At 39.0% G+C, this 57671-nt stretch carries 47 protein-coding genes and 6 pseudogenes (1 of these 53 only partly in view); 26 read left to right on the forward strand and 27 right to left on the reverse strand.

The annotated features are described in order from the left end of the window. The 3 genes from JCM15074_RS07290 to JCM15074_RS07300 all read right to left on the reverse strand — a co-directional run. Window positions 1–95 carry the start of an ABC transporter substrate-binding protein gene (locus JCM15074_RS07290; RefSeq protein WP_025820605.1) on the reverse strand. The gene continues 1102 nt to the left of window position 1, outside the view, so 95 of the gene's 1197 nt are visible here — the first part of the coding sequence; the start codon lies at window positions 93–95; its stop codon lies off the left edge, out of view. Window positions 96–111: 16 nt separating this feature from the next. After that, window positions 112–2259, reverse strand: a complete 2148-nt coding sequence (lpdA, locus tag JCM15074_RS07295) for a dihydrolipoyl dehydrogenase (RefSeq protein WP_025820606.1) — start codon at window positions 2257–2259, stop codon at window positions 112–114. Between the two features lie 261 nt (window positions 2260–2520). Further along, a complete protein-coding gene (locus tag JCM15074_RS07300) occupies window positions 2521–2772 on the reverse strand; it encodes a YecH family metal-binding protein (RefSeq protein WP_025820607.1) in 252 nt (83 codons plus the stop codon). A gap of 370 nt (window positions 2773–3142) precedes the next feature. Here JCM15074_RS07300 and JCM15074_RS07305 point away from each other — a divergent pair, with 370 nt between their 5' ends. From JCM15074_RS07305 to JCM15074_RS07325, 4 genes and pseudogenes are all read left to right on the forward strand, one after another. Then, window positions 3143–5524: an EAL domain-containing protein gene (locus JCM15074_RS07305; protein ID WP_025820608.1), complete on the forward strand. Its 2382-nt coding sequence runs from the start codon at window positions 3143–3145 to the stop codon at window positions 5522–5524. A 379-nt stretch (window positions 5525–5903) separates the two neighbouring features. Next, window positions 5904–8102, forward strand: a complete 2199-nt coding sequence (locus JCM15074_RS07310) for an immunoglobulin-like domain-containing protein (protein ID WP_025820609.1) — start codon at window positions 5904–5906, stop codon at window positions 8100–8102. A gap of 260 nt (window positions 8103–8362) precedes the next feature. Beyond that, window positions 8363–8743 (forward strand): annotated as a pseudogene (locus JCM15074_RS23970) (DUF3418 domain-containing protein); the annotation flags it as partial. Window positions 8744–8931: 188 nt separating this feature from the next. After that, on the forward strand, window positions 8932–10233 hold the full coding sequence (locus JCM15074_RS07325) for a hypothetical protein (RefSeq protein WP_025820611.1): 1302 nt from the start codon (window positions 8932–8934) through the stop codon (window positions 10231–10233). Window positions 10234–10276: 43 nt separating this feature from the next. Here the strand turns inward: JCM15074_RS07325 and JCM15074_RS07330 are convergent, their stop codons facing one another. Beyond that, window positions 10277–11275, reverse strand: coding sequence for a cytochrome-c peroxidase (locus JCM15074_RS07330; protein WP_025820612.1), 999 nt, complete (start codon window positions 11273–11275; stop codon window positions 10277–10279). A 289-nt stretch (window positions 11276–11564) separates the two neighbouring features. After that, window positions 11565–11972, reverse strand: coding sequence for a YccF domain-containing protein (locus tag JCM15074_RS07335; protein WP_025820613.1), 408 nt, complete (start codon window positions 11970–11972; stop codon window positions 11565–11567). A 206-nt stretch (window positions 11973–12178) separates the two neighbouring features. Here JCM15074_RS07335 and JCM15074_RS07340 point away from each other — a divergent pair, with 206 nt between their 5' ends. Further along, entirely contained in the window at window positions 12179–13129 is a 951-nt protein-coding gene (locus JCM15074_RS07340) for a 1-aminocyclopropane-1-carboxylate deaminase (RefSeq protein WP_037469309.1), read from the forward strand. A 133-nt stretch (window positions 13130–13262) separates the two neighbouring features. On the opposite strand, the gene JCM15074_RS24180 is transcribed toward JCM15074_RS07340, so the two are convergent. The 5 genes from JCM15074_RS24180 to JCM15074_RS07360 form a co-directional block, all read right to left on the reverse strand. After that, the gene (locus JCM15074_RS24180) at window positions 13263–13436 is read right to left on the reverse strand and encodes a hypothetical protein (RefSeq protein ID WP_148300747.1); all 174 of its coding nucleotides are present in this window, start codon (window positions 13434–13436) and stop codon (window positions 13263–13265) included. Between the two features lie 469 nt (window positions 13437–13905). Next, window positions 13906–14226 carry a hypothetical protein gene (locus tag JCM15074_RS23530; RefSeq protein WP_051536856.1) on the reverse strand — a complete coding sequence of 107 codons (321 nt, stop codon included), beginning with the start codon at window positions 14224–14226 and terminating at the stop codon, window positions 13906–13908. Continuing rightward, complete coding sequence (locus JCM15074_RS23535) at window positions 14223–14441, reverse strand: hypothetical protein (RefSeq protein ID WP_148300748.1); 219 nt, start codon at window positions 14439–14441, stop codon at window positions 14223–14225. Before JCM15074_RS23535 ends, JCM15074_RS23530 begins: the two co-directional genes overlap by 4 nt. A gap of 88 nt (window positions 14442–14529) precedes the next feature. Continuing rightward, the gene (locus tag JCM15074_RS07355) at window positions 14530–15171 is read right to left on the reverse strand and encodes a hypothetical protein (protein WP_025820615.1); all 642 of its coding nucleotides are present in this window, start codon (window positions 15169–15171) and stop codon (window positions 14530–14532) included. A 10-nt stretch (window positions 15172–15181) separates the two neighbouring features. Then, a complete protein-coding gene (locus tag JCM15074_RS07360; RefSeq protein ID WP_025820616.1) occupies window positions 15182–15541 on the reverse strand; it encodes a DUF2750 domain-containing protein in 360 nt (119 codons plus the stop codon). A 184-nt stretch (window positions 15542–15725) separates the two neighbouring features. Here JCM15074_RS07360 and JCM15074_RS07365 point away from each other — a divergent pair, with 184 nt between their 5' ends. From JCM15074_RS07365 to JCM15074_RS07405, 9 genes and pseudogenes are all read left to right on the forward strand, one after another. Continuing rightward, window positions 15726–16916 carry a lytic murein transglycosylase gene (locus tag JCM15074_RS07365; protein WP_025820617.1) on the forward strand — a complete coding sequence of 397 codons (1191 nt, stop codon included), beginning with the start codon at window positions 15726–15728 and terminating at the stop codon, window positions 16914–16916. Between the two features lie 17 nt (window positions 16917–16933). Then, a complete protein-coding gene (locus JCM15074_RS07370; RefSeq protein ID WP_037469312.1) occupies window positions 16934–17413 on the forward strand; it encodes an FKBP-type peptidyl-prolyl cis-trans isomerase in 480 nt (159 codons plus the stop codon). A 76-nt stretch (window positions 17414–17489) separates the two neighbouring features. Then, entirely contained in the window at window positions 17490–17711 is a 222-nt protein-coding gene (locus JCM15074_RS21425; protein WP_037469315.1) for a DUF3389 family protein, read from the forward strand. Between the two features lie 2 nt (window positions 17712–17713). Then, a pseudogene (locus tag JCM15074_RS21430) lies at window positions 17714–18384 on the forward strand (alpha/beta hydrolase). 267 nt (window positions 18385–18651) lie between these two features. After that, a complete protein-coding gene (locus JCM15074_RS07385; protein WP_025820619.1) occupies window positions 18652–20172 on the forward strand; it encodes a BCCT family transporter in 1521 nt (506 codons plus the stop codon). A gap of 342 nt (window positions 20173–20514) precedes the next feature. Further along, a complete protein-coding gene (gene ushA, locus JCM15074_RS07390; protein WP_025820620.1) occupies window positions 20515–22209 on the forward strand; it encodes a bifunctional UDP-sugar hydrolase/5'-nucleotidase UshA in 1695 nt (564 codons plus the stop codon). Window positions 22210–22416: 207 nt separating this feature from the next. Continuing rightward, on the forward strand, window positions 22417–24132 hold the full coding sequence (gene ushA / locus JCM15074_RS07395; RefSeq protein ID WP_025820621.1) for a bifunctional UDP-sugar hydrolase/5'-nucleotidase UshA: 1716 nt from the start codon (window positions 22417–22419) through the stop codon (window positions 24130–24132). 518 nt (window positions 24133–24650) lie between these two features. Next, on the forward strand, window positions 24651–25097 hold the full coding sequence (locus tag JCM15074_RS07400; protein ID WP_025820622.1) for an Hsp20 family protein: 447 nt from the start codon (window positions 24651–24653) through the stop codon (window positions 25095–25097). Window positions 25098–25237: 140 nt separating this feature from the next. After that, window positions 25238–25660, forward strand: coding sequence for a PACE efflux transporter (locus tag JCM15074_RS07405; protein ID WP_025820623.1), 423 nt, complete (start codon window positions 25238–25240; stop codon window positions 25658–25660). A gap of 59 nt (window positions 25661–25719) precedes the next feature. Here JCM15074_RS07405 and ilvN read toward each other — a convergent pair whose 3' ends face one another. The 5 genes and pseudogenes from ilvN to JCM15074_RS07425 form a co-directional block, all read right to left on the reverse strand. After that, the gene (gene ilvN / locus JCM15074_RS07410) at window positions 25720–26217 is read right to left on the reverse strand and encodes an acetolactate synthase small subunit (protein ID WP_025820624.1); all 498 of its coding nucleotides are present in this window, start codon (window positions 26215–26217) and stop codon (window positions 25720–25722) included. Then, window positions 26217–26944: pseudogene (locus JCM15074_RS25590) on the reverse strand (thiamine pyrophosphate-dependent enzyme). Before JCM15074_RS25590 ends, ilvN begins: the two are co-directional and overlap by 1 nt. 5 nt (window positions 26945–26949) lie before the next feature. Then, the gene (gene ilvB / locus JCM15074_RS25595) at window positions 26950–27933 is read right to left on the reverse strand and encodes a biosynthetic-type acetolactate synthase large subunit (protein ID WP_373278883.1); all 984 of its coding nucleotides are present in this window, start codon (window positions 27931–27933) and stop codon (window positions 26950–26952) included. 182 nt (window positions 27934–28115) lie between these two features. After that, window positions 28116–29282 carry a Bcr/CflA family efflux MFS transporter gene (locus JCM15074_RS07420; RefSeq protein WP_025820625.1) on the reverse strand — a complete coding sequence of 389 codons (1167 nt, stop codon included), beginning with the start codon at window positions 29280–29282 and terminating at the stop codon, window positions 28116–28118. 2 nt (window positions 29283–29284) lie between these two features. Next, entirely contained in the window at window positions 29285–29941 is a 657-nt protein-coding gene (locus tag JCM15074_RS07425) for a glutathione S-transferase N-terminal domain-containing protein (protein WP_037469322.1), read from the reverse strand. Window positions 29942–30213: 272 nt separating this feature from the next. On the opposite strand from JCM15074_RS07425, the gene yegD reads away from it, so the two are divergent. Together yegD and JCM15074_RS07435 are read left to right on the forward strand one after the other, a co-directional pair. After that, window positions 30214–31581, forward strand: coding sequence for a molecular chaperone (gene yegD, locus JCM15074_RS07430; RefSeq protein WP_025820627.1), 1368 nt, complete (start codon window positions 30214–30216; stop codon window positions 31579–31581). Continuing rightward, on the forward strand, window positions 31574–32053 hold the full coding sequence (locus JCM15074_RS07435) for a CreA family protein (RefSeq protein WP_025820628.1): 480 nt from the start codon (window positions 31574–31576) through the stop codon (window positions 32051–32053). The genes yegD and JCM15074_RS07435 overlap by 8 nt, the downstream gene beginning before the upstream one ends. 64 nt (window positions 32054–32117) lie before the next feature. Here the strand turns inward: JCM15074_RS07435 and JCM15074_RS07440 are convergent, their stop codons facing one another. Further along, complete coding sequence (locus tag JCM15074_RS07440; RefSeq protein ID WP_025820629.1) at window positions 32118–33095, reverse strand: ATP-grasp domain-containing protein; 978 nt, start codon at window positions 33093–33095, stop codon at window positions 32118–32120. Window positions 33096–33455: 360 nt separating this feature from the next. Here JCM15074_RS07440 and hdfR point away from each other — a divergent pair, with 360 nt between their 5' ends. Then, window positions 33456–34304: an HTH-type transcriptional regulator HdfR gene (gene hdfR, locus JCM15074_RS07445; protein WP_025820630.1), complete on the forward strand. Its 849-nt coding sequence runs from the start codon at window positions 33456–33458 to the stop codon at window positions 34302–34304. A 21-nt stretch (window positions 34305–34325) separates the two neighbouring features. Here the strand turns inward: hdfR and JCM15074_RS07450 are convergent, their stop codons facing one another. After that, window positions 34326–34697, reverse strand: coding sequence for a diacylglycerol kinase (locus tag JCM15074_RS07450; RefSeq protein ID WP_025820631.1), 372 nt, complete (start codon window positions 34695–34697; stop codon window positions 34326–34328). 969 nt (window positions 34698–35666) lie between these two features. Here JCM15074_RS07450 and JCM15074_RS07455 point away from each other — a divergent pair. Together JCM15074_RS07455 and JCM15074_RS21440 are read left to right on the forward strand one after the other, a co-directional pair. Further along, a complete protein-coding gene (locus JCM15074_RS07455; protein ID WP_025820632.1) occupies window positions 35667–36683 on the forward strand; it encodes a porin in 1017 nt (338 codons plus the stop codon). Window positions 36684–37071: 388 nt separating this feature from the next. Continuing rightward, window positions 37072–37478, forward strand: a pseudogene (locus tag JCM15074_RS21440) (GFA family protein). Between the two features lie 9 nt (window positions 37479–37487). Here JCM15074_RS21440 and JCM15074_RS07465 read toward each other — a convergent pair. From JCM15074_RS07465 to JCM15074_RS07485, 6 genes and pseudogenes are all read right to left on the reverse strand, one after another. Beyond that, a complete protein-coding gene (locus tag JCM15074_RS07465; protein WP_025820633.1) occupies window positions 37488–38060 on the reverse strand; it encodes a PqiC family protein in 573 nt (190 codons plus the stop codon). Continuing rightward, the gene (pqiB, locus tag JCM15074_RS07470; RefSeq protein WP_025820634.1) at window positions 38057–39709 is read right to left on the reverse strand and encodes an intermembrane transport protein PqiB; all 1653 of its coding nucleotides are present in this window, start codon (window positions 39707–39709) and stop codon (window positions 38057–38059) included. The genes JCM15074_RS07465 and pqiB overlap by 4 nt, the downstream gene beginning before the upstream one ends. Then, on the reverse strand, window positions 39699–40868 hold the full coding sequence (locus JCM15074_RS07475) for a paraquat-inducible protein A (RefSeq protein ID WP_025820635.1): 1170 nt from the start codon (window positions 40866–40868) through the stop codon (window positions 39699–39701). Before JCM15074_RS07475 ends, pqiB begins: the two co-directional genes overlap by 11 nt. A gap of 125 nt (window positions 40869–40993) precedes the next feature. After that, a complete protein-coding gene (locus tag JCM15074_RS21445) occupies window positions 40994–42184 on the reverse strand; it encodes a thiamine pyrophosphate-binding protein (RefSeq protein WP_373278886.1) in 1191 nt (396 codons plus the stop codon). A 126-nt stretch (window positions 42185–42310) separates the two neighbouring features. Next, a pseudogene (locus tag JCM15074_RS24865) lies at window positions 42311–42942 on the reverse strand (thiamine pyrophosphate-binding protein); the annotation flags it as partial. A 103-nt stretch (window positions 42943–43045) separates the two neighbouring features. Beyond that, on the reverse strand, window positions 43046–44026 hold the full coding sequence (locus JCM15074_RS07485) for a glutathione S-transferase family protein (protein WP_025820636.1): 981 nt from the start codon (window positions 44024–44026) through the stop codon (window positions 43046–43048). A gap of 863 nt (window positions 44027–44889) precedes the next feature. On the opposite strand from JCM15074_RS07485, the gene JCM15074_RS07490 reads away from it, so the two are divergent. After that, entirely contained in the window at window positions 44890–45084 is a 195-nt protein-coding gene (locus tag JCM15074_RS07490) for a hypothetical protein (RefSeq protein ID WP_025820637.1), read from the forward strand. Next, window positions 45074–46306: a hypothetical protein gene (locus JCM15074_RS07495; protein ID WP_025820638.1), complete on the forward strand. Its 1233-nt coding sequence runs from the start codon at window positions 45074–45076 to the stop codon at window positions 46304–46306. The genes JCM15074_RS07490 and JCM15074_RS07495 overlap by 11 nt, the downstream gene beginning before the upstream one ends. Window positions 46307–46769: 463 nt before the next feature. Here JCM15074_RS07495 and JCM15074_RS07500 read toward each other — a convergent pair whose 3' ends face one another. Beyond that, entirely contained in the window at window positions 46770–47009 is a 240-nt protein-coding gene (locus tag JCM15074_RS07500) for a hypothetical protein (protein WP_025820639.1), read from the reverse strand. Between the two features lie 212 nt (window positions 47010–47221). Here JCM15074_RS07500 and JCM15074_RS07505 point away from each other — a divergent pair, with 212 nt between their 5' ends. After that, window positions 47222–47689, forward strand: coding sequence for a low molecular weight protein-tyrosine-phosphatase (locus JCM15074_RS07505; RefSeq protein ID WP_025820640.1), 468 nt, complete (start codon window positions 47222–47224; stop codon window positions 47687–47689). Window positions 47690–47792: 103 nt separating this feature from the next. After that, on the forward strand, window positions 47793–48041 hold the full coding sequence (locus tag JCM15074_RS07510) for a hypothetical protein (RefSeq protein WP_025820641.1): 249 nt from the start codon (window positions 47793–47795) through the stop codon (window positions 48039–48041). Window positions 48042–48078: 37 nt separating this feature from the next. On the opposite strand, the gene ylqF is transcribed toward JCM15074_RS07510, so the two are convergent. Further along, complete coding sequence (gene ylqF, locus JCM15074_RS07515; protein ID WP_025820642.1) at window positions 48079–49020, reverse strand: ribosome biogenesis GTPase YlqF; 942 nt, start codon at window positions 49018–49020, stop codon at window positions 48079–48081. Window positions 49021–49278: 258 nt separating this feature from the next. On the opposite strand from ylqF, the gene JCM15074_RS07520 reads away from it, so the two are divergent. Next, window positions 49279–50217, forward strand: a complete 939-nt coding sequence (locus tag JCM15074_RS07520; protein ID WP_267880177.1) for a bifunctional methionine sulfoxide reductase B/A protein — start codon at window positions 49279–49281, stop codon at window positions 50215–50217. 62 nt (window positions 50218–50279) lie between these two features. Here JCM15074_RS07520 and JCM15074_RS21450 read toward each other — a convergent pair. Then, window positions 50280–51838: pseudogene (locus JCM15074_RS21450) on the reverse strand (SulP family inorganic anion transporter). Window positions 51839–51995: 157 nt separating this feature from the next. Then, window positions 51996–55406 (reverse strand): ribonuclease E, encoded by a 3411-nt coding sequence (gene rne, locus JCM15074_RS07530; RefSeq protein WP_025820644.1) that lies wholly within the window; start codon window positions 55404–55406, stop codon window positions 51996–51998. Window positions 55407–55996: 590 nt separating this feature from the next. On the opposite strand from rne, the gene rluC reads away from it, so the two are divergent. Further along, window positions 55997–56956: a 23S rRNA pseudouridine(955/2504/2580) synthase RluC gene (rluC, locus tag JCM15074_RS07535; protein WP_025820645.1), complete on the forward strand. Its 960-nt coding sequence runs from the start codon at window positions 55997–55999 to the stop codon at window positions 56954–56956. Next, window positions 56953–57609: an HAD-IA family hydrolase gene (locus tag JCM15074_RS07540; RefSeq protein ID WP_025820646.1), complete on the forward strand. Its 657-nt coding sequence runs from the start codon at window positions 56953–56955 to the stop codon at window positions 57607–57609. Before rluC ends, JCM15074_RS07540 begins: the two co-directional genes overlap by 4 nt. The last annotated feature ends 62 nt before the right edge of the window (window positions 57610–57671 follow it).

The raw sequence follows: 57671 nt of genomic DNA on the forward strand, positions 1-57671 counted from the left end.
TGCTTCAGTGTTGTTGCTTCTGCCCCATAAGCAGCAACACTGACAAGTAAGCTGAGGCTAACCACGATTTGATAAATTGCCGCTAATTTTTTCATGTAAACAGATAACCTTTTATTGACGCATCCAGCGATGGTAACGAGCAACCCATGTCAGCAGTTTTTGTGGTGCATTGGCTTGTTTCCAAACGCCTGCGGTGTACTTGGCTGCTTCACTCATGGTGGGATAGGGATGAATTGTAGCAAGAATTTTATTGAGACCCAGGTTATGACGCATCGCAAGGGTAAATTCTGCTAATAGCTCACCACCATGATGACCAACAATCGTGACACCTAATATCTTGTCGCTATTTTTAGCGGTCAATACTTTGATAAAACCATAGTCGTGGTTATCGGCAATGGCACGATCTAAATCATTGAGTTGATAACGGTATACCTCATAAGTAATGCCTTGAGCTTGCGCTTCTTTTTCATTAAGCCCGACACGGGCTAACTCAGGCGCGGTATAGGTCACTGCTGGCAGCACCGAGTAATCAGCTTTGAAGTGTTTAAATTGGCCAAATAAACTGTTTACTGCGGCGTACCATGCTTGATGAGCTGCTGCGTGAGTGAGTTGATAAGGACCTGCCACATCACCTACCGCATAGATATTGGGTAAATTGGTTTGTAGATATTGATTCACCGCAATGGTACCGCGTGGGGTAATGTTAACCCCAAGCTGTTCAAGCCCAAAACCTGACACATTAGCGACACGACCTAAAGCCAATATGACCGCATCAAACTCAATGCTGATTTGTTGCTGTTGGTGGCTTAAAATAACTCGCTGTGTTTGTTCAACTTGATTGTTATCTATTTCAAATCGTATGGCTTTGTGTTCGAGTAAAATATTAACACCATCTTGTTGTAGATGTTGTGCCACAAGCTCTGCAGCTTCATTATCTTCACGGATTAATAGTTGATCTGCCATTTCCACTAAGGTGACTTTTGAGCCTAAACGGCTAAAGCTTTGTGCCAGTTCACAACCGATAGGGCCGCCGCCCAAAATCAATAATCGTTTGGGCTGCTGTTGTAATTGCCATACAGTGTCTGAAGTAAGGTAGTTGACCAGTGATAGCCCCTCAATGTTAGGGACTAATGGTTTGGCGCCAGTAGCGATAATAATATTGCGACTAGTAATCGTTTTACCATTAACTTCAACTGCCCAAGGCGACACGATCTTGGCCTCGCCAGTGATGCAATTAACCCCTAATTTTTGATAACGCTCAATTGAATCATGGGGTTCGATTTTGCTGATCACTTGGCGAATGTGGTTCATCACTTGAGCAAAATCAACCGCATTGAGGGTTGCATCTATGCCTAGTGGTTTAGCATGTCGAATTTCTGCAGCGCTATGAGCGGCTCTGATTAAAGCTTTTGAAGGAACGCAGCCGGTATTTAAACAATCTCCGCCCATTTTGTGGCGCTCAATAATGGTTACCTCAGCTTTTACGGCCGCAGCAATATAAGCACTGACGAGCCCGCCAGCTCCGGCACCAATGACCACGAGATTTTGATCGAATGAGCGCGGTTTTGGCCATGCTCGATAGCACTTCTGCCGTGCAATGTAGGCCATTACTATTTTGATTATGATAGGGAAGAGCCCTAACAAGACTAAAGAGAACAATACTGGTGCGGAAATGATTTCAGATATGCTGCTGATATTACCTAATTGGCTGCCGGCATTGGTAAAAATGGCTGTTGCTGGCAACATACCGAGCTGACTGACCCAGAAAAAAGTACGAGTGTTAATTGGGGTTAATCCCATCAACAAGTTAACCAGGAAAAACGGAAAAATAGGAATTAGGCGCAGACTAAATAGATAAGCTATGCCCTCTTTTTTTATGCCGTTATTGATAGTCTCTAAACGCTGCCCAAATTTAGCTTGTACCCAATCACGTAAAATATAGCGGCTAATAATAAAGGCCAATGTAGCACCAATAGTGCTGGCAAATGAAACAATAATGAGGCTGGGCCAAAAGCCAAACAAGGCTGCACCAAGTAGGGTTAAGATGGCTGCCCCCGGCAGAGATAAGCCCGTAACAATGATATAAATGGCAAAAAAGACGATATAAGCGACCAAAGTTTGTTGGCTGATATATTGTTGCAACATTTGCTGCTCGGCTTTAATGAAGTCGAGGGTTAAATATTGGTTGGCATCAAAAGAGAACCATAAAGCAATAATGCCCATAAGCACTAATAGCAGTAATAATTTTTTTGTTTTCATGATGGTCCTTTGCTGCTTACTCGTAATGATTTGAGGCTTGCTTGTACATAAGATTAATACAGCTGTTACTCGGCTGTATATCTAAGACCTTTAATATCGTTTAAATATTTCACAAATTTATGATTTTATTGCGATTTGGGTAAATTTTGAACAGTTGTGGTGATGGGGATAGTTGAATAGGAGTTTAGTGATAAATTCAAAGTCAATAAGGCTCCAATGAAAGGAGCTTATTTGGACATTATTGATGAAAGCGGTGAAGAGCTAGTGCTGGCACATGTTAGCAAGATTGGTACGTAACACATCACCATCAACAATGACTTTTTCACGACTGATTAAAAATTCTAATAATGCATCAATAGATAAATTTTGTAATTTGCAGGTATAGAAAGTGGCATTATCACCAAGATGTTGCTCAACATAAGCCTTTAATGTGGCAATTGTAAAAGCTGGCGACGCTTCCATAATGAGGTTAAGGATGTCGTGGCCATGATAGCTATTGGGATTAATAGACATAAATATTCCTAAGTTTTTTTGAGCGAGCAATACTACTGCTTTTAAGTAACCGATTTATTGATGTAAACCAATAAATCATATTTTAAATACATCTTTATTCTAGTTAACCCTATATAGCCCGTCATACTTTAGATTGGAAATAATTTAATATTGGCTAAGTTAATGATAGTTTGATATTTTTATACAAGTAAACACTGTTCTAGCAGTATCTTGTACGATGATTTTAGCATTGTTCTAGCAGTATCTTGTTACGATGATTTTAGCATTGTTCTAGCAGTATCTTGTTACGATGATTTTAGCATTGTTCTAGCAGTATCTTGTTACGATGATTTTAGCATTGTTGAAGCGGTAAATATTACATGGAGGTTGCATGAGCAAGAAGCTTCATCTGCAAGGTATTGAGGCTGATTACTTGAGAATTGTCAGTGAGTTTGCCGTCAATATGGCCGCGGTAAGCAGCATTGAAGATATCTTATGGTACCTCGCCAAAAATGTAATCTCTGAATTTGGTTTTGAAGATGTGGTCATTTATCTATTAGATGAGCAACAGGGCGTGCTTAATCAAGTGGCGACTTATGGCAATAAAAATCCTTATGGCACCAATATTCTTGATCCAATTCAGATTAAGCTGGGTGAGGGTATTGTTGGTAAAGTGGCGCAAACTAAAAAAGCGGTATTAGTTGACGACACCCGCCTTTTCCCTGGTTATATTCTTGACGATGAGTTTCGTTTATCTGAGTTAGCTGTACCTATGATGGTTGATGACAAACTATTGGGTGTTATTGATTCAGAACATCCCGATAAAGGTTTTTATAATCAGCAACATCTTCGCAGTTTATGCGCAATTGGTACCATTGCCGCCACTAAAATCAATAAAGCTAAAATTCTTACCGAACTTAATCAAACGATAGGTCAATTGGAATACAGTTGTAAAATTCAAGACTCACTTTTTGATATTGCTGATCTTATTTTTAAATCTAATTCGATGAAAGATTTTTATCAAAAATTACAACAGCATTTAAATCAATTAACTTATGCGAAGCATTGCTATATCGCGCAGTTTTTTGAAACTGAAGAACAATGGCAATGTTTGTATGATCAACAGCAAAGCCTGAGTTATCAGCAACAGTTAGCACCTAATTTAGGCGAAACTCAGCAGTTATTATTAAATTATGCGCGTAGCACTAATAGCGATATTTTACTTGAGTCTGAGCAACTATTTGATATTTTGCCCGCCGCAGAATCACAACGTCAGCAACAGTTAACACAATGGTTAGCGATCCCATTTAGTTATAGCGGTACTCAGGGCATGCTGGTATTACAAAGTTATCAAGATGCCTATCAATTTCAACGTAACGATATTCAAATTTTACAATTTGCGGCTAAACATATTGGTAATGCACTACAACGAATGGAGTCAAGTTACGATAATGCGTTTTTAAGCCTGCATGATCCATTAACTAAATTACCGAATCGATTATTGTTTGTTGATCGTGTCGAAAATGCCATGTTAAGTGTACAGTCAGATACGATTGCCGGTATTGCTGTGTTGTATGTGGATGTTGATCGCTTTAAATGGATTAACGATAAATTTGGTCAAACTATTGGTGATGAGTTATTGGTTGAAATAGCCAAGCGAATACAAAAGTGTTTACGCACTAATGATACCTTGTGTCGTTTAGGCGGTGATGAGTTTGCTATTTTAATTAAGCCGTTAAATGCTCGAGCAGAAGTCAAAAAAATTGCCACTAATCTATTAAAACGGTTTGAGTCTCCATTTGAGGTCGGTAAGCACACCATTAAGGCGTCTATCAGTATTGGGATAGCCTGTTTTGATGCTGATGCAATTAGTAAGCGACCATTATTGTTACAAGCCGATGATGCCATGCAACAGGCCAAAATGAATGGCCGTCAGCAATTTGCTTTTTATAATGGTTGTGTTGACAGCCAAATGAGTGGTTATCAGTTACAATCGGCCTTTAATGATGCAGTGAGTCAACGACAACTCAAGTTAGTTTTTCAACCTATCATCAATTTACAGACTGATACCGTTTGTGCTGCTGAAGCTTTAATCCGTTGGCATCATCCAGAGCAGGGCATGATCTCTCCGGCGGTCTTTTTACCTGCATTTGAACAAGCGGGATTATTAAATCGATTAGATAATTATGTGGTTGATTGTGCTATTGAGTTTTTATTAGCATATCAGACAATATTGCCGCCTCAATTTAAATTAAGTATTAATATTTCAGGTGCAGGATTTAATAGTCCCGAGTTATTAAGACAACTGCAACAATATTACTGTCAATATGCTAGTTTATTAACTATGTTGTGTATTGAAGTAACAGAACAAACGGTTGTTTCATCTGTAAAAGAAACAAAACAAACAATGATGGCATTTAGACAAATGGGGTTAACCTTATCTTTAGATGATTTTGGTACGGGTTATTCATCACTCAGTTACTTAGCACAGTACCATTTTGATGTATTGAAAATTGATCAATCATTTATTAATAGTATTGAGCAGGGTAAACATAGTGCAATTATTATCAAAACCATTTTATCGTTAGCAGATTCTCTTGGGATTAAGACTGTGGCGGAGGGCATTGAAACGCGTTATCAATATCAACATATGCAGGCGCTTAACTGTCAATTTGGACAAGGATTTTTGATGTCTGCTGGTGTAGAACCTGAAAAATTAGTGGGTATGGTGGGCCATTGTCCCAAAGCATTATCGGCATGTACTATAAATTAATAAGCCTTAATGCTTGTATTTTTTTGTATCAAAAACCGAGTAAAATGAATAAGAACTAAGCATAAACTATTATTTTTGAATCCCGATAACTTTAATATATATCACAGCAAATAAAGTTTAATTAATTTAAATTAATAGAAGATAACTTAATATTTGAAATTAACAGGCGTATCAGTAAACGCTACACTTGTTTGGTTAATATTAAAGATAAAGTAAAACTATAATAGTTATGTTTAATAATGTTTTATTAAACATTTTTTCTGTGAGTCAACTCCCAATTAATTAAGGTTTATATTTTTATTTTAATATCATTATCATAAGTTAAATATTGTATTTATATACATATCCGCAATTTTGACATCTTATTTGAGTGATATTAATGCTAAAAAATATTAAACATCATGCTATTGCACTAGGTCTAATGAGTGCAGGCTTTATGGCTCCTTCATTGGCCGATGAAATGGTTAATCCTGAGGGCGGTGTTGTCGTTGGTTATTGGCATAACTGGTGTGATGGCAGTGGTTATAAAGGGGGGATTGCCCCTTGTATGACGCTTGAAGCAACCGACCCTATGTATAACGTGGTCGACGTTTCTTTTATGAAAGTATACGATACCAATGAAGATCGTATTCCAACCTTTAAGTTAGATCCTCAAATTGGCCTGTCAGAAGCTGAGTTTATTAATCAAATTCAAACCTTAAATCAACAAGGGCGTGCAGTATTGCTAGCACTTGGTGGCGCTGATGCGCATATCGAATTAAAACGTGGTGACGAGCAAGCATTTGCCGATGAAGTGATTCGTTTAACCGATATTTACGGCTTTGATGGGTTAGATATCGATTTAGAGCAAGCGGCTATTACCGCAGCAGATAATCAATGGGTTATTCCTGAAGCATTAAAGATGGTGAAAGATCATTATCGGGCGCAGGGCAAAAACTTCTTAATCACTATGGCACCTGAGTTCCCATATTTAAAAGCTGGCGATAAATATGTGCCTTATATTGAGCGTTTAGCAGGTTACTACGACTGGATTAACCCACAATTTTACAATCAAGGCGGTGATGGTATCTGGGTTGATGAACTTAATGCTTGGGTATCGCAAAATAATGACGGCTTAAAGCAAGAGTTTATCTATTATATTTCAGACTCATTAATCAATGGTACCCGTGGCTTCCATAAGATCCCACACGATAAGTTAGTGTTTGGTATTCCAACCAACATTGATGCTGCGGCGACGGGTTATGTTGTAGAACCTAAGCAATTAATTAATGCATTTGAGCAGTTAAAACAGCAAGGTCAACCCTTACGTGGTGTGATGACTTGGTCAATTAACTGGGATATCGGCCGCAACGCAGCGGGGCAAAATTATAATAGTGAGTTTATTAAGCGCTATGGTCCTTATATTCATAGCCAAATGCCACCTATTCCAGAACTAGGTAAACCAACATTTACTGGTCTAAGCAATATCCGTGTTGCCCATAATGCGAGTTTCGACCCATTAGCGGGCGTGAGTGCTATTGATAAAGAAGATGGTGATTTGACCGCGCAGATCCAGGTTGAAGGCGATGTTAATACTGCAGCCATTGGCGACACGATTTTAGTCTATTCAGTGATTGATACTGATAACAATGAAACCAAACAGCCACGCACAGTGACCGTTTACAGTGCACTACCAGAATTAATGGGGGTGACCAATACCCAAATTAAGCTAGGCGAACAGTTTGATCCGCTTAACGGTGTGAGTGCAACCGATGCCGAAGATGGTAACTTAACCGCAGATATTCAAGTATCAGGTACTGTAAATACTGATGTAGTCGGTAACTACAGCTTAGTATATAGCGTGACTGATAGTGCGGGACAAACCGCCACCGCCAAGCGTATTGTGACTGTCAATGATGGCTCTATTGTTTGCCCAAATGCTTGGAATAAAACTAAGACTTATATTGAAGGCGATAAAGTAAGCCATAACGGTAAAACATGGCAAGCTGGCTGGTGGACTCAAGGTGACGAGCCGGGTACCACAGGTGAGTGGGGCGTTTGGAAATCCGTTGGTGATAGTGATTGTGGTGGTGAGCCAGAGGCTGATTACCAAGTGACATTCACAGGCTTACAAGCTGAATATAAATTAGCTGATGGTCAAGCGACACTGAATTTACATATTGAAGTGAATCAAACCAGTCAAGTTGAAATCGATATTATTGACCAAATGGGTTACCCAGTAACAGGTGCTGACTATTCAGCTCAAGTAACAGGTAAACAAGCAATCAACTTAACCCTTGTTAATGTGGAAGCGGGTCAATATTCTATTCGTGTTATCGCCACTTCAAGCACTGATAAGTTTGAAAAGCGTGCTCAGTTTAACTTAGTCGCTGATGACACTGTTGAGCCGCCATTGCCACCAGTCGGTGATATTCCAGCTTATGAAGCAGGTAAAGCCTATCAAGCGGGTGATCAAGTGTTAGGCGCTGACGGTCAAGTTTATCAATGTAAACCATGGCCATACACAGCTTGGTGTGCAAGTCCTGCTTATGCACCTGCAGCAAGCCAATATTGGGCAGATGCTTGGGATAAGCTATAAAGTAAATCGATAGATTAGTCATATGACAAAGCCACTTAAAAGTATAATGCCGTTCGTTTAAGATACATGAACGATCTTGCTGATGATTGATAATCCCTACCAGTACTCAGGTGGGGATTTTTTTATGTTTGCGCTAGAGCTTGAGTTAGTTCATGAGTCTGTTGAAGAAAGTGGCCTTATGATTCTGTTATGGAGGCTATCGATTCAGAATGAATAGAACATTCATTGCTTGTACAGAAGGCCGTCTGGCTTGCTTTATCAAGATTAGCCTTGATATCGCTTTTGCGATGAGTGACATTCAAACCCAGCTTGAACACTTGGTTTATAAAGGCTTTGTTGAAGCTTGTGGCTGGCAGCGTTTAGCTGATATTAGCCGTTATTTAAAAGGGATTATTACTCGTTTAGATAAATTACCGGTTGATCCAACCCGTGATCGCTTACATATGACCAGCATTGCTAAAGTGTAGCAACTGTTACAAGAAAAGCTCAATAAAGTCCCTAAGTTGGCACCTACACCGCAGGTGTTATTAGACGCCCGTTGGATGATTGAGGAATATCGTATTTCTTGTTTTGCATTAATATCAGGCATCGCTTATTTAATCTCTGGAAAACGTATCGTTAATCAGTTGAATGAAGTGTAAATATAGACTTTAGTATAAAAAAAACAGCTGTATGCGGTTTTTTTATTATTGGTAAAATTATGCTGGTTAAATGTTGTTATTTGTTTTAGTTTAAAAATATAAACTTTTATATAAAAATCGGTATGTGATTAGCAATGTTGTTATGTTAATTGAGGATGAAAATTAATACTTCTATTTTGGAGAAATAAATGTATAGAATAATACTTTTATTATGGTCATGCGTTTTAGTGTATGGCTGTGGCGGTAGCGATAATAATTCAACGAATGAGTCTGTAAATGAAAATTTAGCTCAATCAAACAAAGTCGAATTAACAACGTTATATTCTGTAGATAATATAGGAATAGCAGCTAATACTGAAACATCCGTAGTTGTGCATAATCAACAGGGTGAAGCTATCGCACGCCACACTCCCAATTATGATGGTTATTATAGTTTTGAGTGGCCTGATAATGCTGCTCATATCACGGTTGTTGGTCAATCTAAATACATAATTAATAATAGACTAATGAGTTCTCCTGAGATTAAAACATTTTTAAATGTTTCAGCTCAAAATTTAGGGAAATTTTATTTTTCAGATCGTAGCTACGGTGAAGAGGGATGTCGTGAAATTAATCTTAATATATCATCATTAAAATCAGATGCCGCTTCTTATTTATTAGAAATAGATAATCATCGTATTAATTTAGCAGAAACAGAGTTGACTGAAATAGAGATTTTTGAATGTAATGATGACGATTTAGTACCACTAATATTAACTACAATTGATGGTGCTAGTTCAAAAGCAGCAGTGATTAGTGCGATTGGAAAAAATCAGTTAACACCTGATATAGATGATTTTATCTATGATGGTATCAAGGTTATGCACTCGGGTGAAGATAGAATTGTTTTTGAATCATTGACGAGTCCTTTTGTGTCGTTAGCAACGGCCCATGAAGTATATTCAATTTTTGATAACAGTTATCATGATGTTGAAGTTTCACATTTTGTTTATCCATCAGCCCCTTATTATCATGTAGTTGATATTAATCAATATGATGGTGATTTTTTTCAATCTAATCGATTACGAATTAAAACTGGCACAGAATTAGATGATTATGTTACACCGATTATTCAAACCTTTGATATTAATAACTTGAAAACTCAGATAGAGATGGGCAGTCTTCCCTATAATTATGATTTTAGTCATATTTATGATAAATCTAGCTTAGTTGCTTATAGTGTTCATGATAGCAGAAAAGAAACTAATTGGACGGTGGAAGGGCCCGCTACTGGTGAAATACCAAATATTCAGTTAGGTGATGGAGAGTACTCATTGAGTGATTTTCAGTCTAGTAACCATCATTTTTTTATTCTCACACTAGCAACCAAAATGACTTTAAAACAATATCGATTGCTAATGGTTCAGCAACAAAGTGAGAGTCAATGGTTAAATGATTCTGCATTAGATGAACTAACTGTTAATGGCGTCACTATTCGTGCGAGAAATTAAATCAAAAAGCCCACTTTTAAGTGGGCTTTTTGCTATGTATTGATTATTCGGCCTGAGCAAATGGCTCTGGACGCGGGGTCTTGTTATTAGAAGGTGGCAAAATTGGCATTACAATTTGTGGTTGGTCACCTGTTAATGAGTTTAAGAACGCGACCATTTGCTTGGTTTGTTCAGGTGTAAATTTCTGTGCTAACTGAATATCAGCCATAGTATTTACTGCATCAGCAAGGTTCCAAACGCTGCCATCATGGAAGTACGGATAGGTTAATTCGATATTACGTAGCGTTGGTACTTTAAACACATATTTATCCGCAGGATTGCCTGTTACAGCAATACGCCCCTCAGCAGGGTTATTAGTATGGAATGGTTTAATTAAGCCCATCTTCATAAACATAGTGCCGCCGACTGCCGGACCATTATGACAAGCGACACAGCCTTTATCTTTGAACAATTGATAACCTGCTTTGGCATCAGCATCAATGGCATTATGGTTACCTAATAAATATTGGTCAAATGGACTATTAGGGGTCACAAGTGTTTGTTCGAATGCTGCAATAGCATCAGTAATACGGTCGATATCAACTTTATCATTACCATAAACTTGCGCGAACAATGCTTGGTAAGCCGGCATAGAAGCAACTGTTTCAACTGCTAGTGCATGAGTAAAATCCATCTCTTTTGGATTCGCAATCGGGCCCGCAGCTTGCTCTTTTAGATCTTTTGCCCGGCCATCCCAGAACTGGGCAATACCATAGTCAGCGTTTAATACCGTTGGTGAATTAATTGGGCCTTGTTGCCAATTGTGGCCAATAGAAGTCGGAAGTGCATCAACACCACCCGTTGCAAGGTTATGGCATGAATTACAAGAGATAAAACCAGATTTAGAAAGACGTGGTTCAAAAAACAGCATTTTGCCTAATTCAACTTTTTCTGGATTAGTAATTTTAACTGCTTCAATCACTTGAATAGGCTCAGCACTCATCGCTTGATTGCTGGCTAGCGCTGCTAGAATTGCGATGCTAATCGTTGATAGTAATTTCATCTTTACTCACCTTAACCTTGTTTTTTATAGGGCTTTATGGTGAAGATAATATAAGCAATTTAAAGATTTGAATAGAACAGCTTTTAGATTGACTGAATCGTATCTGTGGATTAAGTAAATGTGATTCAACTAACGGATATATAAAGAAAAATAATATAGGAAAGGTGGTAAAGTGTGAGTTTTATCTAACTATCATTGTATTTTGTGATAACGCTTCATTTTTGTCAATTAAATAAGATAAATCTAAATAAACCGCACTAATGACTTAATGCGGCTAACAAATAGGGCTTTATTGTTTATCGACAATGGTGCGGCCAATTGGCGTTAAACTTAATACAGCTAATTTTAAATGCTGGATAGCAAATGGAATACCAATGATGGTGATAAAGCAAGCCACTGCATGTAAAATATGACCAATGGCTAACCAGAAGCCAAACAACAAGAACCAGATAATATTACCGATCATACCTAATGATCCTGTGCCAATATCTTCTTCGCCAGTGAGGGTTTTGCGGCTTACTTCTTCTTTACCAAATGGCCAAAATGAAAGTTGTCCCATCACAAAACATGCTTTACCAAATGGAATACCGATAATACTAATAAAGCAGAGTAAACCGACTAGCCACCAAGCCAGTCCCATTACAAAACCGCCTAGAATAAACCAAGCAATGTTAAATATTAGTCTTAAAACAGACATGCATCGTGCTCCTTATTATTGCAATGGTTATTACAAAGCACTAATCGTGCCAATTATTTAACTTGCTGATATTAAATGAAATAATTGGTTGAATTTAGTGTGGTACAGCGTGTTATGATTAATTCAGCTAAAAAGTCGTGTATTTCACTAACATAAAAGTGTTTGTCTAGTTGGCGTGTTGCACATAGACTGTCGCGAAATAACTCATGATGGTTGATACACCTTTTATGTTTGCTGTTAGTCCTATGCAGTCGATGAGCATCAACGGCCACTCACTATTTATTAAACGTGATGACTTATTACATCCTGCCTTTTCGGGTAATAAAGCCCGTAAATTTGCATATTTTGTGATTAATGATTTTCCTAAAATTAAGCGCTTGATTGGCTATGGTTCACCGCAAGCCAACTCACTCTATTCTATGTCTGCACTTGCGCAACTTAGAGGTTGGCAGTTAGATTTTTACGTTGATCATATTGCGCAGCAGATTCTTGATAATCCGATTGGTAATTATGGCGCAGCATTAGCCAATGGCGCTAATGTCATTGATTTATCAAAGCAGCCAGACCGCAATGAACGCGATACGCTAACTTATATTGAGCAAGTAGTGTTGGCTAATGCTGATGACAGTGTCTTGTTTGTCCCCGAGGGGGGCCGTTGTCATTATGCTGAGGTGGGTTTACAGCAATTAGCATCCGAACTAAAGGATTGGTTAGCTGAGCAATCCTTTAAACAAGCGCGTGTGTTCTTACCTTCAGGTACAGGAACAACGGCACTTTATTTAAATAAAGCTCTCATGCAAATGGGAATCGATATTGAGGTATTAACTTGTAGCTGTGTTGGAGGGGAGGATTACCTTAAAACCCAGTTTATAGAGCTTGATCCGACCATGGTTTATCATCCGCTAATTATCACTTCCGCGAAAAAATACCATTTTGGCAAGCTTTACCCTGAGTGTTATCAAATGTGGCAGCAGTTGCGACACACGGGAATTGAATTTGAGTTACTGTATGATCCAGTTGGCTTTATAGTATTACAACAGTTTCTACAGCAAGCTGATGCTAAGCCTACTATTTATATCCATCAGGGAGGATTACTGGGCAATCAAACGATGTTGCCTCGTTATCAGCGTAAATATGGTGGGTTAGATAAAGTTTGATTTTACATTTGGTTAGGCTATCACTGCTTAGCAGGATTTAGCCTAACTCAAATGGTGCAGAATTGCTGATTAATGTCAGTCCAACTCTGAAAAAGATTGATATCGATGAGAGGAGTTGATATCAATTTTAAGGTTATTTATTAGCCGATAATAACCATTTCATAAATTGCATTGCTTCAGAACGCTTTGCAAATGTTTGTCTATTCTTTCCTAACTTATCTGTAAAAGCGATAGATGTTTTATTTACAGATATTGAATCTACTGGAAAACTCACAGCAATTTCATGTCCATTCATTTTGTATGACATATGCCACACTCCTTAAATTAAATTACACCTTTGTTTGGTGTTTAAGTTTCAACAATAAAAATCCTTAGCAAAATTGCATAAGATGACTTTAGTTTTATTTGAGATTACTCAGCATTGATCAAATAATCAAGCAGTTATGCAATAATTATGTTAACTATGTAACATAAAACACAATGCATATCTTATTATCATAACAAAATAACTATGACAAAAAGATGAACACTATATGTATTATTGTTAATTAAGATGGTGATATTTCAATGCGAAAAACGACTGATTTTGCGGTTTAGTTGGCTTGCGCTTTATCATCTGGGCAGATGATATTACTTTAAATCGAAAACTTAGTAGTATTTAAATCCATCAATCTGGCAAGTATATGCGAGTTTAAAAATCTGTCAATAGATATCTTTTTAGGCAATTTATCTCCCAATTGCCTGAAGCGGTTATTTTCATCAGTGACTGGATAAATTCAATTTAATTTAAAATGACGACGTAACATAGCTAATGCCATTTGATGGTCATCTTGCATAATGCAGTAGAGTAACTGTTGATGAGTTAAAGGTAGTATCTCTAACCAACGTTGGCATAACCAGCTGATATCTTTGAAATTACTAATGCTATATTGTTGTTTGTGGTGTGGGTAACGGCTAATGACACGCTGAAAGTTTGTAGCTATCGTATAGTCTTGTGCTGTTATTTTTTGACTTGGCCAATCGGGCAAGTTGCTTATGTTTGCATGCTTAAGACCATCGGCTTCAATATTGATCTTATTGATTGCAATACGACTCATGCCTTTGATGGTAATGGCGAGCAGCCATCATCGAGTTTATCAAAGTCCGTTATTTGAACCTGAGTCGCCACTTTACTGAGTTGATTGTTTACCGTTAATACCATGGCAAATCCGAGCCTGCTTTGGCAAGCGTCAGTTACCATGCGTTGATACTTAGGTTCCATGATTCGTAGTTGTGCAAATCCATCTGGCAACAAACATAAGGCAAAGGCCATAATGCTAGCTTCATTGTTGGTTACCATCAAAAATAAGATTGAGTATTTTGTTGTGTACTAATAACAATAGACTATAAAACCAATAAGACTAATCAGGCTGTTGCAGTTGTTGTAATACTTGCAGTTTTCTTTCTTTACTGACACTAAGGTTGATTCTGGCGATTCTTAGCGCGTAAGAAAATTGATTGCGGCCAACAATATTAACGATTTGCTCGACAAAGTTGGCATCTAGGCTCCAAGTTTTACTGTAGTGTAAAATAGCTTGTTGAACAGAGCGATAATGGACATCATCAAATTCAAAACCGTTAAGAAAACCATTATCGTCAAAGGGGATACCTGCAATTACGATAGACCAACCGCGAGTATTAATGCGTTGTTTTGCGACTTGATACATAAACCAAGCGCTTTTTTTAAACCCACCAAAGATTTTACAGTCATCTGCAAATTCTGTTTGTTGTAACTCTTCTTCGGTCCAGTTAATGCCAATGGCCAGATCTTTTTGATAGATTGTCATTAGTGCATCTTTTACTGCAAGTTGACAATCCCAGATCGATGTTGATGGGTGTTTCTTCGCGAGTTGTAAACATTCATTGCAACAAGGTACGGCGAGAGAGGGATGTGGGGTATAGGCTTGGGCTTGATAATCGAGCCATCGATTCGATGGCTCGGCACAAAACCAGCATTGGTGTCTATGTTCAAAAGGAACATCAATTACTGGATAGATAGTCATCTTCTAAATATTATAAAGTTTCAATATCAACAAGTTGCTTAGCTAAAACAATAGGATCGACTTCAAGGCATGGTTGCTCTTCTTGCCAATCTAGGCCAACAAGTACACCATCTTCATTTAGGTCTTCAACCCAATATTCAAGAAAGTCTTCTAGTGCGATTTCAACAGCCTGATAACCTTGCCATTCTTCAGTACAATGGCTAAGTGCTAGAGCTTGATTTGACCAGATTGGCATCACGTCAGTGTTCTCAAACTCGCTTGAGTCACAAACTACCCAGCCTTCACCATCTTGATCTTGAAGACCCCAAACGCATTGATTTTGTTTAACGCTAGCAACGAATTGCTCAGGGATTTGAACTTGTTCTGTCATTTGCTTGTCTCTTTTATCAAAGTTATCTTTTTGCAGTATACGTCATGCCTTGAGTTCACTAAAGCAAACTTTGTAATTGTTATTGGATAAAAGGATACAAATAGGTAGGATAAAGCCTCAATTTAAAGGATTATGATATTTCGGCTTATTTATTAGGCAATATTTGTGTTTATGGAGCTTTGTTGTGAAAAAGTTTTTTCCTTTTGCCTCACTTGTTTTATGCCATTCGCTTGTTAGCGCACCTGTATTTGCGGCAGATGATTTTAGTCAATGTGTTGCGCAACTAAAGAAACAGGCCGCTGCTGAAGGCTTAAAACCTGATACTGTAGCTGCACTTGATCAGGTTAAGTTAATTCATCGTGCAGTTAAGTTTGATCGTAAACAGCCTGAGTTTAGTACACCATTTAATGAGTATTACGGTAAGCGTGTTACTGATTGGCGAGTTCAAAAGGGGCGTCAGCTGCTAAATGAGTATCGTCCTTTATTAACTAAATTAACTAAAGAATACGGCGTTCCTGCCCAGTATTTGGTGGCATTTTGGGGCTTAGAGACCAATTTTGGTAGTTATAAAGGAAAAATGCCAGTTTTAGACTCATTAGCAACCTTGGCATGTGATCATCGTCGTAGCCAATTTTTTACCACACAGTTAATGGAAGCACTAAAATTGAAGCAAGAGTTTCATTTTAGTGCGGATAAGATGGTGGGATCATGGGCTGGTGCAGTCGGTCATACCCAGTTTATGCCATCAACTTATATGGAATATGCTGTCGATGGTGATGGCGATGGCGTGATTGACCTTTGGGATAGTACTCCTGATGCATTGACGTCAGCGGCCAACTTTTTATCGAAGCTAGGTTGGAAGCGTGATGAACGTTGGGGCAGAGAAGTTAAGTTACCTGAAAACTTTGATTTCACCCATTTGGGGGCAAAACAGAAGTTACCATTAAAAGAGTGGGCTAAACTTGGTTTAACCCAAGCTAATGGTTGGCCACTTGCCACACCAGATATGGAAGCTGCACTTTACTTACCATTAGGACATGCAGGTCCTGCATTCTTAGCTTATGCTAACTTTGATGTGATTATGCGTTGGAATCGTTCCGTATTTTATGCCATTTCTGTGGGTGAATTAGCAAATCAAATTAATGGTGGCGGTAAAATTATTGCCAAAATGCCTGATATGCCGAGAGTGACACGGGATACCTATAAGTTGATGCAACAGAAGCTCGACTCACTGGGTTATAACGTGGGTAAACCAGACGGTATTTTAGGCGCAAAGTCTAAGGCGGGTATACGTCAATTCCAAAAGAGTAAAGGTTTAGTTGCAGATGGTTTCCCTGATGTGGAAACCTTAAAAGCACTGGGTATTACAATTTAATAAAATAGGATATAGCAATGATTAAAGACGATATGGTAGTAATGTTTAATTACACCCTTAAAGATGAAAACGGTGATGTGATTGAAACAAACCAAGGCCATGATCCTATTGCTTATTTACACGGTCATGACAATATGATGCCTGGCGTGGAAGATGCGATTACAGGCAAAAATATTGGTGATAGTTTCACTGTGACACCTGCGCCAGAAACAACTTATGGTGTACGAGTTGAAAATGCTGAGCAGCGTGTACCTACTAAACACCTTCAAGGTGCTAAAGTTTGGAAACCGGGTATGAGCGCTTTGGTTCATACCGATCAAGGCCAGCGTCAAGTGACGGTTGTTAAAGTCGGTAAATTTATGGTGACAGTTGATACCAATCACCCACTTGCAGGTCGTGAATTGACTTTTGATATCAATATTGTTGATGCTCGCGAAGCAACCTCAGAAGAGATTGCACATGGTCATGCGCATGGCACGGGTGGCCATCATCACTAATTGTTAGTGCAGTAATACGATATTTTATAAAGCCGGTTTAACCGGCTTTAATTTTATAATAGTTTGAAGATGTACTATGAAGCTTGAATTTTCGCAAGGTAAGATTTTTATTACGCCATTTGAAGTACAGATTGTGATGAATCAATCTGGTCTCCGTTTATTTGCAATGATCGATGATCTTAAATTGCATGCTGAACAATGGCTGATTGTAGCAGATGCAGGGGCTGTTCGGTGGCAAGTTAAACTTGATAATCTTGAACAATTTGAACTTCTATCTACAGAAATAGGGATTAATTAAATATGAATTTTTCACAAGCTGCGATCACAGTTGAGCCGCCCTTAACACCCAAATACTGTGTGATTTGGTTACATGGTCTCGGTGATTCTGGTCAAGGTTTTGCGCCCATTTTACCTGAATTTAAATTAGGCCAATCGCATCATATTCGTTTTGTTTTTCCAACTGCTCCAACGATTCCTGTGACATTAAATGCGGGCTATATCATGCCCGTTGGTACGATATCAAGAGCCCAGATCTACACGAACGAGCGGATATGAGTGGTGTTTTAGCTTCTGAACAGCTAATCCATCAATTGATTGCTGAACAAATTGAGCAAGGTATTCCATCGTCACGGATCATCTTAGCTGGATTCAGCCAAGGTGGCGTTATGAGTTTATTTACCGGATTACGTTATCCTCAATCATTAGCGGGTATTTTAGCTATGTCATGTTATTTACCGTCTGCATCGAGCCTTCCGTCAGAGTTAAGTGCTGCGAATAAGACCACGTCGATTATGCAAATGCACGGTACTCAAGATGACGTTGTGCCTATCTCTGCGGGTGAAGATGCACATCGATTACTGATTGAGGCTGGATATAATAGTCAATGGCAAGCTTATCCTATGGCACATTCGGTATGTCTTGAACAAATTCAAGCTATTAGTCAGTGGATCCAAGCTAACTGTCGAGCATGATATTGGATATATCTTGAGCGACTTGAACTTGCTACGTACTTTTGACATAGCAATGACATGTTGCTTGGATATCTAGTTAGATGGATTAGTTTTATTTAATTCCTTTTTATTTCTGAAAAACGTTTCACCATCAGTTACATGTAATGTATTTTTGGGTGCAAAAAGTTATTTGTAGGTTGTCTGATAAGTTAAAAAATAGTGCTAAAACTGGATCTCAACGAACCATGCTGTTAAAGTGTCGCCCCTCACGCCCAAAGTGAGTTAAATATGTTTAAAAAAGCGTCACATTTATCAGATAATCTTGTTGCCTTGCTTACCATCAGTTTCATCTGTCTATTCCTCCTCGCCGCCGTTGTTGATCTACAAGATTTTACCTTGGCAATTAAATCAATGTTTACCGCATCAGCCGATCTTTTTGGTTACTGGTGGCAATGGTTAATGTTGATTAACTTTATTATCGCAATCAGTATTGCAGTCTCACCAATGGGGCGATTAAAGCTTGGCAAACTAGCCAAACCGAATATTAAAACCTTTAATTGGCTAGCAATGATCATGTGTACCTTGCTGGCTGGCGGCGGTGTTTTTTGGTCTGCAGCAGAGCCTGTTTATCATTTTATTACGCCGTCCCCAAGTTATAGCGGCATTGCTGCAGGAACTACAGAAGCGATTGTTCCTGCATTAAGTCAGAGCTTTTTCCATTGGGGATTTTTAGCTTGGGCTGTATTAGGCACATTGACGACGATTGTGTTAATGCATGCGCATCACCATCATGGCATTAAATTAAGACCAAGAGCGTTATTGTTTCCGTTATTAGGTAAACGACTTGAAAACCATTGGTTAGGCGCTGTTATTGATGCTTGCTCAATTATTGCCGTTGCTGCAGGCACTATTGGCCCCATCGGATTTTTAGCATCGCAGCTTGGTTTTAGCCTAGAGATGTTGCTTGGTTTGGAAAACAATATGAGCAGTCAATTGTTAATCTTAGCCGCAGTGGTAGCTATATATTCAATATCAGCTTTTACTGGTATGGATAAAGGCTTGCAATGGTTAAGTCAGGCAAATGTGATTGGCGCTTTATTGTTGTTGGCTGCCATTCTTGTTCTAGGACCAACACAGTTTGTTATTAAAGAGTTTGGTCAAGCTTTTGTCAGCTACTTGACTCACTTTTCTGATATGAGTCTAACCAGCCAGAATTATAAGTGGAATACTTGGTGGACTTGGTTCTTTTGGGGCTGGTTTATTGGCTTTGCACCTATGATGGCTATTTTTATTGCGCGAATTTCAGATGGACGCAGTATTCGTGAGCTTATTATCGCTGTTGCCATTGCAGCTCCTATCGTGACTAACTTTTGGTTTTCAGTATTAGGTGGTACAGGCATATTTTTGGAGCTTCAAAATCCGGGCAGTATTTCCGAGCCATTAAATGCAGCGGGTCTACCAGCGGTATTGATGGTGTCGGTACAGCAATTACCTTATAGCGCCATTTTGCTGCCTGCATTTTTATTACTCACCACCACCTTTGTTGCTACAACCGGGGATTCGATGGCTTATACCATTTCGATGGCGGTATCTGGCAGTAATGAACCAAGCCGTAAACAACGATTATTTTGGGCATTATCAATGGGAGCTGTTGCGGCAGCACTATTGGTTTCGGGTGATGGTGGTTTAGGGGCATTGCAATCATTTATTGTGATTACTGCTGTTCCTGTATCGATACTCGTTGCTTTTAGTTTAGTGACAAGCTTATTAACGATTAAGCAAATGCATGCTACTCATAAGCTCGCCTAGCTATAAAATTTTAGTCGGATAGGGCAAATCACTATCCGACTAAAAATTAGCGATAAATTTTTTAGATATTCAAACTTTATACTGTTCTTAAAATAAAATAATTGAAACCAATAAGTGCACTGATAATTTACTGTTTGTAAATGATAAATATTAACCTGTCAAAAATTACACATTAATCATCCTTACTCATTATCTTAATTTTAAAACAAGAGTGTAAATCAATGGTTGCATTGTTGGTGTAAATATTAATAATTGTGTCACATTTGTAGCGGAGTATGCTGCTTGAAATAACTTAGTGAGCATTTGTACTAAGTCAGTGATAACAATAAAAGGGAACAGATGATGGCCAATAAATTAATAAAGGCAGTACTTGCAACCTCTATTTTAGCAGCATTAGCTGGTTGTAATGATGATAATGATCCTGTAGTACCTCAATCATGTGCAGAAGATAATAACTGCGTAAAATTCTCTGTGTTACATACCAATGATAACCATGGTCGTTTTTGGCAAAATAAGAATGGCGAATACGGTATGGCTGCACGTAAAACCTTGGTTGATCAATTACGCGCAGAAATAGAAGCTGACGGTGGCAGTAGCTTACTATTATCAGGTGGTGACATTAACACAGGCGTACCAGAATCAGATTTACAAGATGCGGTGCCAGATTTTATTGGTATGAATCTTATTGGTTATGATGCTATGGCCGTAGGTAACCATGAGTTTGATAATCCACTACATATCCTTGATATGCAGAGCATGTTGACTGACTTCCCAATGCTTGCAGCAAATATCTATAAAGCAGACGGTACTCGATATTTTGCCCCATACAAAATCTTTGACGTTAATGGTTTACGTGTTGCGGTTGTTGGTATGACAACAGACGATACCGCTAAACTTGGTAATCCTGAATTCATTAGCGAGCTAACGTTTACTAAACCCGCTGAAGAAATGACTAAAGTTATCGCCGAAATTGAAGCCGCTGGTGGCGCTGATGTTATTTTTGCAACGACCCACATGGGCCATTATGCCGATGCCAAACATGGCAGCAACGCCCCCGGTGATGTAACGATGGCACTTGCTACAGAAGCTGGTAAGTTGCACGCTATCTTTGGTGGCCACTCTCAAAATGCTGTTTGTATGGAGCCTGGTACTGATAACTATGCGGACTTTAACCCAGGCGATAGCTGTACTCCAGATCAGCAAAATGGCACTTACATTATGCAGGCAAAAGAGTGGGGCAAGTATGTTGGTCGCGCCAACTTTGAGCACTGGGGTGGCAAGCTACATTTGGTCGATTACTCACTTATTCCTGTTAACTTAAAAGTGAAAAATGAAGCAGGAGAGCGAGTATTTGTCGGTGACGAGATTGTAGAAAATCCTGATGTTTTAGCAAGTTTACGACCATACCAAGAGCAAGGCCAGCAACTACTAAATGAAGTGATTGCAACAACTGATGCAAAATTGGAAGGGGATCGTGCCGTTGTACGCTATCAACAAACCAATTTGGGCCATTTAATTGCGATGGCACAAAGTACAGGTGATGTTAAAACTGATTTTGCGGTAATGAATTCAGGTGGGGTAAGAGCGTCGATTGAAGCGGGTGAAATCAGTTACCGTGATGTGTTAACTGTGCAGCCTTTCGGTAATATGGTAACTCGCAATAGTATGACTGGCGCAGAGGTCAGTGATTACCTTGCAAATGTTGCGATTAAGACTCAAGGTTCAGGTGCTTATGCACAACTCGTTAATGTCACTATGAATGTTGATTGCCAAGCGGGTACTGTTGATATTAGTGACATTAATGGTAAAGGTTTTGCAGCAGATGCAACTTATACCTTTACCGTACCAAGCTATAACGCTGCCGGTGGTGATGATTACCCCGTGCTTGCTGATGCGATAGATACAGGTTTTGTGGATGCAGATGTGCTGTACCAGTTCTTTAAGGCTAAAGGCACTATCGTGGCTGCTGATTATGCACCAACAGGAAGCGTTGTATATTTAAATTCAACGAGTCCAATGGGTTGTAGCGCTGAATAACGATTAATTTACCTTGCTCCAAAACGCCAGCTTAATGCTGGCGTTTTTTATTGTAAAGTTAAATTATAAGTTACTAATGTGTAACGTTATTCTTATCACACTTTAGATTGATGTAAACATTTTGGTTAAATAATTTTGCTATTATCCTCGCCGTTGAGATCGTATCTGCGATTTTTAAATAATAATTATTAATACAGGGTTGATGTAATGGCTAATAAATTAATTAAGGGCGTTTTAGCATCTGCAGTAATTGCTGCGCTTGCAGGTTGTAATAGTGATGAACCGACGAATCCTAATGCATGTGTAACAGGCAATGAGTGTGTTAAGTTTACGGTATTACACACTAACGATAACCATGGTCGTTTTTGGCATAACAGTAACGGCGAATATGGTATGGCGGCTCGTAAGACGCTAATTAACCAAATTCGTGACGAAGTTGAATCTGCTGGTGGTCAAACCATCCTTCTTTCAGGTGGTGATATTAATACGGGTGTCCCTGAATCAGATATGCAAGATGCAGTACCTGATTTCATCGGTATGAGCTCGATTGGTTATGATGCTATGGCTGTAGGTAACCACGAATTTGATAACTCACTAGATGTATTAGAGATGCAACGTAAGTTGGCTAACTTCCCAATGTTAGCGGCAAACATCTATCATAAAGAAGCTGATGGTTCGGCAACTGAACGTTATTTTGATGCTTACAAAGTCTTTGATGTTAACGGTATTAAGATTGCTGTTATCGGTTTAACCACACCAGATACCTTTAAACTGGTTAATCCTGAAAACGTAGAAAATATCTTTTTTGCTGATCCTCAAGATGAAATCAGAAAGACCATTGCTGAAATCAAGGCTAATGAAAAAGATGTGGACGTGATTTTTGCCACCACTCATATGGGGCACTATGCTGATGGTAACCACGGTAGCGAAGCACCTGGTGATGTGTTATTAGCTCGTTCACTTGAAGCTGGTCAGTTACAAGCAGTATTTGGTGGTCACTCACAGCAACCTGTATGTATGGAACCAGGCACTAATGATTACGCAGACTTTAAACCAGGTGATGATTGTACGCCAGATCAGCAAAATGGTACTTATATCATGCAAGCCCACGAGTGGGGCAAGTATGTCGGTCGTGCTGACTTTGAATATGTTGATGGTAAACTTAACTTAGTTGATTACGCGCTGATCCCAGTTAACTTAAAAGTGAAAAATGAAGCCGGTGAGCGTGTATTTGTAACTTCTGAAATTGAGCAAGATGCTGAATTGAAAGAGTTGCTAGCTGGCTATCAAGCGAAAGGCCAAGAGTTGTTAGATGTCGTCATTTCTAGCACTGATGGCAAGTTAGTGGGCGATCGTGATGTCGTTCGTACGCAGCAGACTAACCTAGGCCAATTATTAGGTGAAGCATACCGTTCATTTGAGCTAGTTAAAGCCGACTTTATGGTGATGAACTCTGGTGGTATCCGTGATTCTATTCCTGAAGGTCCTATTGCTTACCGTGACGTATTAACGGTACAGCCATTTGGTAATTTTGTGACTAAGGCAACCATGACAGGTGCTGAAGTTCAAGAATATTTAAATGCAGTAACGCCATTAACTGGCGGTGCTTATGCACAGTTACGTGGCATTAAGTTAGATGTTAATTGTGATACTAAGACAGCGCAGATTAATGATATTAATAATAAAGGATTTGACGCTGCTGCTGAATATACCTTTGCGGTAATTAGTTTTAGTGCTAATGGTGGTGACGGCTATCCGAAGATCACCGTAGAAGATACTCAGCGTACAGATGCCGATGTATTACGTGAGTTCTTTGTTAAGAATCAAAATATTGATGCTGCATCATATAACCCAGTTGCTGGTGACGTGACTTATACGCTAGGTGGCGCACAAGTGAGTCACTGTGGTGCAAAAGCTGAATAATCTAATTCCCTGATTTTGTGTGTTTAAATCGCCAATCTTTATGATTGGCGATTTTTTTTAGCTTTTATCCTTGAAAACACTAAAGCCAATCCTTATATAATCATTAAGCTGCTCAATGAGGGCTTAAATGTAATACCAATTTGATTAAAGATGTGAGCTATTCAGAGCTTGTCAGCCTTTTCAGTTCTAGGCGCATTGATGCAGTAATGGCTATTCCCTTTCAAATCAATGTAACACCGAAATGGAAAGGCCTGATGAGCTCACTTCGTGCGGGTTTCAAGGCGCTCTATACTGCGTTGAACATTTTCAAAATAGAATAACTATTCTAGTCAAATGTCCGCCTTGTCTACAGCGCCTTGAACTCCCGCTGAATGATCACCTTCTTAATCAAGTTGGTATAATACAAATCACTGTCTGACGATAAGTCTTTTCGCCGTAAGGGAAGAGCAAGTAGACAAGCATCGGGCGCGAACTGTCGGCCCATTATTTACATATTGCTTAATTGAAAGGATATGACTATGCGTAATTATGATTTATCTCCACTGTTCCGTAGTGCCATTGGTTTTGACCGTTTAGCTCGTTTAGCAGAACATGCAGCAGCGAATAATGGCAACTCAGGTTACCCTCCTTATAACATCGAATTACTTGGTGAAAATCGTTACCGTATCACCATGGCGGTAGCAGGTTTTTCTATGGATGAACTGGATATCAGCAGTGAAGGTGACAAACTATTAGTTAAAGGCGTAAAAGCTGAACAGAAGAGTGAACGTCAATACCTACACCAAGGTATTGCTGAGCGCAGTTTCGAGCGTACATTCCAGCTAGCTGACTATGTGACTGTGGTAAGTGCAGATTTAGAACATGGGCTACTCAATATTGATTTAGTGCGTGAGATCCCTGAGGCACTTAAACCGCGTAAAATTGAAATTAACTCATCTCGTTTGATTGAGAACGAAGATAAATAAGCATCACTGTTAATTTTCTAAAGGAGTCTAAAAGGCTCCTTTTTTTACACACAACCTATCCGTTTTTAATATATTATCTAACTTTTATCTATTCGTATTTTGTATATAGTATGGGTACGACTTATCCAATAGGTGAAGAAATGAGAACAACTTTTGATCGTATTCGACATGCGATATTTTTTGAGCTGATCGGTTTAGTTATTATTGTCGGAATTTTAAGCCAATTTGGTTTTGATATGGGCCATGTTGGCATGATGGGCGTGTTATTTTCTGTGATAGCGACAGGTTGGAATTATGTCTATAACATTGGTTTTGATCGCTATATGCTTAATAAAACAGGTTCTGTTAATAAAAGTAGTTTGATACGGATACTACATGCGCTAGGGTTTGAAGGTGGTTTACTGTTTTTAACCATTCCATTGATGGCACTCATTTTAAGTATTAGTTTATGGGATGCTTTCGTGCTGGATATTGGTTTAGTGATTTTTTACCTGTTCTATGCTTATGTTTATAACTTAAGTTATGACAAATTATTCCCTATTAAAGCCACTAAACTGGTATAGCATAATCTTAGTGAATCCCTATTGACTGAATAGGGATTCTTGTTGACATGACGAATAGATTAATGGCTCTTCATTGCTTTTTCACCTCTTGCTAGGCCAACGACACCTGAGCGCGAGACTTCAATAACTTTAGAGACTTCTGTCATGGCTTGAATAAATGCATCGAGTTTTGCGCTGGGGCCCACCATTTGAATGGTATATAAATTAGCGGTTACATCGACAATCTGACCTCTAAAAATATCTGCAGTACGCTTGATTTCTGCGCGCATGGCGGCAGGTGATTTTACTTTTATCAGCGCTAATTCGCGCTCTACATGTTCAGTGTCTGTAATATTTGCGACTTTTAATACATCCACTAATTTATGTAATTGCTTTTCTATTTGCTCTAGAGCACTTGCATCGGCAAATAAACTGATGGTGAGACGGGATAAGGTGGCATCATCTGTTGGCGCAACCGTGAGGGTCTCAATATTATAGCCACGTTGTGAAAATAGGCCGACAACACGAGAAAGCGCACCGGGTTGGTTTTCAAGCAATACACTTATTATTCTGCGCATTATGATTTCTCCGTCTTGCTTAGCCACATATCTTTCATCGAACCACCACGAATTAACATGGGGTAGACATGCTCAGTTTCATCAACACTAATATCGACAAAGACCAGTTTATCTTTCATCGAGAGTGCTTTGGCTAGACCAGCCTCAAGTTCGGCAGGATCGGAGATGGTCATTCCTACGTGGCCGTAGGCTTCAGCAATTTTGGCGAAATCAGGTACAGAATCCATATAGGAATGGGAGTGGCGTCCTGCATAAATCATATCTTGCCACTGTTTGACCATACCCAAAAAACGGTTATTCAAATTAATGATTTTAACGGGAACATCATATTGCAGTGCAGTTGAAAGCTCTTGAATATTCATTTGAATTGAGCCATCACCAGTGACACAAACTACACATTCGTCAGGGAATGCCATTTTAACCCCCATAGCGCTGGTAGGCCAAAGCCCATGGTGCCAAGACCACCAGAGTTGATCCATCTTCTTGGTTTATCGAATGGGTAATATAAGGCTGCAAACATTTGGTGTTGGCCAACATCTGAGGCAACGTATGCATCACCGTCAGTCAGTTTATATAGCGTTTCAATGACTTGTTGTGGTTTTATACGGGTATCACTGGTTTGATATGCCAAACTTTGTTTACCGCGCCATAATTCAATTTGTTGCCACCATTGGTTTAGCGCAGCTTTATCATGTTCATCTTGATGTTGCTCAAGTAGCTCAAGCATATCACTTAACACAATATCGGCGCTGCGACTATCGGTATATCTACCGCAATGGTTTTTGAGATAGAAGATGGATCGACATCAATGTGTAATATTTTGGCATTAGGGCAATATTTTTCAACATTATTGGTGGTGCGGTCATCAAAACGCACACCAATACCAAAAATGAGGTCACTATTATGCATGGCCATATTGGCTTCATAACAGCCATGCATTCCCAGCATGCCTAAACTGTTTTTATGGGTACCGGGAAATGCGCCTAATCCCATTAAGGTACTCACTACAGGAATATTCAACTGCTCAGCTAATGTCAGTAGTTGTTGTTCACAACCTGAAATAATGGCGCCTCCGCCAACATATAGTACCGGCTGTTTAGCTGCCATAAGTGCTTGTAGACCACGTTTAATCTGACCTTTATGACCTGAGACTGTCGGGTTGTAAGAGCGCATGCTAATATCTTTAGGATATTGATATTCATGTAAAATTTCAGGATTTAAGCAGTCTTTAGGTAGGTCGACAACAACAGGACCCGGTCGGCCAGATGCGGCTAAATAAAAGGCTTTTTTGATAATGGTAGGAATATCTTTAGCATCTGTGACTAAAAAGCTGTGTTTTACCACCGGACGAGAGATACCTATCATGTCACATTCTTGAAAGGCATCATTACCGATTAAGTTACTTGGCACCTGACCAGATAACACCACTAATGGGATTGAATCCATATAGGCGGTCGCAATACCGGTAATCGCATTGGTTGCGCCGGGACCAGAGGTTACTAGCACAACACCAACATCACCCGTTGCACGAGCATAACCATCAGCCATATGAACTGCAGCTTGTTCATGCCTGACTAAGATATGTTGAATGGCAGATTTTTGGTGGAGGGCATCATAGATATCTAAAACTGAACCGCCGGGGTAACCAAAAATTAGGCTAACGCCTTCATCAATTAAACTGCGAACAATCATGTCCGCACCGGATAGTTTTTCCATATGATGCTCCTTATCAGTTACGGTTTGATTAACGGTAACTGGTTATGACGATGATAATCGTCGTAATAACTGCAAAAATGGTTATTTCTACAGTCGGATAAATAATCAGTAGGATGATTATTTATTCATCATATGTAACTAATTTGTTATTTCAAGTGTTATTTTAATATTAATTAAATAATTTAAGATTTGATTTTAAAGCAGAGTAATAGCACCAATAAACTACAGCTAAACATAATGCTGGCAGCAGGTACTGCACTCCCCGTATAAAGTAATGCTAATAAAGGGCCGCTGAGCGCCCCAGCTGAGAATTTTAAGCTGCCCATTACTGCTGTTGCGGTGCCAGTGTTATGGCTAAATTGTAATAACACGAGAGCATCCGCGTTGACTGACATCATGCCAATCGCTCCCATTAATGGGAAAAAGCAGATAGCGGTTAATAAATAAGAGCTAGACCATAAATTGACGAGTATTAATGCAAGCGCTGAAATGAGTGCAACCATAGCAGCGGCTTTTAGTATCGGTAGTGGTTCTTTTTTTCGTAATAAATAAACATTGATGCGGTTAGCTAGCATTAATGCCATCACGTTGGCTGCAAATAATAATGTAAACAACTGCTCAGACACATTAAAGACTTCAAGGTAGATAAAAGCTGCCGAAGTGATGTAGCAAAAGAATGCAAAGGCAGTGATTAAACTGCACATTAGCAATAGTGGTACGTTAGCCGTGTTAAATACAATTTTAAACTTCTGTATTGTCGTCGTTGGTATAACAGCAGCATCAGTTTGGACTTGGGCAAGTGGCTTATATGCAATACACAGTAACAAAATAGCGTATGCACCTAATAGATAAAAGATGGTATGCCAACTGGAAATGGTTATCACTAAGCTACCTAATGTTGGTGCAATAAGTGGTGCTAGCATCATCATTAAACTAATATGTGCCATACCTTTTGCTGTATCTTGTTGGTAGATATGGCGGATATAACCGGGAACGGCCACTGTGGCAGCGCTGCCACAAAATGCTTGCATAAAGCGTAATGTAAAAAATTGAGCTTCAGTTTGGCTTAATGCTAATAACAAACTAATGAGACCAAAACTGAGTAAACCAAAGGTCACTAGAGGTAAGCGTCCATACTTGTCACATAGCGGCCCAAAAATAAGCATGCCAATAGCGTAACCTGCTAAGTAGATACTTAAGGATTGGCTTAGCTGAGTAATATCACTATCCATGCTTTGAGCAATCATGCCTAAAGCTGGCAGATACATATCAACCGCTAGAGGCGTTATCGCAATAATCATAGATAAAAATATAGTGATGTTGAGACCATATTTTTTAGCGTGAGACAAGATTACTCCTTGGTCATGGGTAATAACAGCGTTAAGGGATTATCTGGTTGCCAGACGGTGTGCTTTTGCATACAACGTTGAAATAACTCACTGTGCATAATACGTTTTAGCCAGGGAGCTAATGTGGTTGCATAACGATTGAAAAACCAATCACTATCGACATAAGCACATTGTCTAATAAATGGCATTAAGGCTAAATCAAGCATAGTTAATTGGTCTGATAGTAAGAATCGTTTAGCGCCGAGTTGTTGCTCAAACATCGTGAGGCACTGGTCAATATGTTGTTGATAATATGCGATAGGGTTTTCAGGGAATCGTACTGCATATTTGTACTTATCCAACCAATGCTTGAACTCTATATCATTAAACTCAATCAGTTGCTCAGCATTTTGATCTTCTATTAGGTATTGGTTTGGGTCGTTTTGTGCAAGCGCCCATTGCATAATTTGTAAACTTTCATCAATGACATCACCATTGGTCAATTGCAGTACGGGGACAGTTGCTTTGGCTGAAAGTGTAATCAATTCAGCAGGTTTGTCTTTTAGTCTAATTTCTCGTAATTCAACTTGGATCTCGGCTGAGATTAATGCCATTCGAGCCCGCATAGCATAAGGGCAACGTCTAAATGAATATAGAATGGGCAATGCACAATGGTTCATTTGTAAGTTATTCTGCTACTGAGGGATCGATAGCTACAGCTTAATCAATTATGAGTATGAATATAATACCTATAGTCAAACAATCTGAATGTTCAACATTGTTAATGTTATTGGTATTACATTTGCGACTAAAAATAACATTTATATTTTGGTGTTTATATCACGATTAGATAAACCGATTTCTTTGACTGAAAATTACGTGTTGTTGGTGCTTTTGTCTGTGTTGGAACTGTGGTAACTTAATCGGCTTTTTTAGGTCCCATGGGGTTTTTATGATCGTCGGTTTTGATTATGGTAGTGCTAATTGTGCTGTCGGTAAGTTAGTAGGGGACCAAGTTGAATTATTGCCATTAAGTGCCAATAGTCCTTACGTTAGCTCAACGTTATATGCTTATGATCGTGAGTTGATCGCGCTAGCAGTCTATCAAGGCTTAGAAGCCTCACAACAAGCCGAATATGCCCGTTTACGCAGTGCTCAACTCACCAGAGCAAGACAAGCATTAGTCGAGTTAGATTTAAGTGCTAATGAGCAATTAGTCTTTTTTGGTGACGAAGCGGTAGAGCAGTATTTAGATTTTCCCGAAGAAGGCTTTTATGTACGTTCGCCAAAATCATTTTTAGGGGCAAGTGGTTTACGGCAAGAGCAAGTTGCTTTATTTGAAGATATTGTGACTGTGATGATGATGCATATTAAAAATGCGGCTGAAAAAATAACAAAACAAGCACTGACACAAGCGGTTATCGGTCGCCCAGTTAACTTTCAAGGTGTGGCGGCAGAAGAGGCGAATCTACAAGCGGAAGCGATTTTGACTACCGCGGCAAAACGTGCGGGTTTTGCACAGGTTGCGTTTCTATTTGAACCGATTGCTGCGGGTATGGATTATGAAGCGAGCCTAACCGAAGATAAAACCGTGCTTGTTGTCGATATTGGTGGTGGTACAACTGACTGTTCAGTTGTAAAGATGGGACCATCTCATATCGGTTCACAAGATCGTAGTGCCGACTTTTTAGGTCACACCGGCCAACGTGTTGGCGGAAACGATCTTGATATTGCATTAGCGATGCATGGTTTTATGCCGTCCTTAGGATTGGGCTCAGCGATGAAAAATGGTTTGCCAGTGCCAAGTAAACCTTTCTGGAATGCCGTTGCAGTGAACGATGTGAGTGCACAACGTGATTTTAGCAGTCTAGCCAGCCGCAAACTGATTGAAGATTTAGTTAAGGATGCGCAATCGCCAGCATTAATAAATCGTTTGTTAAAGGTACAAAAGCAACAGTTGGGCTACCAATTGGTACGTAGTGCCGAACAAACTAAAATAGCATTGTCTAACGCGGCAACAACAACTGTTGACTTAAACTACATAGAAACGGCATTATCAACTCAGATTACTGAACCACAATTTGAACAGGCTATCAGTGATCCGATTAACCGAGTTGAGTCATTAATGGCAGGGGTACTTGAGCAAACTCAAGTGACGCCTGATATTATTTATGTGACTGGTGGTACAGCAAGAAGTCCGGTTATTCATCAAAAAATTACTGCTATGTTCCCTGATAAACCCGTGGTTGTAGGTGATCATTTCGGTTCAGTAACCGCTGGTTTAGCGAGATGGGCAAAAAGGATATTTACGCATGCTTAAGCTTTCAAATGTACTAAAAATCGGACTCGTTTCTGGGGTACTCGCCACCACTGTAGCTTGTAATGATAACGAGGTGGGTGATGTATCACTTGGTCTCTTTACATTGAAAGATATCAAAATTAGTAACTTGGATGATGATAAAATTCCGGGAGTGACTTGTCATATCGCTTCTGTTGAAGCTAATTTGAGCTTGTCTGATCCTAGTGATAGCTCCATTTCATGCCGTCAAACCGGTGAAATAACCCCTGCAATGATTGCCTCTATTGATAAAAGTAAGTCTGGTGAAGTGGTATTTAGTCAGTCAAAAAGTATTTTCTTTAAGACCATGAAGGTTAGACGCATCTATGATGCTGAAAACCAGAGCTTATTGTATTTATCATATACAACCAAAGAGACCGAAGGCAGCTTTAAACACAGCTTGTCAACGGTTCCCCTTTGGGGCACTAAGGCTTATGTCACGCCGAAAGGGTAGTTAACCTAAAATTGAAGATATAAAAAAAGCGCATTATATGCGCTTTTTTGTTGCCTCAACTCAATTAAGCTTTTTTAGCTTTTTTGATTTTAGGCATAGTTGCTTCGCCTGATGTTGGGCTAGCAGCTTGAGTACGGTTAAACATACCTAAACGGATACGAATAAAGTGCAAAATTTCTTGTGCAATATTCACATTTAAGCAAGATTCTAAACCTTCAAATCCTGGTGAAGAGTTTGCTTCACAAATCTTGTAGTGGCCGTTATCGAATAATAGATCGATACCAGCAACATCTAGATTAAGAATATTAGCAGTTTGTGTTGCTAACCATTCAATTTCAGGTGTAATTTCAAAAGGAGTCGCGCTGCCGCCAGCACTTACGTTAGCTTTAAAGCTATCTTCTTGACCCTTACGCTCATAACAGCCAACAACACGGCCGCCAATAGTAAATACACGTAAATCACGACCATGACTATTAGCGATAAATTCTTGCAAAATGATGTTTGCATTTTTATTTGTCGCTTCAATCAATTGCATTAAATCGTCAAACTCACGTGGCTTGTGTGATAAAAATACACCACTACCTTGTGAGCCAGACAGTGTCTTAAGCACTACAGGGAAGCCTAAATGACGTTCAACTAAATCGATATCAACAGGGAATTTAACCAACATTGTTTTTGGCGTTGGTAAATTCTTTTCTGCTAGTAGTTGTTGTGAGAACAACTTATCTTTTACCGTTTCAATCGCGGTAGAAGAGTTTAAGCAGTAAACACCTAAACGTTCTAAATGGCGGATGATAGCAAGAGCAAAGTAAGTCGTACCTGATCCCATACGAGGAATAATAAAATCAGGTAGCTCAACAGGCTTACCATTAAGCAAAATACTTTTGTTATCTTCACGGGTAACAGTCAAATCGAACTCGTCTGGTGCGTACACTTCAAGTTCAATGTTGTCTGCTTTAGCTGCTTCTACTAAGCGCTCGATCTCATAGAGTTCAGGCTTTAAAATAGTTGCAGTTTCTTTGTATAAAATCCAGCCACGCATTAATCGCAAACCTCGGTTTAAATATAGAGCTCTTCTGCTCAGGGTTATTTTACAGCATAAAAATCTGCACGCAAATTAATGAGCACGCCAAAAAGTATAGCTGCTAATTCTTAATCGGTATGGAAAGTGACAAATAAAAAAGTAAAACTATCGCTATCTTAATACAAAGGTGATAGATTCAGTCTATATGCATGATTTAAGTTAATAAATCATTAAAAACTAATTATATTTTATTACTTTTATTGTCGAGTTCTATCGATATTTAGGCAAATTTGAGACAGAAGATTTAAAAGCTAAGTATTCGCTAGTATGATTAACTAATAAATCAAAAAATATTGCCCCAATCGGTAAATTATTTTTATGGATACAGATCTACTTAAAACATTTTTAGAGGTTTCGAGGACGCGCCATTTTGGTAAAGCAGCTGAAAACCTCTTTTTAACCCGCAGTGCCGTGAGTTTTCGGGTAAAGCAACTTGAAAGCTTACTTGGGGTTGAGTTATTCGAACGACAACGAAATAACATTCATCCGACACCTTCTGGTGAACGCATGCTTACTCATGCTGAAGCGGTATTGAATGCGTGGGAGCGGGCTAAGCAAGATATTTTGCTGAGTGCAGAAAAGTCAGTACAGTTGACGATTGGTGCAGCCCCTAATATTTGGGATGCATACTTAAAACCGCATATGCAGGGGTTACATCAGCATTTAGATGGTGTCGTACTGCGTACTGAAGTGTTGCCACAAAATATTTTAGTCAAGCAACTACTTGAGCGGGTGCTGGATATTGCCATTTCATTTGAACCGCCAGCAATGGATGAGTTTACTTTAGTCCAAGTGAAAGAGGTGGAGTTACTGCTGGTCAGTGCTGCAGAAGAGGCGATAACGGATGTTGCTGAGGTGACACAATACGTTAAAGTCGATTGGGGTACCGCATTTAATATCAAACATGCCAATAAGTATTCACAGTTACCTTTACCAGTGTTGCATACCGGGACTGCGCAAATAGGTTTAGATTTTATTATGAATAATCAGGGATGTGCTTTTTTACCAGATTATATGGTGAAACCACTGATTGCTGATGGTTCGTTACAACTGGTAGCGGGGAGACAAAGCATTAGACGCAGCGTTTATGTCGCATATTTAGAACAAAACGATCGATTAAGTGAAATTGAAGCCGCCATTCACTTATTAAAAAAGAGCAAGCTTTAAAGCTTGCTCTTTTTTAGCTAATTAAAGCAGCGCAGAGATGATGATTGAACCCCAAGTCACTGCGCATAGGCCTAAACTGACAAAGACCGCTGCTGAAGCGATATCTTTAGCACGGCCACTTAATTCATGACATTCAGGGCCAATACGATCAACCACTGCTTCTATGCCAGAGTTGAGCAATTCAACAATAATCACTAGTGTCGCGGTTATGATCATCAATAAACGCTCAACTAAAGATATATCAAGCAAAAAAACAATTGGTAGCGTAACGATTGCAAGTATAAGCTCTTGTCTAAATGCCGCTTCATGTAGCCAAGCTGCTTTCAATCCTTGGATGGAAAATCCAGTTGCTCGAACAATTCGCTTAAAGCCGTGGTTATTTTCAGGTTTCATAACGCCCTATATCAATAAAATGGGTTACTGCCAATGTGTGTCGTAGTATAGCATTGCTGTATTACGACAACATGTGTTAACGCAAGTTTCAGTACGCATTTATTTTTTTCAGTTAAAGTTTGAGTGTTTGGTTGGAACTTAATTGACGATTATGGATAGAGCTATTGTACAGTTATGTGATTTTGATTAGTTAAAAATAAGATTGTTGATGGCAATAAGTTAAGGTGTATCTTTTTCTGCGATACTTGTTGAGAATAGTTTATTATATAGTCAAAAACATTAATCGCATAAATATTTAAATATACTCCTAAAACGTTAATTTAGTTTTGTTAACTTAATTTTTTATATACACGAAATATGAATGTTGATTTATTTTTGTATTATACATAGCGATATTATTTTGAATCGTTAAATATTAAAATGCTAGAAATTTTTATTTATTGTTGCAGGGACAACAGTTGAGCTTGTGATAAAAATAATTCAGTAATGGCGTAAGTTGCTCAAATGATCATCGTGAGTTTGATGATGGTTTATTGTTCTATGGCTCATAGAATTGAGATACTGTGTTTATATCAGGATGATTAATATTAATTAATTTATGTCGCTTATTAACATTTGACCATTGCAATTAACTTAATTGTATCAACACGTCATAATTGCAAACTTAATATAGTTAAATAAATGATTTAGTTCAAAAAATCAAAAATAATAAGTGGTTAATTATCGCTCAAATGCCGCTGTAACACTTTGTTACATATATATTTATGTCAGAAAAGATACCAATTTAGGTATTTTGACAATATTAGTATATCTCTGACAATATAACTGCAGGCACTAAGAGATAAATGTTTTATATCTGATAACCTCAATATCTGATAAATAAATTTTTATTAAAGTTAATAAATTAGTGTCATATAAAAGAATAAAATAAATATTATATTGAATGATTGTTAAGGTAGTAAAGATATCATGAAGAAGAGCCTTGTTGCACTATCGTTATTAAGTATCACATCAACAGCTTATGCTGATGTTAATTTATATAATGCTGATGGCATTAATGTAAATTTATCTGGCACCACTGAAATTCAATTCACAAAAGGTTTTGATAAAGCAAGTAAAGCTAAAATTAACCTTGACGATGGTAGTGCATTAATCAGTACCAGCTATACTTTATCAAATGAAACTAATATTGTTTCAGGCGTTGGTTTAAAATATAACAACGATGATAAGAAAGTTGAAAATGACTATTTATATGTAGGTCTAAGTAACAAGCAATATGGTACTTTAACCGTTGGTCGTCAATATCTGGTATTTGATGATGCTGGTATTGGTATGGATTACAATGCAGGTATTGGCTTATCTCAAAATAACGCTGATCAGCTAAATGTAGCAACTAACTACAGTAATGTTGTGAAGTATATTTATGATAATGGCACATTTTACGCTGGCTTCTCTCATAAGTTAGATGATGCTAAAGAAGGTAGTAAAAATAACTCAGTTACTGATGGTCGTATCGGGGTACGTGTTGGTGGTTTAGATACACGTGTTTACTATATTGACTCTGCCGATCAGTCTAGCCCTCGCTTTACTCACTTTAATGAACGTGCACATATCTTAAGTTTAGAGTCACAATATTCATTTGAAAACTGGGTATTTGCGGCATCATACACGCGTGGTGAAGAAACTCATACCTCTGCAACGGCTGAACTATATTCTGCGGCAGTTTCTTATGCAATGGATAAAACTGTATTTGCATTAGGTTATAACCATGATAACTACGATATGGTTAAGTCAACGCTAGCTGATACAGATAAGCAATTCACTACTGTTGAAAACAAGACTGACTGCAATAACGTCTACTTTAACGTTACTCAAACAGTACGTAAAAACATCACTGTTTATGGTGAATTAGGCTGGTTAAACACCAATAACTCTCCAGTTGATTATGACTTATCGTACACAGCAGGTATGGCGATTACATTCTAATAGCCAATATTAATTGAGCTGATGAGGTCTACTTAAGGTAGACCTTTTTTATTATTAATAATTACTATCTCGCCACAAATGCGAACAGTGTAATCGCTTTATTTTATTGTTATAAATTGCTAGTTAGGCTCAATATGACTGTATCGAAAGATGATACTTAGTTGGGTTGATGATGAAATTATTTTATGAATATAGTGCGGTAACATTACTCTTGTTCTTTGGCCTGTGCGGATTGGTCATCATGCTTTAATCCTAAATAGGATTTTATCGATTAACAGTAAATTAATGCCTACTCAGTTGAGTAGGCATTTTTATATAAGCAGTTTATTGTTATGTTTTTTAATGAGAACTTGTTAACTTAGATTATTATCTTGCAAGAGAGGTTGATATGAGTCTGAATTTAACACAGGTTGGCGATATTGCCGTACAGCAACATCATTTGGCAAGGTGCCACTGTGGCTGTGTTGTATTTGAGCTTTATTTGCCACAAGGCTCATTGATATTAGACGCTGTGATTGTTCGATGTGCCGTCGCCGAGGAGCAATCGTTGCTTCAGTAAATTTAGACGATATAACCATCATCCAAGGGCAACAACAGTTATTGCTTTATCAATTTAATACTTATACGGCCAAGCATTATTTTTGTCATCAATGTGGTATTTATACCCATCATCAACGTCGTTCCAATCCACATCAATATGCCTTTAATATCGGCTGTTTAGACGGTATTAATCCGCTTATAATCCCCAATGTTCCCACTTACGATGGTATTAACCATCCTACGGATTCTGATTAACCTAAGCTATTAGGATGATTTCAAGTTGTTGGTTATTTGTAGTGCTAATTTTGATATTAATTGGCGCATTTGTGCCACTGATTGTGAATAACCATCTGCTTGTAAAGGCATTTCGATTCTAAAAGTTTCTATATTGTGTTTCTCTTCCATCCCCGTAGCATGATAGTAGCCGACAAGAATAACTTTTGCTTGATGGGTGACATGGAAGTAGTCAATTTGAATATTTAATTGTGGCTGATTGGGTTTCAATTGATATTTATCTGTACTGATAAACTGCAATGTTTGCTGTTGAGTATTTAAGTCCGCAAGCAATGATTTTTGGGTCTCAGATTTAAGTGGCTCTGCCCACATATGTGCCGTTGCATAATTGAGTTTATGCTCGTCAATCTGCATGACCAAATAGGGTTGATTTAAATAACTCGCAAGCGTAACTGATAACTGTACCTTAGTACGGTCAGCATTTACCGCTTGAGGTGTAGGCACTGATGACTGACTGTTTAATAAATAATAATGAGTGACTGTTGCCGATGAACTACAAGCCATGATGCTCAATAATAAAAAGCCGATAACTATTATTCTCATTGGTTAGCCTCTTCGTGCTTTTTAGGCTCAATATCCGCTGAACCTGAGTTAAAAATGAGCCCATTAGGACGTTGCTTTAATTGCTCTAATAAGGGTTTTAATTCGTATAAAGTTTCTGACACTGTTTTCATGGTTTGTTCTAGTTGATCATAATTGGCTGAGCCTGCTGAAAAGTCTTGGCTAAGTGCGCTAAAGTCTTGCAAGCTTGTATTTAATTGGTTGGCCAGTTCTTGTTCTTCAACGCTGACCAGTATCTTGTCGAGTGAATGACTTAATTGCTGCAAATCTTGCAAAAGCACTGTCGCATTTGAAATGGTGTCATTGGCGTTATTGGCAATGTCGGTCAGTGGTAGGTTATTTATTTTATCGACAAACTTGCTGAGTTTTGCGGTGATTTGGGCAAATTCATCTTTAACGGTTGGTATGACTCGATAACCTTCATAATGTTCCATTTTGCTGATCGGAGGTAAGTCATAATGTTGTAATTCAACAAATAGACTTCCTGTTAATAAATTCCCCGTTTTTAGTGTTGCGCGCAGGCCATTTTTAACCCAGATCATATTTTGTTCGTTCATTAATTTAATGCCTTGCTCGTTATCTGGTAAGCCAACTCGACCTGGGTTTAAACTAATCAATACTGGGATTTGTACGGCTTCACTGTAAAGCACATCAGGATCTGCGGTGGCGAGATTGACCGATGACACTTGGCCTATCAGTACGCCTCGATATTCTACTGGCGCGCCCACATTTAAGCCTCTAATGGTGTCACTTACTAGTACCACATAATCCAAAGAGTGCTTATAACGGGCATTACTTGCACTTTGATAATCGCTGAAAATATCAAAGTAATCACGCTCAGTTATTTTCTCTCCAAGAGGCATACCATCTGGAATATCGAATGTGATGCCATTGGTTAGCATGGTTTCTACGTTGCCGGTTTTGACCGAAATACCCTCAGCAGTTAAATCTACCTTAAGGCCACTAGCATCCCAGAAACGGGTGTTTGACGTGACCAGCTCATGATAAGGCGCTTTAATAAATGCATTGTAATAAACAATGCGTTCTTCAAGATTAAAATAGACATCTTCAATTTGGCCTACGGTTAATCCTTTATAAATGATGGGATCGCCTTTGGAATAAGCAAACTCTTTATCGCTATTTAAGGTGATATGGAGTCCAGGAGTGCCAATAGGTGTGATGGGGGGGGAGGTGAGTGCGGTAAATTCGGTGAGTTTATTTTCTGCAAAACCGGGCGCAAGCTCGATGTAGTCACCCGATATTAGGGTATCAAGTCCAGACACGCCTGAAAGTGAAATCTTAGGGGTGACAATCCAGAATTGGCTGTCCTCAACTAACATATTATCTGTATCTTTCGCCATTCTAGCGGTGATTGTAACACCATGACCATTTTTATTTAAGGTAATCGTTTTTACCTCGCCGATATTGACATGGCGTGATTTAATTTTAGTTTTACCCGCCTCCATGCCTTCTGCTGATTCAAAATGAAGGGTGATTAATGGTCCTTGATTGCTCCATTGGTAATAGACCATCCAAGCTCCAATGAGTAAAGCAATAATTGGCACAAACCAAATGGTTGAAATCGTTTTAGTTGGTTGAATGTCTGCATCAACTTGTGGTTCAGTTTTCATAAACACTCTTATCGTTATAGATTAGTTTAGGTTCAAAACTCATGGCAGCTAACATGGTTACAACCACGACACCTGAGAACGCAAAGGTGGCTGAACCGGGCACAATACTCATGGTATTCCCCAGTTGTACTAAGCTCGCCAGAATAATGACGACGAAGATATCGATCATCGACCAACGCCCAACAAATTCAGCTATTCGGTACATTTTGATGCGTTGTTTATCATATTTATTAGAACGTGTTTGGACACTGTAATTGAGCCAAATTAATACCAATATTTTGGCAATGGGTACCATGATACTGGCAACAAAAATAACCAGCGCAATAGGGTAAGATTTATGGTGCCAAAGTAGTAATACCCCCCCAATAATGGTGCTGGGATCATTTTGCCCTAGTAGACGGGTATTCATGATGGGCAATACGTTGGCGGGGATATATAAAATGATCGATGTAATGATTAATGCCCATGTTCTTTGTATGGCGGCACTAGGATTAACTGGATGGTTTTGTTCGTGTTCAATTTGGTTCTGGGATGTTTTGGCTAACATTTGATAAAAGTGATGTTTATCAATATGCAAAATTGCACTGGTCATTGCTATTGAAAATAGAATAAAAGCATAGAAAGAGGGGCCTAGGGTGATTTCGGCTAGAGAGATGATTTTAATTAAACTGACTAATGTACCGACTAAAAATATCTCAGCCATATTCCAAGGGATTAGTGTAAACACTAATTGTAGTAATGTATGGCCTTGCCATGGGTGACGGTTATTTTTAAAACAATATGATAAATAAATTAAGCTGAGTAATATCACTACTGGAATAACAAAAACGGTAATAATTTCTATGATGGCAAGTACGGTAAATCCGGTGGTAATTAATATGCTAACGCTATCTAGCATACTAATGCTATTGACTAGGCCACTGGATTGAAACGAAATAAAATTGAAGGAAACGGATGCGACTAAAAAAATTAATGCGGTAATAGATAAAGCAATTATTCGAGTAAACGCATTATTGTATTTAGTGGCTAAGGTGAAGCCACAACGGGGACAGATTGCCTTTTGATTTTCGTTAAGATCGACCAATCTAATTGGCAAATCACACTCATGGCAGATTTGGCTACTTGATAATGGCTTTACTGTCGAGAGAGGCACTGTCATCGTTTGGCGAATATTAGGTCTGCGTTAATAAATATTAGCAGTGGCATATTTTTCTTCTTATTTATCCATTTAATGGTTAAGCTCGCAATTTTTTAACCTTTAGTCAACATTGCGAGCTTATCTATTTAAATTAAACCTACATCAGTAATGACTTCAACTAATGCTGGACCGTCATGGGCAAATATTGTTTGCAGTGCTGTATTTAATTGATCTGCTGAGGTGACTTGTATGCCTAAAGCGCCACAACCGTTTGCGTACTCAGCAAAATTTGGATTAACCAAATCTGTTGCCCACACATCAAATTCACCTGCGCGTTGTTCTTTTGATATTTTACCTAGCTCACTATTATTAAGAATGATGGTTTTTATAGGCATCTTGTATTTAACCGCGGTAGTCAGCTCGGCTAGGTATTGACAAAAACCACCATCACCGGCAACGGCAATAATGGGGCGTTGCTGGCCAACCGCTGCCCATGCGCCCATCGCGGCAGGAAAAGCGAAGCCAATTGAGCCTAAATAACCTGACATTAAAAATGTCTGTTGTTTGCTTTCAAAGTATCGACCTAACGAATAAGCATTGTTACCCACATCAACACAAACGACGGCATTTTCAGGTGTTAATGCTGATAATGCATCAAATACCGCAATTGAACTCACGCCTTTATGTCTGTCTTCAAGTAGTCTTTTGGCTTTTTCTTTATGCCAAATAGCACGTCTTTGATTGATCTCATTGGTACGATCTATTTTATTTTCATAAATCGTTACTTGTTCTCGTAGCAGTTTCATTGTGACCGATATTTCGCCCCAGACAGCCGCCTCTACTTTGTGGAATTTGCTGAGTGCCATAGGATCAAAATCAATTTGGATTGTTGGTTTTTTAGGGCTAATACCACTGTGATTAGAGAAGGATGCACCAATCACTAGCAGTAAATCTGACTCATTCATAAACCAAGATGCGATAGGTGTACCGCTACGACCTAAAACACCACAACCCAAAGGGTGGTTATCTGATATTTGGCCTTTTGCTTTGAATGTGGTCATTACCGGGCAATTGAGTTTTTCGGCAAAATCAATAATCGCATCCATATGAAATCTTGCGCCATGACCCACAATAATTGTTGGCCGAGAAGCGTTGTTAAGCATTTTTACTGCTTTAGCGATGCTCTCTAACGGCGGCGATATTGTCATCGCCGTGATGCGGTCAATTGGATCTTGCGCTCGCTCATTATTATCAACAGTCAGTTCTTGAACTTCATCAGGGAAGGTTAAATGGCTCACATCGCGTTTAATGATGGCTGTTTTAATCGCTAAACTCATCAGTTCGCTATGTTTACTTTTATGTTCAACTCTATGATTGAATTCAGCAACCGCATTAAAAGCATTAACTAAATCAACTTCTTGGAAATTACCGGTACCAACGACTTGAGTTGCTACTTGTCCCGTTAACGCTAGAATAGGGGCTCTATCGACTTTTGCATCCCATAAGCCAGTGAACATATTGGTCGAGCCTGGCCCGGCAATGGCAAAACATGCTGCAGGTTTACCAGTTAACTTGCCGTAGGCAGAAGCCGCAAATGCTGCCGCGCTTCATGGCGTATTCCAATAAATTGTAAATGCCCTTGTTGCTCTTGTCGTCTAAGTGCATCAGCCATACCTAAATTGGAATGACCAACCATACCAAATACGCGATTAACCCCCCAGTTAACCATGGTTTCAACCATGACATCTGAGATAGTGGTTTGATGTTCATCTTCCTCTTCAATGGCGACAAAAAGAGCATTATCTTCTTGTTTTATTTCATATGTTTTTAAGCCATCGCCAAAACCACTAGGGGACTTTCCAGAACAAGGATGAAAATCCCAGCCATGCCATGGACAGCGTAATAGGCCGTTTTCAATGGAGCCTTCGCCCATGGGGCCACCTTGATGAGGACAGCGATTATCTAATGCCGCGTATTTTCCTTCAAAATGACTTAAGCAGATAACTTGATGTCCTGCGTTGACGGACATGACTCGGCCTTCAAGTAATTCGTTTTTATTTTCTAATACTTTGTACCAGACTTTTTTTGTCGCCATAGTTCATCCTTTTTATAGTGTTAAGTGATGTTAAATGGCAAAGATACAAACTTAACTCTTTTCCAATACAGCTCGTCACGCAAGTAAGTTAAGGGGGTAAATATTATTCAAATTTGTTTCGGTCATGGGGATGATTAAAATCGAGTAACGGCCCCAAAGGGATTATTCTTGTTGGATTAATGGTTTCGTGAGATTGATAGTAGTGGGCTTTGATATAATCGATATCGACAGTTTTTGCGATATTAGGCCACTGGTATAGTTCTCTAATATAATTTGAAAGTGCAGGGTAATCAGCAATACGTTTAATATTACATTTAAAATGGCCAACGTAAACCGCATCAAAGCGTATTAAGGTTGTAAATAGTCGCCAATCAGCCTCTGTTATTTGTGAGCCTGTTAAATAACGTTGCTGAGTTAATAATTTTTCTAGTTCCTCTAAATAATCAAATAACTCAGTCACAGCTTTAGAGTAAGCCGTTTGTGTCGTTGCAAAACCTGCTCTATAAACACCATTATTAACATTGTGATAGACAAGTTCATTGATAGCGTCGATGTTCTCTCGAAGAGACTCAGGATAGTAATCACCTATTTTTGCGCCTAAATCATCAAAAGCACTATTAAACATACGAATAATATCAGCGGATTCGTTGCTGACGATGGTGTTGAGTTTTTTATCCCATAACACAGGTACTGTGACTCTACCTGTATAATCAGGCATGGCTAATGTATAGAGCTGATGAACATTTTGAGTATGGTTAACGGTATCGGCGATAACACCTTTACCATCAGCGAAATTCCAACCATCTTCGCCCATAAATGAGTTAACAATTGAGATAGGAATATGCTGCTCTAATCCCTTTAAGGCTCTAAATATGAGGGTGCGATGTGCCCATGGGCAAGCTAATGAAATATATAAATGGTAACGATTAGATTCAGCTTTAAAGCCTGCAACACCCGTTGGGCCGGCACTGCCATCTTTGGATATCCAATTGCGAAAGTGTGATGCTTTACGTACAAATTTGCCATTATTTGATTTGGTATCATACCAATCAGTTTGCCATTGACCATCAACTAATAAACCCATCATTCCATTCCTTATTTAACAATACATAGAACAGCATATTGGTTATTAAGTCAGGGATAAACACAGATTTATTTAAATAATAGTTCTCAAAAGTAGAACAATAAAATTAAACAAGTGGAGGTAAAGTCATGCTGTACTCTCAGTCAGTGCAACTCTTTAATGACATAAAGAGGTTACATAACCAATTATTAGAGGATATGCCAACAAGGTTTGATAAGAAGACACGACAGGTGTTACTTAGTAGGAGGATACAGTGCAGCTCAAAGCTAGGATAGTACATAGAACGGTATTGTGTGATGAATTGACTAATAGGTTCTATAAATGATGGATGGGAAGAATGGGTGCCGAAGCGCCTAATCCCGTAATTGTGCAAGCGATGTCTTGCAACGTAAATGTCTTCTCCGCTTTCGTATCAGGCATTTAGCACATACTATCCCACTAGTACTCGCTCTCTCAGTGTTCGCTTTTATTGGGACACAATTACTAGGCCACGAGAGTTGTCGCATAGAAGATTTGATAATTCAAACCGTTCTAAGAATAGTTAAGTTTGTTTCTAGAAAAGCTTGATTGTAGTTTAATTATAATAGGTGAAGTTAATTTAGCTTTATATTAAATTACTAAATAATACTGCTTGTGTCTGTACAGTTTTTATTTGAAATTGTGATATGCAACAAGTAAAAATAAAATAATAATATTTATAAATGGCTAAATTTAAATATTTTTCGATAAACTATATTTATTAAATGGAATGCAATTGTTGAAATTCTAGTTATATTCATTTCTCGTGATATTAAATTAGCGTTAAAAAGTATTTTTGAGAATAAGTTAAATGGTTTAGCTTATTCCAATGAGTATTTAAGGTAATGAAAAAATCAATATTAGCTTTAGTGCTGTCAAGTCTGTTATTTGGTTGTGGTGGTAGTGATGGTGAAAGTTCTTCTCCTGAAGTGGACCCTGAGCTTCCTCCTGTAGTGGATCCTGAGATTCCCCCTGTGGTTGATCCTTTACCTCCTGTAACAGGTAAATTAGTTCTAAAAAATCTAAACATTGAAAACTAACAAAGCTATTGCGTCATTCACTAATAGTGGTGATTCTAAATACTATGGGTTATCTAAAGTAACTGTAGGTATCTCTGATGATTCTAGCGTTGAGGTTGTCGCTCCGCAGTATGACCTAGTTACTTTCGATGGCGTAGATTCATTAGAGTGTGGTAGCGTTCCGGAGTTTAACATCATACGTATGGATGATATGGGTGATAATTGGACCCTTCTTTATGTTCAAGTTCCATTTAGTATCACTGATTGTGAGGTAGATGAGTATGAGTTTAGGTATTTTATTTCTCATCCAACTCTTGGCGTTTTCGAGTACCCTAAAGGCTATGCGCCTACTTACAGTTATCCACACTATGAAACTGGAGAAAATGGGTTAATTATTATGAAGCCCAGAACTGCTAGAAATGATAGAGATAATCCTTTTATTGTATCTGACAGTACCTCAGAGGGAAGAGGGATTTATCAAATAACTTTACCTAAGGAAGGTGGGGAGGTTCCTAAGTTGAAGTTAGTAGTTCCGAATCTTAATAATAACACTTATTTTGTTGCAACATTTGGTCTGGAGAATTCATTTACAGCGATTAAAGATGGATATATTTACTTCCTAGCATCACAAGGTGTTCTCCAAAAAATTGCCATTGACACAGGTAGGATTATTGATACTTGGCAACACGAGTATGTAAATGCGCCATTCTACTTTAAAGGTTTGATGTATGTTGGAATTGGTGGAGATAACGTGGTGGAACTGCTTGCTGACGGAAAGTTTGGTGTGCAACTACAATTACCTACGTATTCAAATTCTTATTACACAAGTCACATAATAGATGATAGATATATTATTGGTGATAGATGTGCTGTGAGTGATATGGATACGAACACAGGTATACACCTCAATTATGGTGGTGATGGTAACGGTGAGGTTCGAGTTGAAAATAATGTTGTGTACTGCGTTGGTTTAAGCTCAGATTATACATCGCCAACTAAATCAATGGGGGCTGTATCTATGAAACTTGGAGATGTTAAACCTCTGCAAGAGGTTTCTTTACCTAACACTAACCTAGTTAAAGAGTCTATTCGTCTTAGAATGCCATTTATTAACTATGAATCAACAGAGAATAGTGTTTTTGAAACTGATACTGTTAGCGTTAATATGATAACTGGCGAAAAATTTATTGAGACTTACTATTATGATGGTGAGAAAGTTCAGGATTTTATACCTATAAATTAGAAAATATAAGCGCTTAGATTTTCTAGGCGCTTTTCATTTCATGTGGATAGATACTCTTCCCGTTTTTAACACTAATTAAAAATAGAAATTAGGTAGCCATTAGTGGTGGCCTACCGCCATAAGCTTTATAGGTCTTTCATAATTGTAAAACCAATACTGTAGCGACTCTCTGCATACTTAAGTTATTTATTCTATATCAATATAAGGCAGATTATATGGATAATTAAAAGGGGGGCGTAAATAAATTCTGCAGTCAGTGCAAATCTTTAATGACATAAAGATTTGCATAACCAATTATTAGAAGATATGCCAACAAGGTTTGATAAAAAGACACGACAGATGTTACTTGGTCAGGAAGATGCAGTGCTACTCAAAGCTAGGATAGTGCATAGAACGGTAATGTGTAATTCTCATTATATGTGGTCGATATATGTGCTCACAAAGTGAATGAGGATGTGACTTTCTAATGGGTCATCAATTTCAGCCAAATTCCTTTTTGAATGTCGAAATAGAGCTTTTGGTACTCTTCATAAAAGTCCAATTCGTCCGAATCTTTTTCAGTTTGTAGTTGTTCGACGAGATTAGAAAGTACTGTTAGAGCGTTATTTAACTTCCTTTTCTTCTGCGTCAAAATTTGGCCGCTTTCGTCCCAAATCATTTCTTCGTTATCTAGCTTTTGAGTTGTAGGTTTTAGCTTGTTCATTGTTTACACCATTTTATTAAGTAAATGGGAGTCAATTGACTCCGTTATTTGTAACAATGAATAGGTAGTTTCAAGGATGGTAAACTATGTAGTTTTAGGGCAAAATTCCCCAAGGATTCCCCAACGCTGCTTTTAATTATCTGATTTTAGGAGTCTTTATTTTTCGCTATTTGGCCTATTTTTTATACAGCATAGTGGGTTAAGGTATTGATATGAAAAAAATTTCATCTGTTCTATTTGTGTGTATGGGTAACATATGCCGTTCTCCTACTGCAGAAGCTGTATTTCGCCGTGCAGCTAAAGATGCTGGTTTAACCATTGAAGTCGATTCAGCAGGTACTATTGGGCATCATCAAGGAGAGCTACCTGATCGTCGCAGCCGCGCTGCGGGTGAAGCGAGAGGTATTGATTTTACGGGCATTCGTTCACGAAAAGTAGTCGATAATGATTTTGTACACTTTGATCTCATCCTTGCTGCTGATAATCAAAACTTAAATGATTTACGTGAACGCTGCCCACAACAATACCAATATAAACTAAAACTAATTTTGGATTTTACTGACACTCCAGGTCGAGAAGTACCTGATCCTTATTACGGTGGTGGGCAAGGTTTTGAGCTGGTATTGGATATGCTAGAGGATGCAAGTCGAGGTTTAATTGACAGTATTGCAGAAACTTAAAATGTTACCTATTTAACATTTTGGTAATAATTGTTTTGCTGAAAACCTATTTTATCCATTATGCTGATACACATACAATGATTGAGAGCGAGTGGAGTCGTTTATGTGTATTGTAACTTATGCTAAACAGCATGCTGCTCAGCAAGCGCAGCAACATGATTTAACCCTAAACTGGATACGAACTTCAGTCTGGTTTTTGTGTGTCATTATTGCTGGCGCACTATTCTTTAGTCAATTAGTGCCACTATTTGTTGTGACGTTAGTATTGCTTCTCGGGATTTTTGGCTTACTTTGGGAAGTTGATCGTGCAGAGAAATTACAATTGCAAAAAATGAAAAACTCGAGTTACTAACCCGAGTTTTTGTTGTTCTAGTCTACGACTATTGATACTAGCTGTTATGGCGCTTGCCTGAGCGTTTTAGTTTTTCGGCTTCTCGTTTAGCTTCTTCTTTAGCTTCTTTTTCAGCAAGAATACGCGCAACCTCGGCTTTCTCTTTTTCTGCCATTGCTGGTGTCTCTAAGCTAAGTAAACCAATTTTACCTGAACGGAATTCATGCAATAACAGCTCTGAAGCTTTATGAAGGTCAATACGTCCACCTGGGCGTAGCGCGCCGCGTTTACGACCAATTTCTTCCAACAATTCAATATCTGTATGGGGTAACTGATCTAACTTATAGCGTTCACATATTGCGTCTGGATAAGCTTCTAGAAAATATTCAGCAGCAAACATTGCCACATCTTCATATTCCATTGCTGTATCTTTAATTGCACCTGTAACCGCAAGGCGATAGCTACTGGCTTCATTATCGACTTTTGGCCATAAGATGCCGGGAGTATCTGATAAAACGATGCCATTTTTTAAGTTAATGCGTTGCTGGGTCTTAGTTACTGCTGGCTCATTACCTGTTTTAGCAATCATGCGACCTGCTAAGGTATTGATAATGGTTGATTTACCAACGTTAGGAATCCCCATAATCATGGTACGAATATCTTTATCAATACGATCACGATTTGAAGCGATCTTGCGGCACAACTCAGGAATTTTTTTTACTTGAGCAGGGATTAAGGTGGTAATAGCCATTGCTTTTACACCTTGCTCTTGCTCAAGATAATCAATCCATTGTTGGGTAATTTCTGGATCAGCCAAATCCGCTTTGTTAAGCACTTTAATACAGGGTTTGTCACCACGTAGGCTGGCAACCATAGGATTTTCGCTGCTAAAGGGAATACGCGCGTCGAGCACTTCAATAACAAGATCGACTTGAGGCATCACCTCTGCGATCTCTTTACGCGCTTTATGCATGTGTCCGGGAAACCATTGAATTGCCATAGTTGCTGTTATTCCTAATCTTAATCTAATCTAGTTATTTTACATTGGTTAGCTGCAAATGCATAAAAAAAGCGCCTTTATCTGTTATTTTTAATGTTAATTGAGTTAAATAGCAGCAATTTAGAGAATAAAAATTATCTTGTAATTTAATCAGCGTTGATCAGGTCAGTTGTGAGGCAATCGCGTTTTAGCAAGATTGATTTATTGGTTACAGCAATCGAGATATTCAGCAGTTTGTTGGTTGGCAAGTGAGATATTATTGAAACATTAAAGGTTAGTGATAGGTGGATGATGAATAAGTTAACTGAGCAAGAGCGTTATATTATTGAAGATAAGGGCACTGAAGCCCCATTTTCTGGTGAATATAATAATACCACGGCAGATGGCGTATATTTCTGTAAACGCTGTCATACGCCACTATTTCTCGCTAAGCATAAGTTTCAATCACATTGTGGCTGGCCTGCATTTGATGATCAACTTGATGATGCTATTAAACAGGTACCTGATGCTGACGGTAAACGAACAGAAATTGTTTGCCAGAATTGTGATGCTCATTTAGGGCATGTATTTACCAATGAAGGATTAACGACTAAAAACTTACGCCACTGCGTAAACTCATTATCGCTGACGTTTGAGCCTGAAGAGGCCAATGTTGAGCAAAATTCATATCAGTTTGCTACTTTGGGGGCGGGTTGTTTTTGGTGTATTGAAGCGATATTTAGCCAACTTGAAGGGGTGATAAGTGTTCAATCTGGCTATTGTGGTGGTGATGCGTTGACTGCAGATTATAAGTCTGTTTGCCAAGGTGATACGGGTCATGCCGAAGTGGTTAATATTAAATTTGATCCAAGTATTATCAGTTACCAGCAAATTTTAGCGGTATTTTGGGAAATCCATAATCCAACCACAATAAATCGGCAAGGTAATGATGTCGGTAGCCAATATCGTTCAGTTATTTTTGTGCATAATGATCAGCAAATCAGTGTTGCTAGTGAGATGTTAGCACAATTACAACGTAGCCATATTTGGCCTAATCCAGTAGTGACTGAAATTAGTGCCTTCACTGATTTTTACCCAGCTGAAAATTATCATAATGACTATTTTGCGCAGCATGGTGAAGAGCCTTATTGTCAATTAGTGGTTAAACCTAAAGTGGAAAAGTTTGAAAAAGCATTTGCAGATTTTTTAAAGCAATAATTTAGGCCGTTAACGCACAAAAAAAACGAGCCAATTGGCTCGTTTTTTATATAGTTGGCGAGTTAAGATTCTAACTTATCATCTGGAATTTTATAGTTAGGATCTTCAATCATATTCACTTCGACAAGATCGCCTGCTTTGGTGAGTAATTTATGACAGTCGGCACTTAAATGACGAAGGTGCAATGTTTTACCCGCAGCAACGTAGCGCTCTGCTAAGGTATCAATGGCATCGATTGCTGAGTGATCACATACGCGCGAGTTATTAAAATCAATAATCACATCTTGTGGATCATCTTTAGTATTAAATAGCGCGAGGAAGTGGGCAACTGAACCGAAGAACAGAGGGCCATTAACTTGATAAATTTTACGACCGTGTTGGTCGATAGATTGATTGGCGTTGATATGCTTGGCATGCTCCCAAGCAAAGACCAGTGCTGACACAATCACACCTACAAATACAGCAAAAGCTAAGTCGGTAAAGACGGTCACAACTGTCACTAACACAATCACAAAAGCATCATGTTTTGGTACTTTGCGCATCACCTTAAAGCTGGCCCACTCAAATGTACCGAGTACCACCATAAACATTACGCCCACAAGTGCCGCAAGTGGGATCATTTCAATAAACTGAGCACCAAAAAGGATAAACATTAATAGTGCAACTGCCGCTGTAATTCCAGATAAACGACCGCGACCACCAGAGTTAATGTTGATCATTGATTGACCAATCATAGCGCAACCACCCATTGCTCCGAAGAAGCCGCTGGTGATATTAGCAACACCTTGACCCACACACTCTTTGTTGCCACGGCCACGGGTATTTGTCATTTCATCAATCACTGTTAATGTCAGCAATGATTCGATTAATCCTACCGCGGCTAAAATAAATGAGTAAGGTAAGATAATTTTTAATGTTTCAAAGGTAAAAGGAACTGATGGAATGGCAAAGCTCGGTAAGTTACCTGCATGGTCGCATTGGCATCACCGCTCATTGATTTTAAGAAATCTAGCACATTACGAGTATCTAGGTTAAAGAAGATAACGACAGCTGTTACCGTTAAAATTGCCGCCAAAGAAGAGGGGATTGCCGTAGTGAGTTTAGGTAAAAAATGGATAATAGCCATGGTTAATAGCACGAGACCCATCATCAGATAAAGCTGACTGCCACTTAACCATTGCATGACCCCATCTGCATTAGGGACTTGGAATTGACCTAATTGTGCCAAGAAAATCACAATCGCTAGGCCATTGACAAAGCCTATCATCACTGGGGTTGGTACTATGCGGATAAACTTACCCAGTTTAAATGCGCCTGCAAGCACTTGAATAATACCTGCACATACTACGGCTGCAAATAAATATTGTACGCCATGCTGAGCAACTAATGCGACCATGACAACGGCCATTGCACCTGTTGCACCTGATATCATACCTGGACGGCCACCAATAACAGCCGTCACTAATCCCATAATAAAGGCTGCATATAAACCCACCATAGGTTCGACCCCTGCAACAAATGCAAAAGCAACAGCTTCTGGTACAAGTGCTAGGGCGACGGTTAAGCCTGAAAGTATATCGGCTTTAGAGCTGGCAGTTTTATGCCGGATTAGATCAAACATTGATGTCCTATATTGGTTGGATGTGGCAGAGGCTTTTAGCGTACTGTCTGTTAACAATAGATGTGATTATAACAAACTTGTTACCTTTGGCGTAACCCTATGATACAAAATAAAAAGGCCATGCATGAGCATGGCCTTGTTCATGAAAAGTACGTTGTTATGGTTTAGCCATATCAGCGTGAGCGCTATTGCTCATTTTGCTTTTCACTTCTTTATCTTCGTGTGCTTCATGAGCGTAATCACGGCCACTTGGCGTGGTTGCTATTTCGCGTTGTGAAACCTGTGGCTTGCTTGTTTGAGAGCTAACCATTGAGCCGAAACGACTAGCGTTTACTGGCTTAACTGCGACTGCTTGAGGTGCTACTACAATCTCTTCAGTAATTGCAGGCTCAACCGTTTCCACCATTGCTTTCACGACAGTCGTTGGTTTTGCCATTGGTGCTGATGCAGATTTCGCAAGCTTTGGCTTAGTTTCTTCAACCGTTGCAGTGACTGTGTCAGCTACAACAGGCTTTGCATCAACTTGTGGTTCAACTTTAACAACGGCTTCAGCTTTAACCTCAACAGGAGTTTCTGCAACGACTGTCTCAGTAGTTTGCTCTACCTTAGTTGGTTCAACTTGTGTTGCTACCACTTTTTCTGCAGGTTTAATTGCTGCTGGTCGTGCCGCCGCAGATGTTGCAGCCATCTTAGTTGGCTTAGCTGGTTTCACAGTCTCTTGTTCAGCGACTAGTGGTGTTTCAGTAACAGGAGTTACTTTTACTTCAGCGTTATCTGCTTTAACTTCGTTGATTACAGTCTCTTTAACTTCTTCAACCTTGTCTGCTTCAACCTTTTTAGCTGGCTTTGGCATTGGAGCTGGGCGACTTGCTTCAGCTTGTGCTTGCACTTTAACCGCTTTTTTAACGGCTTGGGCAAGTTTAGTTTCAGCAGCGACTTCGGGTTCAACAACAGGTGCTGGTGCCATCGCAACCGGTACCACTTCAGAGATAAGCTCTTCAGTTGTGTTAACGATTGGTGTAGCTACAGGTTCAACTGTTTCTGTTACTTTGACCGCTTCAGTCTGAGTGACAGGTTCAGTTTTTTCAGCTTGTTGAACTGGTGCTTCAACAGGCGCTGATACTTCACCTTGGCTATCAACAAATAATGGCTTATCAGTTTGCTCTTCACCGTTTTGCTGTTCTTGCTCATCACGACGGCGGCGTTGACCCGCTGCACGTAAATGACGAGGGCTACGACGACTACGACGTTGACCATCACGTTGTTCACGCTTTGGTTTATCATCTTCGTTAACTAAGCTCGGCTCATTATCGGTTGTAGTTTCAGCTTCTGTGGTCATTGGCAAGATAGACTTATCAGCAACTACGTCGTTAGTTTCAATCTCTTGTTCAACATTTTCAGCAATGACTTTCTCTTTTCGAGGTTGGCGTTGCTTGTTGCGATTTTGCTTAGCTTCAACTTGAACCGTTTCAGTTACAACAATTTCAACTTGCTCATTTGCAGGCGCATCAATTTTGATTTCAATGGTTTCAGCTTCGTTGTTAACACGTACTTTACGACGCATATTACGACGTTGGCGACGTTCACGAACAGCTTCTTGCTTTGGCTGCTCTTGAGTCTCTTTAGCTTCTTGAGGACGCGGTTTCTTTTCCGGTTTTTGGCGTTTAACTGGCTCATCCTTTACTGGACGTTCCGTAGTTTCAACCTTTTTAGTGCGTTGAGTATCGCGGTTTGTTTGCTCATCGTCTTTATTACGGCCGCGACGTTGTTCATTACGGCGATTACGACGGTTAGCATTTTGATTCTGGTTAGTCTTATTGCTTTGAGCTGGCTTTGGCTGCTGGGGCTTTTGCTCTTCGTTATTGCTTGAGAACAATGAACCAATTGCAGTCATAATACGAGAAATTAGACCCGGTTGTTTTGGCTCAGTTTTAGGTTGCTCTTTCTTAACCACTGGTTGTGGTTGAGGTTTTTTAGGCGTACTAAAACCTTTTAACGCAGGCTCTGCAGCTGATGCTGCGCGTTCTAATTTACGTGGTTCGTATAAATTAGCTTTAGGTTGTTCAATTAGTTTATAGCTAACATCTGCAATACTGTCATCTTTACGATGGCGAACAACACGGTAATCAGGGGTTGTCATATGTGGATCTGGGATCACATAAACTTCAACATCATGACGGCGTTCTGTTATACGAATTGTTTTACGCTTTTCGTTTAACAAGTAAGCTGCTACATCAACTGGAACCGTTGCTTCAATTTGCGCGGTATTTTCTTTAATGGCTTCTTCTTCCATTAAACGCAAAATTGAAAGTGCTAAAGATTCTGTACCACGAATTGTACCTTGACCATGACAGCGAGGGCATAAATGTGCTGCAGATTCTTCTAATGAAGGGCGTAAACGCTGGCGTGACATTTCCATCAAACCAAAGCGAGAAATACGGCCTAACTGAACACGTGCACGGTCGTGATGTACGGCATCACGTAGGCGATTTTCTACTTCACGTTGATGACGAACGGGTGTCATATCGATAAAGTCGATTACCACTAATCCACCTAAGTCACGTAAACGTAATTGACGCGCAATTTCGTCTGCTGCTTCTAGGTTAGTATTCAGTGCTGTTTCTTCGATATCGCCGCCTTTAGTCGCACGAGCAGAGTTAATATCGATAGAGGTTAGCGCTTCAGTGGGGTCAATCACCACTGAGCCACCAGACGGTAAGCGTACTTCACGTTGGAAGGCTGACTCAATCTGTGATTCGATTTGGTAATGGGTAAATAGTGGCACTTCAGCTTCGTAAAGCTTTACTCGCTCAACAAAATCTGGGCGAACTAAAGCAATATGCTGCTTAGCGGCTTCAAAAATGTTTTTGTGATCGATTAGAATCTCACCAACATCACGACGTAGATAGTCACGAATAGCACGTACAATAACGTTACTTTCTTGGTGAATTAAGAATGGGGCTTCTTTGCTTTCTGCCGCTTCTTTAATTGCCATCCAGTGTTGGATTAATACTTTTAAATCCCACTGTAGTTCTTGTGCTTCTTTACCTACACCCGCAGTACGAACAATTAAGCCCATACCTTGTGGAATGTCTAGTGAAGAGATAGCTTGTTTTAGTTCTGTACGCTCATCACCTTCGATACGACGTGAAATGCCGCCAGCACGAGGGTTATTTGGCATAAGAACAAGGTATGAACCCGCTAAACTGATAAATGTTGTTAACGCTGCACCTTTGTTGCCACGTTCTTCTTTATCAATTTGAATGATAACTTCTTGGCCTTCATGTACCACTTCTTTGATACTTGGACGACCTTGAAATGAGTAACCTTTAGGGAAGTATTCGCGAGCGATCTCTTTTAATGGTAGGAAACCATGGCGTTCTGCACCGTAATCAACAAATGCAGCTTCTAGAGAGGGTTCTACACGGGTGATTTTACCTTTGTAGATGTTGGCTTTCTTTTGCTCGTGACCAGGGCTTTCAATGTCCAAGTCATAAAGCTGTTGCCCATCTACAAGGGCAACGCGCAACTCTTCAGATTGAGTCGCATTGATTAACATCCGTTTCATGATGACAATTTTCTTCTTAATATAGGGGCCATCAAATAACACAATTTACTACATTACTGGCCTTAGACATTCAGGCGTTAACCTCACGGTTACGCGTCTAGGCTACTAGGTGCGCATCTCTGTACGACGCAATCGCTGCGTGTCGCATCCCTTTATATGGCATATTTTTAATAACTATCTATAAGTTGTCGTTCGTTCGTACAACAAACGCCATTAATTCAAAATATATGTTTCAGTAATGCCGAAAGCAAATTGGTCCATTTGTGACCAGTTAAAATTAGTTTCATTGTTAAGAGCGTAAAATTTCGCAATCAATCCCAAAGGGAACAGTAACAAGGTGATTAATTTAACCGTTTAAAAATTATCTTTTGTATTTGTCGACGGTTTGCAAATCAATGATTTGCGATTAAATTTTTTGTTTTCTGCTGCGATTAAGGGGCTCTTATGAGTGGTAAGTATAAACGTATTGTTTATCGGAAGACCACCTCATTGGTGAAATATAGCAATAATCAAAAAATTCAGCAATGGTAAGGCACAATTCTTGCGGGGTTGTTGTACAATAACGCGGTTAAATTTAGTAATGGCGTATCATGAATAATCAAACTAACCCAATTCAAGTCCAATTTGTGACGATTGATGAAGATCATTTTGAGCAAAGAATCGACAATTTTTTATTAACCTTTTTAAAAGGTGTGCCTAAAAGTATGATTTATCGAATCATACGTAAGGGCGAAGTTCGCGTAAATAAAAAGCGCATTAAACCTGAGTACAAGTTACAGATTGATGATGTTGTTCGTGTCCCGCCGGTACGAATTGCAGAAAAAGATGAGCGCAAAGCGCCATCTAAAAATTTGACCAAGGTGTCACAGCTTGAAGATCGTATCGTTTATGAAGATAAACATCTTATTGTGTTAAATAAACCTGCGGGTATTGCGGTACACGGTGGTAGTGGTGTTGATTATGGTGTAATCGAAGCGTTACGCTCATTGCGTCCACAACAAAAGTTTTTAGAACTGGTACATCGGTTAGATAAAGACACTTCAGGCGTGTTATTAGTCGCTAAAAAGCGTAGTGCCTTAAAACATATGCATGATCAATTGCGTCATAAGAAGATGCAAAAAGATTATCAAGCATTAGTACGCGGTGAATGGCAGAGTAACGATAAAGCAGTTAAAGCGCCTTTATTGAAAATCACCTTGAAATCTGGTGAGCGTATTGTGCGTGTTAACAAAGAGGGTAAAGAATCTGAAACCCGCTTTAAGATTATGCAACGTTACCAGGGTTGTACGCTTGTACAAGCAAGTCCTGTCACTGGTCGTACTCACCAAATTCGTGTGCATTGTCAATATACAGGGCATCCAATTGCTTGTGACGATAAATACAGTGAACAAAAATTTGATGACAGCATGCGCAGTTTAGGGTTAGCACGCTTATTCTTACATGCTGCGCAATTACGTTTTACTCATCCGGATACGGAAGAAGTGATGACTGTAAAGGCACCATTAGATGAAAACTTAATTGAAGTTTTAGGTAAATTAAAGAAAGTATGAAGCAATATGAGCTAGTCATCTTTGATTGGGATGGCACATTAATGGATTCAATTGGCAAAATAGTGATTGCGATGCAGCGTGCTGCAGAGCATCTCAATATGCCAGTGCCGACAGAGCAGCAAGTTAGGGATATTATCGGTTTATCATTAGATAAAGCGGTGCAGCAGCTTTTTCCTAATATCAGTCAGCAACAAATTGCTGAGCTAGCTCAATATTACAGTCATTTTTATAAGGCATCTGATGATTTTGCCAGTCCGCTATTTGATGGTGTAGTTGAATTACTGCAACAGCTTAAACAAGCTGATATTAAATTGGCAGTCGCGACTGGCAAATCACGTCGTGGTTTAGATAGAGTTTTGGCGTTAACAGAGTTGGCCGATATCTTTGATACGACTCGTTGTGCTGATGAAGCCTGCAGCAAACCTGCACCCGAAATGATTTTACAAATCTTAAGCCAATTAAACGTCGCGCCTGAAAAAGCCTTGATGGTGGGTGACTCCATTCATGATCTTAATATGGCAAACAATGCAGGTGTTGATGGTGTGGGGGTTACTTTTGGTGCACATGACCGAGTGACGTTAGCGCAAGCATCACCATTGGCGATTATTGATAACAGTTTAAGTTTGCTTGATATCATTAATGGCATAGCTTAAATCTGCTTATATAAATATGAATAATATAAAGGTGCAGCTTTCTGCGCCTTTTTTGTATAAAC

It is taken from the genome of Shewanella marina JCM 15074 (assembly GCF_000614975.1).
GTDB classification, from domain to species: Bacteria; Pseudomonadota; Gammaproteobacteria; order Enterobacterales; family Shewanellaceae; genus Shewanella; species Shewanella marina.

Bases quoted from the DNA above. Each gene is read 5' to 3' on its own strand.
- lpdA (WP_025820606.1), bottom strand. From the start codon at position 2,259: ATGAAAACAAAAAAATTATTACTGCTATTAGTGCTTATGGGCATTATT.
- JCM15074_RS07300 (WP_025820607.1), bottom strand. From the start codon at position 2,772: ATGTCTATTAATCCCAATAGCTATCATGGCCACGACATCCTTAACCTC.
- JCM15074_RS07305 (WP_025820608.1), top strand. From the start codon at position 3,143: ATGAGCAAGAAGCTTCATCTGCAAGGTATTGAGGCTGATTACTTGAGA.
- JCM15074_RS07310 (WP_025820609.1), top strand. From the start codon at position 5,904: ATGCTAAAAAATATTAAACATCATGCTATTGCACTAGGTCTAATGAGT.
- JCM15074_RS07325 (WP_025820611.1), top strand. From the start codon at position 8,932: ATGTATAGAATAATACTTTTATTATGGTCATGCGTTTTAGTGTATGGC.
- JCM15074_RS07330 (WP_025820612.1), bottom strand. From the start codon at position 11,275: ATGAAATTACTATCAACGATTAGCATCGCAATTCTAGCAGCGCTAGCC.
- JCM15074_RS07335 (WP_025820613.1), bottom strand. From the start codon at position 11,972: ATGTCTGTTTTAAGACTAATATTTAACATTGCTTGGTTTATTCTAGGC.
- JCM15074_RS07340 (WP_037469309.1), top strand. From the start codon at position 12,179: ATGATGGTTGATACACCTTTTATGTTTGCTGTTAGTCCTATGCAGTCG.
- JCM15074_RS24180 (WP_148300747.1), bottom strand. From the start codon at position 13,436: ATGTCATACAAAATGAATGGACATGAAATTGCTGTGAGTTTTCCAGTA.
- JCM15074_RS23530 (WP_051536856.1), bottom strand. From the start codon at position 14,226: ATGAGTCGTATTGCAATCAATAAGATCAATATTGAAGCCGATGGTCTT.
- JCM15074_RS23535 (WP_148300748.1), bottom strand. From the start codon at position 14,441: ATGGCCTTTGCCTTATGTTTGTTGCCAGATGGATTTGCACAACTACGA.
- JCM15074_RS07355 (WP_025820615.1), bottom strand. From the start codon at position 15,171: ATGACTATCTATCCAGTAATTGATGTTCCTTTTGAACATAGACACCAA.
- JCM15074_RS07360 (WP_025820616.1), bottom strand. From the start codon at position 15,541: ATGACAGAACAAGTTCAAATCCCTGAGCAATTCGTTGCTAGCGTTAAA.
- JCM15074_RS07370 (WP_037469312.1), top strand. From the start codon at position 16,934: ATGATTAAAGACGATATGGTAGTAATGTTTAATTACACCCTTAAAGAT.
- JCM15074_RS21425 (WP_037469315.1), top strand. From the start codon at position 17,490: ATGAAGCTTGAATTTTCGCAAGGTAAGATTTTTATTACGCCATTTGAA.
- JCM15074_RS07385 (WP_025820619.1), top strand. From the start codon at position 18,652: ATGTTTAAAAAAGCGTCACATTTATCAGATAATCTTGTTGCCTTGCTT.
- ushA (WP_025820620.1), top strand. From the start codon at position 20,515: ATGGCCAATAAATTAATAAAGGCAGTACTTGCAACCTCTATTTTAGCA.
- ushA (WP_025820621.1), top strand. From the start codon at position 22,417: ATGGCTAATAAATTAATTAAGGGCGTTTTAGCATCTGCAGTAATTGCT.
- JCM15074_RS07400 (WP_025820622.1), top strand. From the start codon at position 24,651: ATGCGTAATTATGATTTATCTCCACTGTTCCGTAGTGCCATTGGTTTT.
- JCM15074_RS07405 (WP_025820623.1), top strand. From the start codon at position 25,238: ATGAGAACAACTTTTGATCGTATTCGACATGCGATATTTTTTGAGCTG.
- ilvN (WP_025820624.1), bottom strand. From the start codon at position 26,217: ATGCGCAGAATAATAAGTGTATTGCTTGAAAACCAACCCGGTGCGCTT.
- ilvB (WP_373278883.1), bottom strand. From the start codon at position 27,933: ATGGAAAAACTATCCGGTGCGGACATGATTGTTCGCAGTTTAATTGAT.
- JCM15074_RS07425 (WP_037469322.1), bottom strand. From the start codon at position 29,941: ATGAACCATTGTGCATTGCCCATTCTATATTCATTTAGACGTTGCCCT.
- yegD (WP_025820627.1), top strand. From the start codon at position 30,214: ATGATCGTCGGTTTTGATTATGGTAGTGCTAATTGTGCTGTCGGTAAG.
- JCM15074_RS07435 (WP_025820628.1), top strand. From the start codon at position 31,574: ATGCTTAAGCTTTCAAATGTACTAAAAATCGGACTCGTTTCTGGGGTA.
- JCM15074_RS07440 (WP_025820629.1), bottom strand. From the start codon at position 33,095: ATGCGTGGCTGGATTTTATACAAAGAAACTGCAACTATTTTAAAGCCT.
- hdfR (WP_025820630.1), top strand. From the start codon at position 33,456: ATGGATACAGATCTACTTAAAACATTTTTAGAGGTTTCGAGGACGCGC.
- JCM15074_RS07450 (WP_025820631.1), bottom strand. From the start codon at position 34,697: ATGAAACCTGAAAATAACCACGGCTTTAAGCGAATTGTTCGAGCAACT.
- JCM15074_RS07455 (WP_025820632.1), top strand. From the start codon at position 35,667: ATGAAGAAGAGCCTTGTTGCACTATCGTTATTAAGTATCACATCAACA.
- JCM15074_RS07465 (WP_025820633.1), bottom strand. From the start codon at position 38,060: ATGAGAATAATAGTTATCGGCTTTTTATTATTGAGCATCATGGCTTGT.
- pqiB (WP_025820634.1), bottom strand. From the start codon at position 39,709: ATGAAAACTGAACCACAAGTTGATGCAGACATTCAACCAACTAAAACG.
- JCM15074_RS07475 (WP_025820635.1), bottom strand. From the start codon at position 40,868: ATGACAGTGCCTCTCTCGACAGTAAAGCCATTATCAAGTAGCCAAATC.
- JCM15074_RS21445 (WP_373278886.1), bottom strand. From the start codon at position 42,184: ATGAGTTTAGCGATTAAAACAGCCATCATTAAACGCGATGTGAGCCAT.
- JCM15074_RS07485 (WP_025820636.1), bottom strand. From the start codon at position 44,026: ATGGGTTTATTAGTTGATGGTCAATGGCAAACTGATTGGTATGATACC.
- JCM15074_RS07490 (WP_025820637.1), top strand. From the start codon at position 44,890: ATGAAAAAATCAATATTAGCTTTAGTGCTGTCAAGTCTGTTATTTGGT.
- JCM15074_RS07500 (WP_025820639.1), bottom strand. From the start codon at position 47,009: ATGAACAAGCTAAAACCTACAACTCAAAAGCTAGATAACGAAGAAATG.
- JCM15074_RS07505 (WP_025820640.1), top strand. From the start codon at position 47,222: ATGAAAAAAATTTCATCTGTTCTATTTGTGTGTATGGGTAACATATGC.
- JCM15074_RS07510 (WP_025820641.1), top strand. From the start codon at position 47,793: ATGTGTATTGTAACTTATGCTAAACAGCATGCTGCTCAGCAAGCGCAG.
- ylqF (WP_025820642.1), bottom strand. From the start codon at position 49,020: ATGGCAATTCAATGGTTTCCCGGACACATGCATAAAGCGCGTAAAGAG.
- rne (WP_025820644.1), bottom strand. From the start codon at position 55,406: ATGAAACGGATGTTAATCAATGCGACTCAATCTGAAGAGTTGCGCGTT.
- rluC (WP_025820645.1), top strand. From the start codon at position 55,997: ATGAATAATCAAACTAACCCAATTCAAGTCCAATTTGTGACGATTGAT.
- JCM15074_RS07540 (WP_025820646.1), top strand. From the start codon at position 56,953: ATGAAGCAATATGAGCTAGTCATCTTTGATTGGGATGGCACATTAATG.